Genomic DNA, 53739 nt, shown 5'->3' on the forward strand with positions numbered 1-53739 from the left:
GACACGCGTTGCGGCACCTGCATACCGGCGAACTTGTACTGCAGCACCTCCAGCCGGATTGGGTTGGTTCCGGTGTAGGCGAGACCGGCCCACTTCGCCCAGATCGACATGGCGAGCTGCTCGCCCGTGACCGGGATCGGGTTGCCGACATCGGAGTAGAGGTATGCGCCGTCGGGTTGGATCAGCAGCGAACCGGGGTTGGTGCGCCCGGTGGTGCCGTCCCAGGTGATCTGCGGGCGCGCGCCGACACCGACGCCGCGGTGTCGAAGCCGGGCGCCCACAGCAGTTCGGGTTGATGTCGACGATGTGCGCGCCCGCGAGCACAACACACCGGTTGCGGGGCGCAGCTGGCCGGCGATGTTCAATCCGGGGATGGCCTGCAGCGCGTTAGCGAAGTCCCCGAACGGGTTTCCGGTCAACAAGCCTTGCAGCGAGTTGACCAGCTGGTTGATCGCGTCTTTGCCTTGCGACAGGATCTGCGACACCGGGTTGTTGGTGCCGGAGCCGCCGAACAACTGGACCACGTTGTCGATGGCCTGCTGCACATCGGTTGCGGCGTCGTTGATGTCGGACTGCAAGGTGTTCGACCACGACGACAGCTGCGCGAGCACACCGCTGAGGTTTTGGCCGGTGACCACGCCGATCAACGCTTGGACAACCCAGCGCAGGAATCCCTCTATGAGCTGCTGGCCGATCGCCTCAATCTGCTGCGGTGAACGGCGCAACATTCAAGCGAGCTGCCTGGCGGGTAGTGTACGGACGGGTCCGGTGTCGTCCAATTCGGCGCTGGACTGGTCATGACGACAGCGGCGCCCCTACCACGGTGAACACGCAGCGGCCGGTGGAGTATTCGTCAGTTGTCGCCGCTTGCTGCTCGGCGTTCAAATACACGGTGGCGGACGTTCCGGCGCCGACTTGACCGACCGAGCCCCGTTGAGCAAAGCCCCGAACTCGGGGATGATCACAGGCGCCGGGGCGCCGCGCCCAGCGTGCCGAGCGGCCGATCTCGGCGCCTCCCTGTGTGTTTGGTGCGCCGCCTAGCCGGGCCACAAATCCACCTTCGTGTTCACGGTGCCCGCGACCTCAACGGAGGCGAACACCAGCGGAAGATACGGCTGGGTCTGGGCAGGTATCGTCAGCGATGACAACGTGCGCACTTGGCCGCCCGAGGTTCCGGTGGTGGGTATCCCGGTGACGTTGTAGGCGAACAGGAATGGCAGCGGAGCCGGGTAGAATTTTCCGGTCGCCGAGTTGAACAGCAGCGTCGCGCCGTTGACTAGGGTTCCCACCAGGTCTTCGGCGCTGGCGATGAGGAAGCCGACGGTGCCCGGTGAACCTTGCGGCAGCCCGAGGTCCAGCGCGTACGCGGACGGGATCCCGGGGCCACCCGGCGCTGTTTCGCGCAGGTCGGCGGTAGCGCTGCTGCCCGCGGCTAGCGTGTTGACGTTGCCGATGGCCAACTGTGGTGGGGGACCGGGCTGGCCGGCGGCCAGCGGAGGTATCCCGTTTGCTTGTGCGCCGCCCGGCCCGAACACCATGACAGCGGTTTCGTCGAACCGGGGTCTATCCCCGCCGGCCACAGGACCGGCCCGTAATACAGCACCGAACCGGCGGGGTAACCCTCAGGGTTCCAATTCCATTGACCTAGCGGATAATTCGCACCCTGCGCGGTGATGTCATAGTCAACCAGGATCACCCCGTTCGCCGGCGGTTGCGCGAATGTCAGAGTTGACGGCGGATCCTCGCTGTAGTCAACGCCGTCGTGTTGGCGTTCACCGTTCACATAGACCCGAGTGCTGCCAGGGTAGAACGGCTGCGACGTAGTGAAAACGGTGTTGGTTCCGTTAACAGCCCCGGACGGGGCTTCGCCGTAAATACTCACACCCGCTGCCCTTTTCCTGTTTTTTAGCCGTTGGGGGCGCCGAGCGCAAGCATCAACCCCTCAAACGTCAACTATTTTGCGTTGGATCAATGTCATAGGCGCTTCTTCGCGGCGCCCGTCGCCAACGGACATCGATACGGCACCGTATCTCTGCGTTGTCGATGACTTTGATCTCGTCGAGATAATCGGTGTAGAGGACGCCGCGGCGGATGAGCGACGCCAGTTGGCCGAAAACGTCTTTGAACAGCCGCCACGGCATGCCGTGGTAGAACGTTAACTGCGCCGCCGGGTATCCGTTGGTGTCCCAACCCGCCGAAATGGCCGCGAACATCGTGTCGATGTCGTATGTGGATTGGGTGGGAAAAACCGCTCAGGAAACCCGTAGCGCTCTGCGGTCGAACCACTCGAAAAACTCGAACGCCAGAAACGCGTTGTCGAGCAGCCCGTCAAAAATGCTGTTCGAGATGCCGGTGATCCCGATGGTCATCATCAGAATGTCCACCAGGTATTCCAGGCTGGCGTTTATGAAATCGTTGAGCCACTTGGGTGACTTGCCGCCCAGAATGACCTGCCAGCACACCGGATGGTGGTGGGCGACATCCATCGACACTATTCCCGAGTCGTCAGCGTCAGCGTTGAACACCACCCACGGTGGAACGAAATTCACCCCGAGCGTGGGCGCGATAACGATGTCGGAACCCGGTGGCACGTACTCGTTGTCGGGGTTCAGGAAGGGGTTGAGAACGCCGCCCAGCAGCGAGCCTTCGAGGTCCACCAAATCCTGGACAGCGCCGTCCACCACAGTGCCCGTCGGACCCGTAACTCCAAGGTAGTTGCGCAAGTTGAAGCACAGGGTGGGCGCCTGTAAATCCACAGCAGTCCTTCGGGTTGCGGCTCGCCGGGCATCCACAAATCCATGCTGGGATAGATACCGTTGTCGGCGAGCTGTTGTCGCATCAGCTGCCACAGCGTGTCCATGCGACCGTTGACCTCGATCCATGGCGATGTGTCTGTCAGCGGGTCGGTGGGTATCACGCACACCGGTGGTGACCATTTGCATGAACTCGCTGAGGGAGATGCTGTTTTGCATGAGGATGGTGCCGAACCAGGTGCGCCAATCTAAGTCGAGGGAGCCGAGCGTGTTGAACAGCTCCCAGAGGCCGAGTTGCAGCCGCATACAGTTCTCGGCCACCAGCGTTTTGAACACTGTGATCGCCGGTCCGATGAGGACCGCTTCGGATGGCTGCACTTCGATAGGCAGGAATGGCTGTGGCCATGCGACAATCCGGTCCAGCATCGTTAAGTCGCCGACCAGTTCGCACTCTACGGTCTCGGCGCCGTCGGGGTTGATTTTGTCGTGCGCGACGTCGATGCGCCCCGACCAGCGGCCGGCTCCCCCTTCGAAATCGATCACCACGGGAACGACCGTTGTCTGACAAGTGATCGCAAGCTCGGCCAGCGGGTCTTGTCCTTTGAGCGTCAATGTGCCGTCGGGCAGTTTCAGACGCGGGAAGGTGCAGGTGACTTCGATGTAGTCGCCGCACTGGTATTCGGTGCGGTAATAGTTGTCGAACAGCCGCACATCCATGTTGATCGGCACGGATTCGTGCGGCCGGGCCAATTGCAGCGCACTCGACATCGCCGCGACGGGATCGGGCCCGGTCAGCGTAACCTGTTGCTGGTCAAGGCTGCTCATTCCGGCCACACCCTCATCGGTGTGATAGAGGCGACCATTTTCGATGCCGGGTTGCCGCCGGTGATCGAGCACGCGATAGCCGCTGGCTGCGCGTATTGTGGCTGCGCCACACCGGGAATCGGGTTGGTGTAGTTGCCGGTGATCAGCGACGCCAGCGGGGCGGTCTGCGGCAGCGCCCCAAACGCCGACTCGAACTGCTGCAGCAGCGGCGGCGTTGTTGCCGCTGACAAAGTTGATGAGCGTGTCGAGCAGCGACGGCGACGCCGACTGCGGCGCCTGCGACCGTGGCGGGGTGAGGTCGACGACGCGCGGCAGCCGGGATAAAGTGTTGATCAGCGCAATGTCACCGGCGTTCAGTGGTCCGAACGTGATCATCGTTGTCGAGCCGGGGCCGTTGGCGAAACTGAACGTGGCCCCGTCTTCGGTTCCCGCGTAGCACAGGATGGCGGGCCAGCCGTCCTGGTCACCGATGTTGCCCAACTGCAACCAGCCGGAGCCGAGCCGGTCCACCCCGACGTGTCACGCGGGAAGGTGTCTGTCCACGGCACACCGAGCCAGAACGCGAGATCGTTGCGGATCTTCTGCGTGAACTCCTGATGCAGCACGAGCCGCGGCAGCTGCTTGATCTGATCCGCCCACGGCTCGCCCCAGCGGGCCGGGAACCACCAATAGCCGCGGTCAACCGTCCAATATTCCAGCGAGCCTTGCAGATTCGGGTTCCACGCACCGATCCACTCCGACACCAGGCGCGACATGCCTTGCGGGGTGGTGGCATGCGCCTGCAAACGCATCGTCAAGTTGCAGGTGTCATACATGGTGTAGGTCCAGGTGACGCCGGGCTGCCGCGCTCCTTTGAGGTCGATGTGCTTGAAACCTGGTGTGACACCGGATAATCCGTCCACCAAGAGGATGCCGTCTTGGATTCCGGGCCACGGCGCCTCCGGCCCGCACAGCGTGAACTTCGAGTTTCCGTCGGGGCTGGTGAACTTGATAGTGGGTATTGCGCCGTCCAGCAGATCGGCTGCGCCCTGGGGCAGAATCGTGGCGTCGTTGGTGGCGTAAATCAGAGGGTAGGTCGTCATCGCGGCAATCCGTACGGCCTTGGGAATTGGCGTCCGGCAGTGTTGGACTGCGCGGTTTGCTCGGTCATTAACCGTTGACGGAACTCGTCGGGGTTGTTGGCTTGCACGACGATCGGCGCGTTGAACTGCGAGCCGATCCGGTCCCCGTTGTGCACGTCGCCGCCGCTGGCCGGGGTGAGCGGCTGCTGGGTCTGTCCCGCGGTGTTCGGCGTTGATGGGCGCACACCCGCGATACCTGTCAACAGGCGGCCAGGCAGTGTTTTGCCCCACTGCGACAGCGGGCTATCGGACGGGATCAAGGTGCTGAGAACGCCTTCGGCGGCGATGCCGCCCAGCTGGCCGAGGTAGCCGCCGGTGCGGTTCAAGTCCTGGAAGGCGACCTGCATCCCGGCGCCGGCCGCGCTGCCGCCGGGAAACATCGAACCAGCTGAAGCCGCCGCCGACTCGGCGCCGATGATGCCGCCGCCGAAACCGAGCCCCGGCGAGGTGGCAGGTCTTGGCCGGGAAGCCGCTGGGATGCGCCGGGTTTGGCGACACCTTCCGGGGTGTGCGCGGAGCGGTCCTCGGCCGACACTTCGCTGGCCTGGGTGCCTTTGTTGCCCGGGCCCGGCGATTTCGGCGCGCCGACCGGCAAATGAGGCTGCCCGCCTGACTTCTGTTGCGGCGCGGCCGGTGGTTTCGGCGTCGGCGGCGGCGGCTGCGTCGGGTCACCGCCGCCGACCAAATAGACCGCACCACCGTGATTGCGATGCAGGGCATTACGGAACGCATAGACCGCGTCCTGGCCGCCCATCGCGCGCACGTCGTCGGCGGTGAGCACGTGTTCGCCCGGCGACAGCCACGCTGGGATGATGTCGGTGCCGGCCGGGCCGCCGAAGCGCGGCGCGCATCCATCGGCGCGAGATTCACCGCCCGGATGGGGCCCCATCGGGTGCGGTGGCATCGGTATCGGCGCGTGTGCCGTGGGCGGGCTGGCGCCCAACACGTTTGACAGATCGAGCTGTTGCCGATTCGGCGGGGCTGTCGCTGGGCCGCCGAGCATTCCCGGCAGACTCAAGCGTGGCCCAGACGCCCGGCCGGTAATAACTCGGAGATATGTCTCGATTGCCGGAGGTACCGGCTGCTGAGGCGCCGGGATCCCGGCGGCCTTGTCAACCACGCCGGGCAGCGTTGGGAACGGCCCGAGCTGAGGCAGGGGACCGTGGGTCAGCGCCGGCTGCGGGGGCTGGAACATCGCCGGCGCCGGTGACGCTGGCCCCGGCGGTGCTGGCGTCGGTGGTGCTGGCGTCGGCGGTGCGGAAGATGCTTCGGGCGCAGCCGACGCGGCGCCTGTGCCGGTCGGCGAACCATCGGCCGGTGGGGCCGTATCGCCGTCGGCTCGCCATCCGGCCGTGGCGGCGCTGCTAGGCGGCAGCGGTGTGCCGTAGTCGCCGAGGTCTGCGTAACCGCCGGGAGCGCCGAAGTCCAATCCAGCGTCCAAGCCGTAGTCGGCGCCCACTGCGCTGGAGCGGATGGCGTTGCCCAGCATGGCGCCCTCTATCGGGCCGATCGCCAGGTCGGCGAGGAAGGTGACAAGCCACCCCTAAGCCTTTGACCCCGCCGGAGGGCCGAAGCCTTCCGCGAGCGGTGCGCCGAACCGCAACCCGCCGAAACTGTTCGCGCCACCGCGCAGCGGGTGAAAAGCGCCCCGCTCGGCGTCTTCGAGCTTGCGCTGCGCCAGATCGCGCTCGGTGTGCAGGTGCTCGATCTCGTGGTCGAGCCGATCCCGCTCGGACTGCTTGGCGGTTGCTTTGAGTTCGTTGCGGCGTTCTTCGGCGTCGTGAATCTCGTTGTCGAGATGTCGCAGCCGTTCCCGCGCGGCCGCGACTTTCTCGTCGTCGCGCGTGTAGTAGCCCGGCTGGCCGCCGGGCCCGGTCCCGGGCGTTGCGCCGGCCGGGATGCCGGCCCCGCCGATGCCGCCGCCGCCGAAACCTCCGGCGCCCCCGCCGAAGCCGCCGCCTGCGCTGTAGCCGGGTGGGCCTTGCAGGTCGCCGATCGGCAAAAACATGTGATGGTCGAACTGAGGGCTGTTCGCGCCCGCAGCGCCCGCTCCGACAACGAAGTTCCCGTGCGAGCCGCCGGCTTCGGCGTTCTCGCCGTCCGACAGCGTCATGGCGGCGTGCCCGGCGTTGCCGCCGCCGTGGTCGTACCAGCCGACGCTGATCGTGCCAGGGCCGCCGATGCCGGGCCGGAACCCCAGCGACGCCAGCCATTGGCCCATGTTGACGGTGGTGGGCAATCCGACGTTAGGGATGCCGAGCGCGCCGGCGATGACGCGGCCCACCATCCCCGAGCAGTCGTGGCGTGTGGCTTGACTGTAGGGCGTGCCGATCATCGAGTAAGCGGCCTGCACGTCGGGTCCGATGGCTCCCCCGCCTTGACGGTGCAGCGCGCGCCGGAACGCGTACACCGCGCCGTGACCGCCCATCGCGTCCACGTCGTCAGCGGTCAGGACGTGCTCGCCGTCTGCGCCCCAAAACAGCGCCGAGTCTTTGCCTTTCGGCCCAGGAGCGCGCAGCGGGCCACCGCCGGAGTGGCCGGCGAGCTGATGGTAGAGCCCTACGCCCGCGCCGCCTATGCCGCCGATGGCGGTTCCCAAGGCCCGAACACCGATCCGAGGGCGGCACCGGTCGCGGCATCGGTGCCGACCACGGCCGCGCCGTGCCAGAACCCGCTGGGACCCGTCGCGTGTTGCAGCGCGTCACCGCCAAGCTGCGCGCCGAGAGCCAAGGCGCCCCTTGGCGAGACGTCCCAAAGCGCCGCTGAGGCGCCCGTCGAGGCGGTGGCCGCGTCCTCCTCGGCGACGATCGTGCCGAGCCCGCTGGCGATTGGCGCGAGAACGGTTTCGGCGATCTTGGCGGCCTTGAATATCGCCCACGCGCCGCCCAGCGCGCCGAGCGCGTCGATGACGCCATGCATGATGCCTGGATGCTGCGCTAGGGCGTTAGCTACGTCCTTGACGACGTTCAGGGCGGTCGTCGCGGCGGGCAGGAAGTCGTTACCGATCGCAATCGCGGCCGCCCCGAACGCGGACTTGGCCTGGTCTAGCTTGGCGTTGAATGTGGTCTGGGTTTCGTGGAAACCCTTTACGGTGCCGTCATGTTCGCGGACGGTGCCGTCGATCTCTTTGATTTTCTCGTTGGCTTTCGCACCGTTCTCGCCGGTCGTCTGGAGCGCGACCTGCAGGGTTTCCTGGTCTCCGGTGAGCAGTTTCAACGCCTGGTCGTAGCCGATCTGGTCGCCGATGCCCGACTTGATCAGACTGCTGAAGCCGGCCAGCTTGTTGTGCAGCGTGTTCCACTGACTGACCTCATTGGCCAGCTCGACGTTGAGGCCGCCGCGCGATTTGCGGAAGTCCTTGTACGATAATGTGCCGTCTTTGATCTGCTGGGCGACCGCTTTCGCTGCCGGTGACAGCCCGTTGAACGCCTGCTCCTCGGCCCTCGCTAACTGCGAGCTTTGGTAGCGCACATCAAGATTGACTTTGCCGTCTTTGGTGTGTTCCTGCACGGCGCGCTGCAGAAGTTGCATGGTGCCGGCGAGTCCGCGCTCGCCTAGGTGATCTTGGATGTCCTGCGCGTCAAGACCGAGAGCGCCCATCATGTCACGCATCTGTGCTGTCGGGTTGAGCATCTTCTGCATGGCGTGCGCGATAAGCTCCGATGCGTGCTGCGCCGAGTCGCCGGACTGTGTCATTTGCGCGGTCACGCCGTACAGGTCAGCCATCAAGTGATGCAGTTGTTCAGCGTTGAGTCCCTGGCTTTTCCCGATGTTGGCGAACAGCGGCTCAGCTGTGTGCAATGCGCCTGCGAAATCGGCGAAATTGCTTTTCGCCATCCCAACGGCCGACACCATTTTCGACATGACATCAGCGGCGTGCTCGGGGCCGTATCCGAAGTCGTTCATCGACGTGGTCAGACCGGAGAGGACTTCTTTGAGGTCTGCGTTTTCCGACTTGGCGCCCTGCGCCGCTGATTTGAGCACGTTCACGCCGTCTGCGCCGCGATACCCGGCTTTTTCCACGTTGTACATCGCGTTGGACAACTCTTGCGCCGAGTAGCCGACTTGCCCTGCCAGCTTGAGGATCCCGTCTGAGACGGTTTTCAGGTTGGCTGCCGTCTCTCCCGCGGACGCGACGAGGCGCTCCTGTGATGCCTGGAAATCGCCGGCCTTCTTAGTGGTTTCGACGAACGCCACACCGAGGCCAGCTACGGAGGCGACACCGATCGCGTTGAACACCTGGCCGGCGCGGCTGGCCGAGGTCGCGCTCTTGTCCATCGCGCTGCCGAGCCGGCTGTGCGCGGCCTCGGCGGCGACCATCGCATCGACGTGATCACGTTGTGCTTTCGATGCGCGGGCATGCGAGTCGGCTAACGCCACGTTGGCTGCAGCGGCCTTGCTGCTGTCGGCGCCGTATTTCGCGGTGGTCTCGTTGAGCCGCTTTTGGGCCACCTCGACTTGGCCCATCGACCGCATCATGCGCCGCGCGGCTTCTTCCTCGGCGGCTGCCGCAGCACGGTATTCGTCCTGCAGACCACGCAACGCTGTGCGCGCGGCGCTGCCGTCGATCGCCGACAACGCTCGTGTCAGCGCGCCGCCGAGGCCGCGTCCGATGTCGTCACCGGCGCGGCTGAAAATCGCTTTCGCTTCGCGGGCGGCCAGTTGGGCGGCCGCGACATCGAGCCGTGACTTGACATCTAAATAGACCGGCACGGCTCACTCACCGCCTTTCATACCGTAGAGGCCGACGCTTATGTGGCTTTTAGCGCGCCGCACTAACTCAGCGCGCTCTAACTCCTTGCGCTCAAGCAAGATCGCGTCCAATGGCTCCAACAGCGCCGCGATGTCTGGTTGCGGAGCGCCACGGTCCGCGCGTAAAGCCGCCAACTCACGGGTCATGCGCGCCAACAGTTTCCTGTCGTACGTCCAGTCGATGTAGGTGGCGATCACCTTCACGTCTTTGGGAGGAGCCCCGGCGGCCGGAATTCTTAGCAACTTGCCGGTGAGCTGCTTGTCCTCGCCGACATATTCAGCGACACGGAAGGTGCGCTCGGATGCTTCTTTAAATTTGGAGTTCTCTGGCAGCCCGTCGAGCAGCGCGAGCATTTCTCGGCTGCTCATCGTGCCCTGATGCCACTCCGCTATCCGCCTCCGGCAATGAATCTGTAGGTCGGCCTCAATCTGTGTCGGAAACAGCCTCCACAATTTGATCGCCTCGGTCACTTTTGGGGTCGGCTTTGCGCCGCTCCGCAAGCTCCCGGCCCATCTTCTGCCAGATCAGGGTCACGTCGACAGCGCGACCGCCGGCGGCCTTGAACGCCTCGTAACGGTCCCCGAAAATCGCCCGCGCTAACTGAATGTGGTAGTTTTCCACGAGCACACCGTTTTTGCGGTTCGGTTCCTTGAGTTCGCCGCGGCGGATAACTTTCCCGTTCTCGTCGATTTCGTCGTCCTCGCGGTCCCACGATTCCACTTCGAGCTGCAAAGCGTCGTAGCGGGCCAGCTGCTCGTCGTCGAGCAAAGAAGGGTTGGGTATCTCGAATACCTCGCCTTTGGGGGTGATGATGCGCTCGCTGGCGGTGAATCCCATGTATTCGGCGGCCTGTGCGCGCGCCGCCTCGAACGAATCGTGACTGTGGGAAACCTGCTCCTGCATAAATGTGTCGCCTGCCTTGTTTGTCCTCTGCGCGGGTCTGCGTGGATCGCCGCGGCGGCCCGGCCACGGAGACAAACCGGCCGCCGCGGGCGCGAATGTTCGTGTTGCGTTGTGTCAGGACGCGGTTGAGGTGAACGGAGCCGACTGCGGGCCGGTCACTGTGGCGTTGGCCCCTGTCGCGGTCACCTGAATCGCGTTATACGTGGTCGATGCGGTCAGGCCCGAAATCGTCAACGTCGTCAGGCCGCCCGACACCGACGGCGAACCGGACAGGGTTGCCGCCGACCACGCGCCGGTCGGTGTCTGCTGAATCTGCACCGAGTACACCGGGGACGTGATGTCGATCGGTGTCGGGAACGTGATCGTCGCATTGAGGCCGGTCACCGGCGTGACCGCGGGAACCGCGGTCTCAAACTGCAGATTGCCCGCTCCCAGCCATGCCGTGCCGGCGCGGCACACCCACATCGTCTGCTTGGTGAACGGGTCCGGCAGCACTTCGTAGGTGAGCTCCGAGGAATCCGGGTTCTTGCGGGCAAGCTCGTTCTTGCCCTTCTTGTCGGTGATGATGCGCGGGAACACGCGCGCCACCAGGTTCGCGTCGGTGTCAACACCGATCAGCACCAGCGTGCGCTCGCGTGGCGCATCGGTGTTGCCGCGAGCCACACCGTAGCCAGGTGTGCCAAGCGCCGGGATCCCCGTCAGCGGGAGCTCGAACTTCAGGTAGTCGATCAGCGGGTTCGACTCGATCGGCGTGAAGTTCACCTTGTCGTCGAGCTTGGTCAGCACGTTACGCACCGAGCGCACCAGCTGCGCTGATGGCGTCTGCTGCAGCGTTTGGTCCGGGGTCCAGTCGGTGGCGTCCTCTTTCAGCAGGCCGAGGTCGTAGAAGTTCACAGCACTGTTCGGTGACGTGACCAACAGGTCGCCACGGATCGAGACGTTGTCGGCGGCGAACGGTGTGAACAGCTGCGCGGGTCCGCTGGCGGTTTGGACGGTGCCGAGCCCGACAGCCGGTGACGCCAGGTTGAACGTGCCGGTCGGGTCGTAGTCGCGGATCAGCCCGTGGGTGATCTGCCAGTACCGAACATTCAGCGGGTTCAGGTTGTCTTCGAGGACTTCGGCCCAAGTGCCGCCGGTTGCGGGAAGTGTCATGATATTTCCTTTCGGGGTGCGATAGCGTCAAAGCCGAAAAACAGCAAGACGCGCAGCGGGTTTTGCGCAACTATGCGGAGAAGCGCAAAGGCAGAAAGTATCTCGCGTAGTACCGTTTGATGAACGGGTCTTCGTAGGGTTGGTAGACCGGCATCTGATGTGTTCGCGGCCCAAGACCGCTCACCGTCGCGGTTTCGCCGCTAGGAAGCCTAATAATGTCCCCCATTGTGAGGCTAATGATCTGGTGGTGGGCTTTCCACGCCCACTCGTCACACTCGGCTATCGTGGCGGCCAGCGTATGCACGCTGATGATCGCGTTGCACCAGTACTTGTCGTCGTTGCCGGCGATGCCGTTGACGAGGTAGTACGGCAGCGCGACATCTGGCTCGCTGTCACCGGATCCGGCTCCCGGCTGGGGGCGCTCAGGACCGACACCTGCTGCGCCGAGCGGCAGCAACACGCCGATGCCGACCTGTGTCGGTGATGGCGTCGTGCCGTAGTTGAGGCTCACCGGCCGCGCCTGCCACGTGATCGTGCTGCTTTGAACGCGGCCGAGCGTGCGATGCGGGCCTGCCGCACGTCGCGGGCAGCGGCCGCGATCTCATGCGCCGCGGCGCCTTCCGCGGACAGTTTCGCGAACCGCTCCAGCTCTGCGCGCAGATGCGCGTGCGCGTACGCGACACCCTCGTCGGCCATCGAGTCGCGGCCGGTCGACGAAAACGATGGGCCGCCTTCGGCGCCGAACATGGCGGCCGCTTTGGTGAACGGCGCGTACTCGGGCATGTGGCTGGTGCCGATCTCAATCCACACGGCTTTCTTGTCGCGGGAGATGACACGGCGGCCGCCGTCAGGCAGCGGCTCGACGTGCACAGCGTTGCGGGCATCTCCTATTTCGCCTTCTGCTGGCGCCGCCCGGTGCGGTGGCCGGTCACCGAAAACCGGGTGAGCGCCTTCACCTGCTCGCACACCTCGCGCGCCAGCTCATCCACCGCGTCTTGCACTTCCGCGCTGGCCAGCCCGGCGGCGAACTCGTCTTCGACGCTCACCCTGCCCTCCATTCGCAATTGACCAACACGTGATCGGGCAGGCCATCTATGTCGTAGTGGATTTGCGGCAGCCCGAGCACCTTGTAGTCGCGCTGGGCTTGCGGGTCCGCGCGTCGCGGCCTGATCCAACACGAGTTAGTGATCGTCGCAGCGACTTGGTCGCCGTTGTCGTCCACACCGGGCACGCCGACACCAGCAACGTATGGCAGGAACGCCCACGCCTGCTCGGCGCTGGTGATGGTGTCCGTTTGTTTCTCGATCGCGGAAATGTGTGTGACCGGCTCAAATACGCACCCGTAGACCCATACCACCGACTCGGTTGTGATCGGCTGATTCATCGCGTCAACTCGACCGGTGGGCGCTTTCGTGACCACGCCCAGCGTGTCGGCGCCGGGATAGCTAGTCATTGTCGTATTCCCACCAGTCCCAGCCGAGGTTACCGAACTGGTCCGACCATTGGGTCGGCCACCCTTGCTCTTGGTCCGCGGCGTAAAATCGTTTGGGCGGCACGATGACATGGGCAGCGCCTCCAACGGGATCCCCAACAGCATCTTGTGGTTGTCGGTGAACTGGAGCGCTTTCATCGGGTCGGTGAAGCTGCCACCCTCAATGCGGTGCCCAACGGTGCGGGAAAACTGGCTGAGCTTGCTGTACCGCTGATAGCGCACGGCTGAGCTGACCACATCCCACACAACGAACTGCGCGGTCGGGTCGGTCGATGGCAACCCTGCGCCTTGCGGCCCGTTGGCGTATATCCACTGAGACGCCACCTGCAGCAGCAGGTGCACGATCGCCTGCTGCTGCGCGGTGAGCGGCGGCCCGTCCCACAACGCCAGGAACTCCTGCAAGTTGAGAAACGGAATCATTCACATTCACCAGCCCTCGATAAGCCGCAGCTCAAGCTGTGCGCCGGGGCCGTCCGCTATCGCGTACAACGGCAACTGCTGGCCGTTGCACGAGTCAATGAGGGGCAGCCGGCATATTTGGCCTGGCAGCAACCGGATACCGATCTGCTGGGGTTCTAGGGCGGCCGGGGCGCCAGCATTGACCACAACATTCGGCGCGGCGTTCCTATCCCCCAAACCGGCGCTGGAGTTGAGCACCAGCACCGCCGCAACGGGAGGCAACGCGATCTCGGTCACCGTCTCGCCGACGCTGATTGCCGGCGCGGTCATCCTGTCAGCCTGTCAGCCTAGAAGGTCGACGAGTTCTTGTTTGGACAGTGCTTCCAGTGCACGGCGGTCGTGGTTTTGGGCGACGCCATATTCAACCCACGTCTCCTTGGGGCGACCCGCGGCGGTTTTTTCGGCTCATCCGGTTCGGGCTGCTCACTGCCGGGACTGGCGACGGTCGCGGGTGTGTCCACTTCCTCGACCAGCCCGTGGGCGAGGAAATGAGCACGCTGCTCATCATCAAGCCACGGCAGCCAGCCGCCGGCGTAAACGTGATGGTTGCGGCCTGTCTGATCTTTGGCCACAACCAGAGGAGCGATCACACGGTAGCCACTCATTGTCAGAATCCCGTGATTTGGACGCCGGCTTTGGGTTCGATAATGATGGGAGTAGTGACGCGCCGGGCCCGGATACGCCAGCGGTCCTGTTTGTCCTCGCGCATCGTCTTCACCTGAATCATGGAGCGACCGTCGTCGTCGCCGCTGTTGTCGGACTGTGCGCCAACGTAGCCGGGCGCAGGCAGCCGCTCGTCAACCATCGCGCCGAACACCTTTGCGTCGAGAACCGCAACATACGGTGTGGTCGGCAAGTTCGGGGTTGATAGCCATTTCTTCCCCGCGATATTGGCTTGGAAGCCGATTCCCTGGAACACCGGCATTTCACGCACCCCGTGACCGAAATCTTCACGTGGCAACAGCAGCGCAAGCGTCGGGTCGGAGATCGCGGTGGCGAACGTGTTCAGGTCACAGAGCACCGTGTCAGCGATGTAGCCCTGTTTCAGCGCCCTCATCTGCTCCTCGGCGAGGAGGATGTCACGCAGAATGTTCGGGGCGCCTGAGCTGCCATTCCACGGCTTCGACGCGGGCTGTGTGGCTGTGATGGCGGCGACCACAGCCGACATCACCACCGAATCGACTTGCGCGACCATGCTGTTGACGAGCTTCGTGAATGCCCGCGACAGCACGTCGAAGTTCTGCCGGCTGATGTCCTCATCGGTGATGATCGTGTCCAGACCCCACTTGACCACGTTTGCGATCTGCGCCGGACCTGTGGGAATCGGAGACAGCGGGTATTCGTCGCCGGGTTGCACCGCTTGCGGGGTGTTCGCGGCGAAGATCGACTCGATCTGCTCGTAGATCACCGCGCCGTCTTCGGTGTAGAACTGGCCCGTCAGAACCTTATCGCCGACGAAAATCTGGTCGGCTATCGTCCGAAGGGCGCGCAATACCATCAACGGATCGTTGAGATAGCGGCTGATCGAGTAGACATCTTGGGTTGCTAGATTCCCGGTAGGGAAACCGGGTGGTTCGAGGAACGGCATCTCGACCTGGTCCTTTCCTTAAACTGGTGCCGCGCAACAGTTTTTCGTGGATAAAGAAAACCGGCGAAAACGGTTTTTCGCCGGTTTGGGGGTTTTCGCTTCCGTTAATGCTCGGCTAGGCGCACAACAGCAAAACCATTCGACGCGGCGCTCCAAGCCCTTCCGATGATCTGGGAATACGTAGTGTTCGAGCTGGCGTCGGCAACAGCCCCGCTGGCTGCTGCCTGAACAGGATCGCCAGCCGAGATCGATCCGGATGCGGCGAGCACGTGAACGCCACCGAAGTAGACGCTCACCGGCTGCCCGGCGACCGCGTTGTTCGCCGCGACACCAACCTCTGCGGATGTGGCGTCCGAGGTGGGCGCCACGGTCGGGGTGACGGTGCCTGAATTAGGCTGGCCGCCAGCAACACCGGGCGTGCCGGGAACCAGAGTCCCACCGGTGATCTGCACCAGTTGTCCCGCTGTCACCGCCGACCCGGCGACGCACGACGCCTGGGTGCCGGCGACGTAGAGGGGCACATAATCCTGTCCTGCCATGTCAGTTCACGCTCGCTTTCTTGGTGGGAATACCCAAAGACGCCATGATCCGCGCGTGCACACGTTCCTTGGCTTCCTGCTCAGGGTCGGGCGCTGCTTCGAAACCGACCTGTCCGCGCACACCCTGATGGCCGATCTCGCTGGTGGGAATCAAACCAGCGGCCAAACTTTCGAGAACCTGTTTGGTGCCTTCCCGGTCTGCTCTCAGCGAGTCCAGCCAGTGCTGCTTGCGGGCGGGCGCGATCTTGCCTTGCTGAATAGCCGCCATCACGATCCGCTCATCTTCTTCGGCGATCTGCCGGGCGCGGGCCTCCACACCCTGGGCGGCGGCTGCTTTCAGCTCGTCGAGTTGAGCCTGCTCGATCTGCACCAGGCCGTTATCCGCGCCGCTGGCGGTGACCTTCGCCGCGTCAGCGCGTTGTTTCAGCTCCGCTATTTTAGTGAGGATGGTGTCTTCGTCTGCCGACGCGTCAACACCGATCGCCTCCGCAATATCGGGTGAGAGAGCCACTATGGAGCCCCTTTCTGTGTCAGAATTTGTTGCTGCTTCGGTCTTGCCGCCGTCGTCATCGTCGTCGTCGTCGCTGATTTTGATGCCGAACTTCTTCGCAGCCGACTTGATTCGGTCCTTGATCTTGGCCAATTCTGCTGCGCTGTAATCTTTTTGATTCTTCGGCATATTGATGTACGCCCACGCTGCGCGAACACGCTCAGCGGTGTCGATCGGGTATTTGCCGTTCTTCGGGTCCGCGTACTTGACGTCCCCGTACGGCCGCGGGGCGTCGGAACCCTGGATCACCAGCTCGATCGCCTTGCCGCCCATGCGCCCGGCCGCGGCGATGTCATACAGTCGGGCCACGTCCTGCAGGCTTTGCAGCGACTCGACACCGGGACGTGTCGCGCCCAGCAGCGCCAACCCGGTCAGCACGAACTCGTGCACGCTGCCATCAGGCGCGGTGTAGTCGTACAAGCCTTCAATCGACCGGGACGGGTACGCGGACGGAAGAATCTCGGCCAGCCACTCGGGGACACCAACCATGTCCCCGATCAGCGCACGACCGTCCTCAGATGCCCGCAGATTGTCCAGCCATCCCACAGCCGGGTCACCGGAAAACCTTGGATCGTTGTGCCCCAACCTGATTACGGGCTTACGCAGGATTCCTTTCTCGTGGGCTTCGATGGCGGCCGCTATTTCTTTTTCGGTGCATTCCCATTCGCCGGTCGATAGATTCCACTTGCCTGTGCGCATCAGCTCCACGCCGGGAACGGTTACGAGGTTCACCATAGTCTCAACGCTCCTTCGGGGTTGCGCGGCGATCGCCTCGCGCTGGCGTCGGCTTTCGGCCGCGACGAAAACGGTTTCTCCGGTTTGGCTGGCCGAGTCGGCCCGGTGTCCGGGGGCTCGGGAAGCGGGTATTGCGCATCATTTTCGCGTTGCAGTTGCGGGTCAATGGCAGGCAAACCCATCTGCTGGCGCTCGAAGGCTTCAAGCCGCGGGTCGGGTGTGATCAGGCCAGCGTTGACGAGCATTTGCAGCGCGGCGGCCGAAGCGTCCTGGCGTGAACCGATCTCCTCGCACACTAGCATCGGGCACGGCTCGTCCTCACCGAAATTGATATCCACCAAGTCTTCGACGATGTGCGCCTGCGCGGTGTCGCGTATATCGTCGGCGACCTGCTGCACGCCTTCGCTAAACGCGTCAGCCTGAACGCTGGCCAGCGCGTAACTTCCGCCGCGGTCAAGGTTGAGGAAATGTGCCAGTGCGGCCAGAGCCATCTGCTTGTCGTGATACTCGACGGCCTGCCGAATAAAACCAGAGGGCAAATTGCCTTCGACGCCAGCCAGTTTGAACTGGGCTCCGAACGGCAACGCCACACCGGCGTTGTTGCCGCCCCGATACTGACGTGCGACGTCCAAATACGGCTGCAGCGATTGATCGCCTACGCTGGCTTCCGACACCGATTCAGGCGCGATCACCACCGGGACACCAACACCGTTACGCCGCGCAGCTGTGGCCTCGATACGAATGAACTCGTCTTTTAGCAGCCAATGCTTGTACGCGGGACGGAACAGGCTGTTTCCGATCCACTGGCCGGGATCCGGGTCGCGCACATACACCACGAGGCGATTGACCGGAATCTGCAACTGCATCCCCTGCATGCCTCCGGTCACCCCCAGGGGAGTCCCGAACGATGTGCCGGGCGGGAATTGGGTTATCCCGATCAAGCCGCCGTCTAAATCGATGTCCCAATACGCGATCGTGGACGACGGCCGCGGCGCCAGCTTGCGCAGATACGCGCGGCCATCCTCTCCGATCCGATACACCTGCTCGAACACTTGGTGCCCGTACTGCAAATGCCGCAACGCCAGCTTGAGATGCCCCGACCACGAAAACCTGTCCCTAATACGAGGTTTCGGCTTCGACTCGTCCGCTCCCGTGACAGGCAACCCCAGGTTAGCGGCGACAAACTCGGTGACCTCATCGCGCGCACCATTGGGGTCGATTCGCCACGCGGTGCGCAACACCGGCAACGCGATCGCGTAATACACGCTGGCAAGGCGTGAATCTTCCCGCCACATGCGCGTGTAAGTGCGGACACTGTTCGGCCACAGCAGCTCTGGAACCTGCTCGAACTGGTCCCACTGCGAAAACGCCGACAGCATGCCAGGGAACGGGTTGGCGAACCCGGCTTCAGTCACCGGCACCGCTGTCTTCGTGTTATGTCCGGCTACACGTCGCGGAAGACGCTTCGCGGGGGCCTTAAGTGTTGCTGTAGCGGGAATATTGCGCTTCGGCGCCATATATCCCCTCCTTTAAAGCCTTAGAAACGCGCGCTCATCGCATCGAACTCGCGTTCCAACACGTCCTGCGACGACTTCGGCTCCTGCCGTTCCATCAACGGAGACGGAGCCCGCTTCGGCGGCTTTGCGAAGGCCAGCAGTCCCCAATGTGCGAGGGTCACGGCCATCAGCTGCACGATGGAGCCGCCTGGCGGCTTGTCCCACGCGAAGCGATTGCCCGGCAGGTCGCGTTTGACCGCCGAAATGACCGAATCGGTCAGGATCTGCTGCCCCGAATGGCTGATCTGCTTCGACAACACGGCCTCGAGGAAGCCCTCACATGCGAGCGCGAGATCGGTGGTGTTGGTCATCACCGGGTCAATGCCGACGCGCTCGAGGTATGGCTTGACGATCGCGGCCGGCGAGCGTTGATCGATCACCAGCGCCACCGGGTCGGCCTCGGTGACGATCTGGACTAGCTTCTCGACGACCTCGGTAACCGACGCCGTCTGATTGTAGCCGATCTCGACGTGTGCGTGGCCGGCCGCGGTGTACTGCGCTCCACCGATCGACCACACCTTGGTGTCCGGTGCGCGGTCGACCGCGATCACCTGCGGCGCCGGGCCAGCCAGCCGCGCCGCGGTGTCGGCCAGGTCGTTCCACACGTCTGGCGAGATGGGCGGCGGCAGTGTGTCGGCCAGCGTCGGCCAATCGCCGATGCCAAGGCGCTCGACCGCGAAGATCTTCGGCGTGTGGAGCATCGCCTGGTACTCGTCCTCGATGTACTCAAGCGTGATCCGGTAGCCGACGCCGGGGTTTGAGCGGCACCGCTCACGAACGCTCGTCGGGTCGGCGCCCTCTTCGCAGCTCCACTCCATGTAGGCCAGGCGTGGGCTGACACCATCCAGGGCGCGTTTGCGGACGCCGGCGAAAACGTGGCCGTTGTCGTGCACCAGCTGGTCGACCGCGCTGCCTGCGTACCACAGTTGCGGATTGCGCCGCGAGGCCAATGTCGGCATCAGTGCGCCGATCGCCTCGGGCTTGATGATCATCGCCTCGTCGAGGATGACCGTGTCGCCGGTGAGGCCGCGGCCGCTGACCTTCGTGCGCGAGGAGAACATCATCCGCGGCGCGTAGGGGTCGTGGACATCCTTGCCGAGCACGAAGCCTTCTTCGCCGTGCGAACGCTTCGGCGTGTACGGCTCGCCCGACTCCTTGAGTAGCCGCTCGACGCGCCGCATGATCTGCACGACGGTCTTGAACTCATGCGCGCTGTAGACGACCAGCTCTTCGCCCCACAGCAGCAGGCCGGCGACCATCCGGATCTCGATAACTGCCGACTTGCCGTTCTGCCTGGGAACGGTCAGACCGACCTCGAAGGCCGCCCACTTGCCGTCCAGGGTTTCACCGAGCGCGTTGTGAAGTACTAGCTGCTGCCAGGGGTCGAGTGGTTGACCGAGATACTCGGCCAGCTCGATCGCTTCAGCTGCTGCGCTCGTCGGCGCCGGCGGCGCCACCAGGATCCGCGGCTCCTGGTCCCCCACCAGCAGCGGCGCGTTGGAGGCGTTCAGCACGTTTGCGGGCAAGGTCATCCCTCTTCGAGCTCGGTGCGGGCGGCTTGAGCTCGGCCAGTTGCGCGATGACGCCGACGAACTGGCGACTCAGCGCGGCCAACACCCGTTGTGACTTGCAGGCGTCCATCTCTCGCGCGAGCCGGTCGCGCAACGCTTCGAGCGCCTTGGCCTCGTCGCCGCCGGCCAGACTGGACGCGATCGCGGACTCGCCAGAGTCGGCGGGCTTCGGCGTGGTCAGGATGCTCAGACAGATCTGCGCCGAGCGGTGATCGCCGCGCAGCGCCGCCGGGTAGTGCGCCCGGAACAGCGCCTCGGTCCTCTCGGCGAAGACGGCGGTCTCAGCGTTGGCCAGCAGCTCGCGTCGGCGCGCTGCGGCGCCGGCCATCGCCTTCTGGACGGCTTTCTCGACTGCGGCCTCGGTCATCTCCAGCCGGTCGGAGATCTGCCGATAGGTCGCGCCGGCGATGAACATCTCCAGCGCGCGGGATTGACGCTCCGCGCGGTTCACTGCTCACTCCCCGCCGCGAACGACACTGGTTCGCCGTTGAGCTCTGGTAGCACGCCGGTGTGCTCCTGGAAGCGGCGCAGCACCACGTCGGCGTAGCGCGGGTCCAGCTCCACGCACAGCGCCCGGGCGCCGCGGCGTGGGTTGCGCGTGAACGTTTGAAGCTTCGAAACTGGCAGCCGATCGGCCTGACCTGCTAATTTCTGGCTCATGCCGCGCCCTCGGTGCAAAAAATCGCCACGGAGGGGGGAAATGGCGAGGGGCAAGCGGTCGACTCGAGGGGCCCCCCTCGAACATTTGTGCGGGAGGGGTCCATCGGTTCGAACGGGCGTGCGCTAGGGCCAGGCCATGACCCGATGGCCGAGGTCGACTGCCTCTCGCTTCGGCCGCTTGCCGGTGAGCGCCGGCCGAAGGTGGTCGCGGCTGCCGTCTGCGCGTTCGCTGTTGCAGTGTGCGTGTAGCAGCCGGTCGGCGATGGTGCCGCCTGCTGAGCGGGGCAGGCTGTGGTCGCCGGCGAGTCCTTGGCTGAGGTACATCGGTTCGCCGCACCACCAGCATGGTGTGCCGTCGACGTGGTCGCGTTTGAGTCGTGCGACTTGTTGTTTGTGCCGGTATCCGAGTCCCCGTTGCGTGGTTGTGCGCTTGTGGGGTGCCATTGGTCAACGTTCAACAGGGTTGCTCGGCTGCGGTCGGGTCTGGTGACACGTGGATGGTTAGTGATCCGTCGTCGTTGCGGGTGACGGTGGTGCTGATGGGTAGCCGTTGGTGGTTGTCGAGGGCTTGGGCCATGTGTTCAGCGAGTTTCATGCCGTCGTCGATGGTGTAGATGCGTGCGCCTGCTGCGGATCCTGTCGGCAGCTGGTGCATGCCGGCCATTTGTTGGAGGCGGTCGCGTAGCTGGCGTATCTGCTCGGTTGTGAGGGCTGGACTGCTCATTTGTGTGGGCATTCGGGTTTGATCTGCGTGATGGAGCGGATGGCCAGTTGCGGCAGGTGGGCTAGCATGTCGTGGTTGACGGTGAGGGACAGTAGGCGCTTGCCGCAGTGTTGGCAGTGTAGGTGGGCGATCTTGTAGCCGTCGGCGTCTGCTGCTTTGGGGTCGTCTTTGTGGGTGATGGTGTAGCCGCGGCGTTCGAGTGTGTGTTGCGTGGCTTCGGCGAGGTCGGTGGCTAGTCGGCGGATCCGGCCGCGGGTTTCGGTCGACTGGTTGAACTGGCTGAAGTGCATGAGCCGCCGTGGGCGGCCGTCTGGGTGTGGGAGGTTGTGCCAGGATTCGGCGAGGAGTTTGGTTACGTCGGGGCGTGGCATGGTTTGCGTGGCCTTTCGCCTGGTCAACTGAGGAGGCGTTCGGGCTTACCGACGGGTTCTGGATCAACATGCAGGCTCAGTACGACCTGGACATGGCGCGGATCCAGCTCGGCGACGAGCTGGAGCACGTCCACAAGGTGGGTATCTGACGCGAAAGGCCAGCTCGTTGGTTGGGTTGGCCTTGGTGCAGGCATAGGTCGTCCGCCTGCAATCTGGGTCTAAGGGTAGATCACATCGGTGTGATTCGGCAAGCAAGTTACGCGGTTTTGTCTGCGCGTGTCTCCTCGATGAGCGTGTAGACGTCGGCCAGCCAGTACATGGGCTCGTCGCTGTCGCTTTGCCGCTCTGGTAGGCGGACGCCGCTGCGGGTTTGGTAGCTGCGTGGCTTGAGCCAGCCGCGTTTGCACCAGGAGTAGAACGTTGAGCGCGGCAGGTGCTCCCCTAGCTGCTCGAGCGCGCCGGGCAGCTCGCTTACGCGGCTGCCGATGATCTGGACTGCGGACAACGGCTCGTACAGGAGGTGGTTGCGTAGCAGCTCAACGAGGTGATCGACGCTGTGGAGGGTTTTGCAGGCGGGGCAGCGGACTTCGGTGGCGTCGCGTGGCGCGACAAGCTGCGTGGCGCACGCCTTGCGCCGGCCGACCAGGTGCGGGCACGGGCCGAGGAATCGGGGCGGTTTCGGCCGGTTGATGCGGCGCTCGATGTCGTCGATGAGGCGCTTGATGTCGCGGTAGCATTGGCCGGCGTCCTCGTGTCCGGCGATTTTCTCGACGTTGCGCGCTAGGAGCATCGCCATTTGCGCAGCGGTCATAGCTGGTCGTCCTCGTCAGGCATGGCCAGGGTCTCAACAGCCAAGTTTACGGCTTGAACCCATCGGGCGAGGGTGGCGTGCGCGTCGTCGAGCAGTTCTGACGGGCTGCCGCGCCAATCGCCGTGCGGCCCAAGATGGACCGGGACCGGGCCATTGCGGTCGCTGCCACGCCGCGCGGATGCGCCGAGCCGTGTTCGGCCGTAGGCGGCGTCCGCGAGGTATTCCAGCCAGCCGGCGGCCCGGCGCCCGCTGGGCAGTTGCTGCCCCTGGGCGAGGCCGCGCAGCAGATCGCGCAGTTCGTCGGTGCAGGGCTGGCACAGGAACAGCTGCGCCCGCCGGCCGCACTTCTGGCAATCGCTCACTCGCCGTCGTCCTCGGCGTCGAACATCGCCTTCAGCCCGGCGATCGCGCGGTCCCAATCGAACTCGATCTCGCCGCGCTGGGCGCGCTCACGCGCGGCCTTGGCCGAGTTCTTGCGCGCGTTCGCTAGCTGCTCACGACTGGAGCGCATGGAGTAGCTCATGAGCTGTCTTCTCTCTCCCAGGGTCGCGTCAGCTCAGGTGTGGTGTGTGCCGGCGTATGCGGCGCGGTGTACCCAGTGGTTTGTCATGCCGCGCCCCCGATGCTGTGATGCGGGTTTTTGGTGTCTGGTTTGGCCGTGGGGCGAGTTTTGTTGCGGGGCGGCATATTTGGGTGCGGCCGGGGTGTTTCGTCACGGGTTTCGTCACGGCCGAATGCGCCGGGCCGCCACCCGCCGTGCCGGCCGGGCGCGATCCGGCGCGCGCGGCGGTGCATGGGACGGCGTTCGCGCTCGCTCAGGCCGCCCCACACACCGAACCGCTCGCCGTTGGCCAGCGCGTAGTCGAGGCATTCGGCGCGCACATCGCAGCGCCGGCAGATCTTCTTGGCGTCGCGGACGGAGCCGCCTTTGTCGGGGAAGAAGATCTCGGGGTCGGTTTCGGTGCACAGCGCGTCCAGCATCCAGCGCTGCTCGTCAAGATGGATGATCAAGCCGGCGATCGTGGTCATTGAGCGGCCATCGCTTTCTGCGCGGCGTCGACACGGGATGGGTGGGCGGTTTTGCGGATGTCGGCGCGCTTGACGCCGGGCACGCCGCCGATGGTGCAGGGCCGGCTCGCGTCGGCGCCGCAGAACGGGCATCGCACCGACAGCGGGTTGATCCCTGTGCGCGGCCGGTCAGGGCGGCCGGTCGACGGCTCGGCGGGCCACGATTGCCCGAGCTTGTCGATGGCGGCTTTGCGTTCGGCTTTGGCCTCGAGTTCGATCCGCCGCGGGCTGTCGAGGGGTTCGCGGTCGAGCTGGTCGCGGCGGATGGCACGGGCGATGCCGCTCAGGTCTGCGGGTTGCAGCATCCTGTCGCGCGGCTCGCGGTGGTACTCGGTCACCGCGGCGAGCAGGTCGTCGCGGTCGGCATCCGGCGCGTAGCGGCCGAAGTGCTCGAGCCACGCGGCCACCAGCATGCTGGACGTTTTCGGGGTGTGCTGGGTGTCGTACGCGGCGGCTTTGGTGAGCGCGTCGAGGATGTCGTCGCTGGTGATCATGGCAGCTCCCGTTGTTGTCGCTGTCGTAGCTGGTGTTTGAGGGCCTCGTTTTCGGCGGCGCGCAGGTCGGCGCCTTGCAGCCGGTGACCGTTGACAGCCGGCGACGCGCGGCTGGCTTTGATCACGTCGGACAGCACGGTGGCCAGGTACTCGGGGCGCGTGCAGTCGGGTCTGGTGTCCCAGGCGGTGAGCGCCTGGCGGATCACGGTGTCGGGGTGGCCGTCGCGGGCCAGCTGCTCCACCTGCACCGCCAGCCGCTCGATCGTGCGGCGCGGATAGCCGGCGTGGCCGAGGGTCTGGCGGACGACGGTCTTGGCGGCGGCGGAGGGGTGTCGCTTCGGCGGACGGGTGCCGGTTTCGACGACGACGACATTGGCGGCGGCCGGGTCGGCGCTCTGGTGGGTTACCTCGGTAGGTGAGTCGTCGTCGTCTTCCCCTGTTCCCCTGTTCCCCTGTTCCCCTGTTCCAGCGCCGATTTTGCGCGGAGTATCCGGCGCAGAATCGGCGCAAATCGGCGCAGAATCGGCGCAACTGTAAATGCGCTGGTCAGGCACCGCATCAGGGTCGTCCGGGGCAGGGTGCTTGAAGCGTTCGCTTCGACGTTCTAACTTTTGGTGTTTCTCCCAGGACGGGATGGCGTAATAGTGCCGTCCGCGCACCGTGTAGAAGACGACACCGAAGGCGCGCGCACAATCGGCGCAAAATCGGCGCAAATCCTGCGCAGAAAATCCGTCCTCATCTGCGAACGCAAAACCGAGGAGCCCGTTGAGGTTGGTTTCACCGATTCCGCGGTCGTCCGCCCAGCACCACAACGCCTGATAGAAGATGCGCACCGGAAAATCGACCGAAGCGGTGTCGGGTGAGCGGAAGAACTCGGGTTTGAGAGAACGGATACGTGGCATCACAACTCCTAGCTGATCTGGTATTCCGGGCGGTCGCACCGCATGCAGTCGTCGCCTTGGTGGTTGCCGCTCACCGCAGCTCCCCGCAGCGTTCGACGTGGACGATCCGGTCGAGCGGGTCACTGCCCTGCCACGGATGGCGGCAATCCTCGCCGGGTGCGGCTTTGCAGATCCCGCACGAGCGGGTAAGAGCGTCCGCGACACGCGGATCGCTGTGGTCACGCAACCAATCGAGCCCCACCGCTAATCAGCCCTCTTGCCGCGAAGCGTTCTCGTCATCCCCTGACTCGACGAGAACGTCGATGAGGACGCTTGCCTCAGCTTTGGTGAGTTCTTTGTTCGACGCGACTGTCCGGCCGACGATGCTGTGGACCCACGCGAACCAGTCGACACGACCTTCGTCAGTGTCTGGATAGCCGTGTTTTTGCCGCAGGATTGAGAGTTTCTGCAACTGCGGTTTCGTCACCGCGTCGCCGGCGGTGTCGGCTTCTTCGACCGTGCGCGGTTCCAGCCCTGTTGGTGGGATTGGCTGCTGCGAGCGCGTCTTGCGTTCCCGGCGGCGGTTGACCTGTTCAGCGACGCTCTGCCGCTGCTTCTGCTCTTTCGGCACCGGCGTCAAAGCAGGCGCCGCCGCCTGGGCAGGCTCGACTGCGATCGTCCCCGCGTCCAGCGCCGCCGCACCCGAGAGCAACTGGGCCGGCGACACCTCGATATCGAGAACCGGCACGGCGAACCGGCGTGTCCCGGAATCTGGCCGCATAGCCATGCGCTGCTGCAACAGCAGGCGGGCCGGCAGCATCTTGCCGCACCCGGCCGCCAAGCGGATCACCTCTACCGCGCCTTGCAGTTCGACCGCGGCGTAGTAGCCCTGGGTGTCCAGTCGCCACACGCCCAGACCTGGCATGTCGGCGAGCATCACAGACAGGCGGGTATGGATCGCGCATTCCCGGTTTTCCGGGTCGCACACGCAGGGGCCGTCGCTGATCGACTCTGTGACGCCGTTGCAGCGGCGCCGACACCCGCCGGCCGACCACAGCTCATAGGATTGCGTGAAGCACATATCCGACGGCGGCACAACAACATTCAACGATTGCGCATCGGTGACGACCTGCCACTGTTTACCCGCTGGAGCGTCCCACGGCTCCACGCTGCCGCCGTACAAGGCGGCCGCCTGTTCGATGCGCCGCCGATCCGGTGATGTCAGCCGGAACGATTCCAGCCGGGCAGGTCTCGTCTTGCCGTTCGACGATTGGACTTGCTGGCCGATGCGGATGCGACCGACCTCGGCCAGCCGCCGCTGCAAATCAATGATCATGACAGTGGGTCTCCCATCACGGTTTTGCTGGTCTCCTGAACCCACCGGAACGCTTCCAGCGTGTACAGGAACGCCCGGTACGCCTCTTGGCCGCAGTCGAGCGGATAGGACTCGCACGACTCAGGAGTGATGTGGATGACGAGACCCGAGTCGACCTCGGGAACCGGGACGGCCAGATCCCGCTCAGCCGGGCTGAGCACGTAGTAGCGGCGCCTGAACTTCTCGAATCGGCGTGGCCGCCACACCGCGGCGAATTCGGCGTACCGGTAGGCCGCCAGTTGCAGGCCGACCTGCTCGGGATACGGTGTGCGGCGCAACCCTTTCGAGTCGTAGGCGTTCCGTGTGGTTTTGTAGTCGGCGATGAACCGTACGCCGTCGATGGTGAGGAACGCGTCTGCGGTGCCGGCGTAACCGTAGCTGGGGTTATACACGCACACTTCGGTCGCCTGGTATGACGGCGAGAATCGCTGCAGCCAGTCGTCGAACCGGTTAAGCATCACGCCTACCAGGTTCAGCTCGGTATCCATCTCGACCTGTGGTCCACCCAAGCCGCCCACAAGCTCGGCGGCGAACTCCCGACTGGGCTTCTCCCCGGTCAGCGCGTACGACTCGCACACCTTGTGCACGACGGTGCCCAGGTCGGTATCAGACAGCGCGGTCTTGGGTTTGCGGAACCTGGCGTCCCGCAACCATTTCACAGTCTCGTCGCGGCCCTGTTCTTCCAGCATCGCCTGCCACGTGGCGGCGCTGTCTATCGCGGCATTCGCGGTCTGCTCAGCAGCCCAATACAATAAGGCTGGTTTGTCGAGCACACCGATGATCGTGGTAACCGACCACAACGTGAGATCGTTGTTGTCCGGACGGTCGATATCGAGGGCAGCTAAGCCCAATTCAGCCGTCGTCATGGGAACCCCTCATACCAGTCTCCCCTTTTTCCGTTATTTCCATTGCGGCAGTGTTGAGCGTTTGCCGTGCCTGCCGTGCCAGACCAAGCCCCGCCTCGCCCGGCCGTGCCATGCCTAGCCACACCTGCGTTGCCCTTGCCTGCCCGAGCGCGAACGCGTCGCGCCGTCAAGCTCCACGACGGGCACCGCCGAACCCACGGAAACGGCGCTGCTCCCCATCACGGTCTTACTGGTCCGCTCTTGCGTTGTGGCGCCGCACCAGTGATCTCGTAGGGCTGTCCCGCCGCCGGACACTGGTCGCGGCCAACCGAATCCCGGTGATAGGCGATGTTGCCGCGCACGGTTGGCCACACCCGGCGCAGACACACCGGGCACACACCCACACTCTGGCGTCTCACACCACTCGCCTCCCCTGCTGCTGCGGCGCGTAGGTGTCGACGAACCGCTGCAGCAACGGCAAATGCCGCGGACACCGCGAACTCACCGCCCACACAACGACTCTCGCCGTGTCAGCGACCGTGAACCCCGAATCGCGCTGCACAGCCTGCAGCACGCCTTCCACACCGGGCAGGGTCGGGTAGGTGTCGAGTGTCGAGCACACCGCCGGCGCCACCACCGCCGCATAGTTGGTGGCCGGGTCGGCGTGCGCCGGCGCTGCCGCCATCCCAGCGGCCGCGGCCGCGGCCAGCACTCCCACCAGCGCCGAGCGGGCGATCATCGTGTCACCGCCAGCATTTCGTGGCGGCAGATCACCCCGATCGTCGCCGCCAGCCGCTCACCGTCCGGCAAACGGTCCAGCGCGGTGAACACCCGCTCGGCCAGCTCGTCGAGCAGCGCCATGTCGCCGTCATCGGGCCGCAGGAGCGGCCCCACCCGCACCAGCGGCAGACCAGACCACCGCAGTGTCTGCTGTATCAGCTTGCCAACATTCATCGCTAGCACTCCTTTTCGTTGCCTCGCCTGCCTCGCCATGCCCCGCCGTGCCGCGCCTCGCCATGCCGCGCCGCGCCGTGCCAGACCGCGCCTGCCTCGCCATGCCCTGCCGTGCCACGCCAAGCCGAGCCGTGCCATGCCTGCCGTGCCACGCCATGCCTGCCGTGCCGCAGCCGCGTTGTCAACCGGCATCGCCGATGCTCATCACCAGCACTCCTTTGCGATGTGTTCGGTCGGTGTTGCAGCGCGGGCGGTTTCGGTGGCCTGCCGGGCCGATGTGTCAGCGTCGCCATATCAACCCCTAGCTGGATTCGGGCTGGTCTGCGATGTCTGTGAGCCTCCGGGCCAGCGACCGGCAGTAGAACGGCGCCGGGCAGTCGCGGTGCTGCGCCCACTCGGTGAGCTGGATAGCGGCCGCACGAAGCACTTTCGACGCGTCCGGTGCGGCCACACGCCGGACGTAGCTAGACGTGTCCGCGTCGATCGGGAACAGCCGACGCAGCCACGAATCGGCTAGGTCGGTGAGTAGTCGCCTCACTGCTGCACCGCCTCTTTCCCGTTGCGCCGGCACCATTCCCGCCACCGAGCACAACGGCGGCAACCACGGCGACGGCACCTGTCGCGGCCGCAGCGGCACCATTGGTCGATCAAACGGTCAAGCGTGCTCATAGAGCCTCCGTTCTGCGAGCTGGCGTTGCGCGTGCTTCACCTGCTGGCTTTTCGCAAACTCTTGGAACTCCGCTGTGTCGCGAAAACCGAAAACAACAGCCAGGATTCGGCAGTCAGCGGTTGTGACCGCCAACCGATCCAACGGCGAAACACGCGCAGTCACCGCTCATCCCCGTCCACCCATGACGCGCGCAACGCGTGATTGACATGCGAGCAGGACGGGTGCGGTGCGGGTAGCTCACAGCGGAACCGCTCACCAAGAACCGTCAACACAGCACGGCAACGTCGCAGCGCTGGGATCGTTTCAGTCATTACGAAGCCCTCCTGTTCAGCCGTCGACGCGACGTCGGCGTGAACGACAACTGCCTGGACGGCCGCTCAACCCGCACAGCGGTGTTGCGGTGCTTGGTGATCAGGTCGTCCACGTCGTCTTGCGTCATGCGCCACGTGTGACCGACCTTGTAACCGCCGATCAGGCCGCGCCGCAGCCTTCGCTGCAACCAGCGCTCCGAGTCCTTCCACTCTGGCGGCAACACCATCGCCGCCACCTCGGCAAGCGAATACGTCCTCAGGGGTGGTTCATCAATCACCGAGAAACCCCCAGCCCAACCCTCTCAGCGATCTCAAGTGCGAATTCCTGCCGCTCATACAAGGTTTGGCGGACCTGGCCGTTGTGGTGGCGTGGTGCGTCATGTTGTGGGCGCAGATCGAACCAATCCACGTAACGCGCATACGGCCGGTACTCGTACTCCTCGACCACCCTCTGATGCGTTTTTGACCACCGGCGGCCAATGCTGACTCGGTAGATCAGCTTGTGGTCCAGCAATGTTTGGAAGGCCTGCCCCTGCGTCAATCCGAACTGGGCTCCCCACACCCGCACCAGTGCGGCGTCGTCGTTGGAGACGTAGCGTTCGTGGTAGGCGATCGCCGGCGCGGCCGACTCCAGCGCCGCGGCCATAGCTTCGCGTTCGGCTTCAGCCTCAAGAACCATTCGAGCCAGATCAGCCCGCGTCAGCATTGCCGCGACATGGCGCGGGTCAACATCGCGGGCGGCCTGCTCGGTGTTAATCAGGTAGTCGCGGACTTTCCGGGCGACCTCCGAACCACGCAGCAGCATGCCGATCCGCAACACCGCCCGCCGCGGGTAAAGCGTAAAGCTGCTGGCAGATGAGGTGACCTTCATGTTGAAGGTCTCCTCGAACTCTGCGCGGCCAATGACCTTTAAGCCGTCGTCGTCCAGTTCGTCGCGGTTGCGCAGGACAACGGTCTGGATGGTCTTGGCGGGAACCTCGTAGAACGCGGCCACCATGTCGGTGGTGACGTGCATGTCGTCGGGCAGAGTGCGCAGCACGCCAACCTTGTCCAGCACATCCGTGCGGGATGCGAGCCTGTCCCGGTCGGCGCGCGCCGACGCAGCCGTCAAATCAACAGTCACCGAGACACCCCCAGCAGGAACACGATCAGCAGCCCGTACGGTGCGACCGCGGCCAACGTCCACCAGCAGTCGGAGCTCATGCCACGCACCCGCGCCGGATACGGAATTCACTAGGAAACGTGTTGACGTGGTGAGCGAGCGCGTTGTACAGCTTGATCACCTCTGTGGTGTCGAGAAGGAAGGGACCAATCTCGATAGACGGGCCTGAGCAGGAAGTGATCACCGATCTGATCGGCACCGACACTAAGGAGTCGGCGCGCTCGTCCAGGGGCTCGATAACGGCATGGTCTGCGATGACTGTGCGGTCGTTACAGATCGTCGGCATCCCGTCGATGACGGCGACCACCGGCCTGAGTTCGCAGTCGAACTCGGGCAACCTCATGCCGGGCCCTCCGCGTAGTAGCGGTTCCACACCGCGTCCATGAGCGGACGGTCAGCCTCGGTGTAGGCGTTCGCGTTGCGGATCTGACCGTTGGCGGCTTCCAGCGGGTACTGTTTTGGCTCGACACCGAATTGCTCGATGTAGGCCGCTTTCAGGCGCTTGCCGAATATGCCGCTGATCGACTTGATCTGCTTGCGTGACAGGCCTTTTTCTTCCAGGTACGTTTGCGCGTATAGCGGCCTGTCCGCAGTCGTGATCTCAGGTGTTTCGCCGAGCCCGATGGCAATTTGGCAGCGCGCTTTGGCCTCCAAGTGTTTGGGATCGACCAGGCCCTTAGCGGCCTGGAGGACGGCCAAACGTTTGATGGAGCGGTCCTCCACTGACATCACGGCCTGTTCGATGATTTCGGCCTGGCGGGTGCGGATCGCGAAATACGCCTGAGCGGCGGCAACCTCAGGCTTGCGCGGGTCGCCGTTCATCGCGACGAGATAGCAGGCGAAGCGGGCTAGTTCGAAGTCCTCAGCGGGTCGTCCGCCGCTGGACTTTTTCGCGGCTCCGCGAAAAAGGTCGCCGGCGTCGCGGCCTTGTACTTCAGCGGCAGCCTGGGCGCGTCTGATCGCGTCAGCGAACCGCTCCCAGCGGTCGTAACCGAGCAGCGGCATCAGGTCGCGTGCAGACCAGTACTCGGAGCCGTCCGGCCGCGTGCGGCGGATCGCGTCGAACGGCGAGACACCGCGCTGCCCAAACGGCACCAACTCGTCCATCACGCGACCTCCTCCGTGAAGGCGGGGTTGGCCAACAAGGCGCGGTGGTCGGAGATGGCTAAGTGCTCGAGGAGTCGCCGGTAGAAGTCGACGCCGACGCGTCTCGAAGAACCGATCTCGATCTTTGTGATGTAGCTGCGGTCTACTGATAACGCCGCAGCCAAGTCGGCGACCTTAATGCCTGTCCGCTCACGAATCACCCGGAGAGCGAACCCGTTGATCGCGACGGAGCTTGGAGAAGATCTACGCGGAGATTTGGTCACATAGCTAAAGCTAGTCACAGCTAGTCATCATGTCAAGGATGGACTAGCCATTCCATGCAATTTCTATGCCTACCTGCGAAATTGTCTAGTCTCAGGCCGGCTGGTGTTCGAAAATTACAGCCGCGTAAGTGACTGAGCGGGGATAGATGTTCCTAGCTGTGACTGGCATCGTGTAGGTCATGGCGAGGCTGACGAAGCAACAGCTGCAGCTTGTTGCACGCGAAGTGAGCAGAGCTCGGACTCGACGAGGACTCACAAAAGAAGAGGCATCACGCACGGCAGGCGTTAACTCGATCACTTGGAAGCGTGTCGAGGACGCCTTGCCAGTGCGCGACTCGTCGCTGGGCAAGATCCTTCAGGCGCTGCAACTGCGGCTAGATGAGGTATTGCTCTCGGCCGAAGATGCAGCTAGCGATCAGAAAGGCGAATACGGTTTTCAGACACCGCCTAGGAAAGCCGGCGGTCAGCTTGATGACAGCACTGTGGTGCAGCTCTTGACAGTCGTCGCGAGTGCTGCTGACTACGCGAAATCTCTCCATGATGAGGAGCTGGTGGCACGACTACGGCGGGTTGAGCAGGCGTCTGCGAGCGCTGCCGCTGAGCATTTCGGAGTCGATCTCGCTCAAATGCTTCTAGGCAAACTGGCGCAGCAGCAGCGCACGGAAGCCGCGCCATCGGATTCCGTGTCCGATCCGCTGTCTGATTGTGATCGTTCCGGTGCTGACGCCGGCGTTAATAGTGGGGAGACTGGCGCGCGTGGTAACGATTGCGATGCCGCGGCTGCCACGCTGGCGCCGACTGACGCGGCGGTGCGTTCGATGAGCGACGACGAACTGCGCCGGGCGGCTTCCGCCGATCCGTTGTGGGCTGATTATGTGCGCACGCGCAGACCAGAGCTGGCTGACTGGGATTTCTGATGCTGCCGCCGTGCGGTGATGACGAGCTAGGCCTGCTTCCCCCCAGCCCCAACCCGTATCCGGCGACGCTTAATGAGATTCACCAGCGGTTCGTCTTGGAGGCTCCCGAACAGACTCGCGAGCGCCGTAGCCTGATTTTCGAGGCTCTTCGCCTCCATGTCGCAATGATGCGACGGTTGTTCAAACACTGCCGGATATGGCTCGCCGGCGGATTCGTCACCCACAAGGCCGATCCTCCACGCGATGCTGACCTGGCTTTCCTTCTGCCCGCACGGCTGATGTCACACGCTCTTAGCCAAACCGCGCTACCGTTGTGGACGTTGGCTGACGTGACAGGCCGCATCGGCGCGGGAGGGCCGCTGGGTCTCACACCTAGGTTGCAGCCTTGCCTGGGCTTGACGGACTCTTTCCTAGTTAATTCGGAGTCGCTGGCCAACGTGGAATACTGGAGAAGGCTTTGGTCCAGTGTCATCGATCGCAGCGGTGCCGCCACCGTGAGGACCAAAGGCTTCGTGGAGGTTGTCGATGACTGAGCTGGCTTCGATGACTGATGAGGAGCTGCTGCGTCAGTCAATCCGCGAAATCCTCGCCGGCTTTCCCCCGCGCGAGGCTGGGCTGCTGCTAAACAACATGTACGCCGGCGGGGCGATCGCCGACCGGCCGTCAATGTTGGCGGTGTGGAATGAGGAGCTTTCACCCGAGCAGGCTGAGCTGGACTTGCATCTGACCGGTGAGGGCATCAGGGACCACAGTGCTCGCGCGGACCAGCTAGCCCGGCTGGTTTCGGGGATCAACGATGCGACGAAGGCGATCGTCCGGGACAAACTGGGCCTGCGCAGCCTCAACCGGAACCTGCTTGTCGAAGGTGTTGCACCTGGGTCTGTGCATGTGGTTTTGCGTGCTGACGCTCCGATCGAAGCCTCTGGAACGGAGCCGATGCGCGATGTTGACGCTTCGAGCCCGGATTCGGTGGCATTGCGCACGGTGGCGCGCGTGTTCACGGTCGCTTCCTCCGATGAGCCTTCGGTATCCGGCGATTTGCGGTCGATGCCTGCGCGGGCTCGCGCCGCGTTGCGGCGCGCGGTGGTGACTGTCAGCAAAGCCAATTGGGAGATCGACGGCGAGATCAGGCAGCGCACCTACGGCGCGGATCCGGTGCGTTTGTCTCGGCGAGGCGCGGTGGAGCTGCTGCACCAGCTTGCAGCACACAACTACACGACCGAAACGAACCCGGTGGTCGGCCGCATCGACGGGTTCCGCGGCAGCCTCGGCACCCTTTATCTCATTCCGAGCGGCGCGGCGAAACCTGTCGGGGTTTCAGTGCCGGATCCCGAGATATTGAAGAAGGTGCGCCAGCTGGCTGCGAGCGAAGACGTGCTGGTTGAAGCCCAGATCGAGACTGTGCGCGTTGTCGGCGAAGAAGATCAAGTCAGCGTGAGTCGCACACTGCTTGACATCGGCCCGGCGCCCACACAGCAGAAGCTGCACTGACCTTCCACGCGGATGAGCACTATGCCAGAGGTCGAAGACCGCGATCAGGGCGAGGAACGCTTGGGCCGGCGGTTCTCTCAGGCAGAGATCAGTTGTTGCGCACGCTGAAAAGAGACGCCGAGAACCTCGCCGACGTCGCGGACCGGCACACCTCGGGCCGCGAGTTCACGGGCGAGGCTCTTTGCTTCGGCTGCGGCAGCTGCGGCGTGCCGCTCTGCGGTCTGGCGTTCGGCGGCCAGCTTGTTGGCGCGGTCGGTCACGTCTATGTCGTCGACGTAGATCGTGATGTGAAGGTCCACTTCGGAAGGGGCCATGTCAGTGACGGTGCAGATGAAGTCCTTTGCCTGACTGGGCACTTCGGAGATTCGGCGGGCCTGCGTGACGGTGCTGAGGTTGATCGCACCGTCAGCGCCTATGTACCCGTTGAGTTCGGGCACGGTGATCATCCACCACTTGCCATCGCGGGTGACGTCCACTTGGTAGGTGTGCATCAGTCCTCCTCGCACAAGGTCTCGCACAGGTTGATCGCGGCGTCGATCTGACGCCGCACGCCGGGGCTGATCGTCTTGTGGCCGGTATCCACCGCGACTCTGTAGCGGCCATGTGGACAGGTCCATACGGTGTGACTGCCTTTGCCGTCCCGCTTGGTGAAGCCCGCCTTCTTGAGCTGTCTGACGATTTCTCGGGTGGGTGCCGGCGCGATCACAACTCTAGTCTACCGCGCTAGACGATTTCTAGTCAACCTTTATAGACATCTATTTATGCATTTCAACGACTGTCTCGAAATCAGCGCTCCTGCTTTTCATGGCTATCCAACAGTTTGCCGATGGCGTCGGCGGCGGCTTGGGCGCTGCGCCGGTCAAGATGCCCGTACACGCCGACCGTGGTTTCGATCGACTCGTGTCCTAGATGCTGCTGCACGACCGGCAGCGGCACACCGGCCTGGATCAGCCACGACGCGCACGTGTGGCGCAGGTCGTGCACGCGGGGCCGTTTACCGATCCGCGGCTCGGCCCGGTCCAGGGCCGGCTGCCACACCCGCGGCTGGAACCCGTGGATTCGCACCGGGCCGCCGGAGCGGTTGACGAACAACCATTCGTGGCTGTAGTCGAGTTTGTCGAGCACCGACGCGGGCACGTTGATGGTGCGCACCGACCGCCTGGTTTTGGGCGGCCCGAGCTGGTAGCCGTGGCTGCCGCTGTACTTCCAGGCCCGCGTGATGCGCACCGTGTGCTCGGCGCGGTCGACGTCGCCGGGTTTGAGGGCGGTGGCCTCACCCCACCGGGCACCGGATGCGACCAGGAATTCGACCATCGGCCGCCAAGGCTCGGTGACCTCGGCCAGCAGGACAGCGAATTCGTCGCGCGTGAGGAACACCATTTCTCGGCGCTGGCTGCGCGGCAGCCGCGCGCCGGCCGCCGGGTTGGCGGCCAGGTGACCGGCTTTGACGGCCGCCGACAACGCCGAGGACAGGAATCGCTGCTTGTTGGCGATCGTTTTCGCTGATCCGGTCATGCCGCGAATCCATCTACTGATGTCGCGGTCGGTCAGCTGAGACAGCGGTATGGCGCCGAGGGTGGGTGCGATGTCGTTGCGCAGGTAGGCGCGGTAGGCGTGCAGGGTGCTTGGCTGTACACCGGTGAGATGGTCGATGTGGTCGGCCACCCATTTCTCGACGGTCATCGCGGCGCGCGAGGGCCGGTCAATTTGGAGGACTTCCAGGGCGCGGGCAGCGCCGAGGGTTTCGATGAGCCGGCACAGTTCTTGGGCGTCTTTACGGCGGTCGAACGATGTGGAGGTCTCCACTCCGTCGAGCCGGTAGCGCACCTGGTAGTAGGTGCTGCCGTCGGCGCGGGCGCGGGGCCGGATGGTCGCCATGAACCAAGAATTCTAGCCGCCCCGGATGTGGACGGGAATGTGGACGGGAATGTAGAGTCTTGGCTGTAAGCCTGTGACCTGCGGTTTTAGGCGGTGATTTGGTGGAGCTAACGGGACTCGAACCCGTGACCCCCACACTGCCAGTGTGGTGCGCTACCAACTGCGCCATAGCCCCAAATGGTGCCAATCGAAGCTACACCACCGGCGACGGCCCTTCAAAGTGGGCTTTCACGGCAGCTCTTCCTCCGCCTGAAACGGGAAAAGGCCCGGTATCGACCGGGGCACCACCCGCGTTTCCGGCGCCCGCATCCAGCTGGCGGCCGCCATCAGCAGGATGAGTCCGCTGATGGCGAAATCCCACCCGAAGCTCAGCCGCTCGGCGATCTGACCTACCGCTAACGACCCGACGATGGCACCCAGATCACTCATCATCTGCACCGCCGCCACCGGGGTGCCGGCACGGGCTTCACGGCCCAGGATGTCGGCCACCGCGGCCTGCAGCGGTGACATGAAGATGCCCGTCATCGCACCGGTCAAGCACGCTGCCGCCAGAAACGCCGGCAACGAGGACACCTGACCCAGCGCGAAGGTCGCCACCCCCGATGCCGCCAGGCCGACGATCAACAACGTGCGCCGCCCAACCCGGTCAGACAGATAGCCGCTGGGAATAACGGCGAAGGCATTCCCGACAGCAAATGTGGCAAGCACCACACCGATGACGCCAACGCCGCGGCCCATGACATCGGAGATGAACAGCGGCACCAGCGCAATGCGCAGCCCGAACGCCGACCAGCCGGTCGCGAAATTCGACAACAGCGCCGAGCGGTACGCGCGGTGCCGCAGGGCCTCTCGCATCGTCACCGCCGATCTGGTGAGCGGCGCGGGTGCGGCCAGCGCCGAACCCCGCAGGCTGTAGAACAGCACCACGGCCACACCCAGCAATGCCGCGCCGTAGAGAACGAACGGGGCAGTCAGCCCCCAGCCCGCCGTCAGGCTGCCGACGGCCGGGCCGCCGACGGCGCCCACCATGAACGAGGTGGTAAACATCCCGGCGATCCGGCCGCGCGCGTCAGGCGGGCTGATGTGGATCATCAGGCCCAACGCCGACACGAAAAACATTGTCGACCCGATACCGCTGAGCGCACGAAACACCAGCAACTGCCAGTAGCTCTGCGCGAATGCGCACCAGCCCGTGGACAACGCCACGACCAGCAAACCACCGATGTAGATCCGTCGCTCACCCAATCGCTGTACCAGCAGGCCGCTCATCGGCGCAAAACATAAGCGAGCCAGCGAAAATACGGTGATAACAAATGTCACCGCATTAATGCTCACCCCGAAAGTACGCGCATACGACGGCAGTACCGGCGAAATTACGCCGTAGCCCAGGGCGATCATGACGTTCGCCGAGCTGAGGATCCAGGCTTCGCGAGGCAGTCGCGCAGCACCACAGCCGCGGCCCCCCGGGCGGGCGCGGCGGAGGGAGAAGGTCACCCGATGACTTTATTAACCACCTCGCGGGCAATTTCCTGGACCTCGGCGAGGTGCTCGGGACCCCGGAACGATTCGGCGTAGATCTTGTAGACGTCCTCGGTGCCCGACGGGCGTGCCGCAAACCAGGCGTTGGCCGTCGTCACCTTCAGCCCGCCCAGCGGTGCGCCGTTGCCCGGCGCGGTGGTCAGTTTTGCGGTGATCGGTTCGCCGGCCAGCTCGGTGACGTTGACCTGCTCCGCCGATAACGTGGCCAGCCGGGCCTTCTGCTCGCGGTCGGCGGGCGCGTTGATCCGCGCATAGCTGGGCTCGCCGTATTGGGCGGCCAGCTTCCGATACCGCTGTGACGGCGTCGAGCCGGTGACCGCGAGAATCTCCGCCGCCAACAGGGCGAGGATGATGCCGTCCTTGTCGGTGGTCCATACCGACCCGTCGCGGCGCAGAAACGCCGCGCCGGCTGATTCCTCGCCGCCGAACCCGAGGGTGCCGTGCAGCAAACCCTCAACAAACCATTTGAACCCGACCGGAACCTCGATGAGCCGGCGGCCCAGCCCGGCGGCCACCCGGTCGATGATCGAGGAGCTGACTATTGTTTTGCCGACGGCGACACCGGCGGGCCAGGAGGGCCGGTGGGTGTAGAGGTAGTCGATCGCCGCGGCCAGATAGTGGTTGGGATTCAGCAGCCCCGCATCGGGGGTGACGATGCCGTGGCGGTCGGCGTCGGCGTCGTTGCCGGTGGCGATCTGGTAGCGGTCCCGGTTGGCGATCAGCGACGCCATCGCGTCAGGTGAGCTGCAGTCCATCCGGATCTTGCCGTCGGTATCTAGTGTCATGAACCGCCATGTCGCGTCCACCACGGGGTTGACCACCGTCAATTCCAGGTGGTGGTATTCGGCGATCGCGCCCCAGTAGTCCACACTGGCCCCACCGAGCGGGTCCGCACCGATGCGCACCCCGGCTTCGCGAATGGCAGGGATGTCGACAACGTTAGGCAGGTCGGCGACGTAGGCGCCCAGATAGTCGTACCGCTGTGCGCTGCGCCGCGCCCGGGCCAGCGGCACCCGCTTCACCGCCGAGCAGCCGTCCCGCAGAATCTCGTTGGCACGCTTGGCGATTGCGTTGGTGACCTCGGTGTCGGCCGGGCCACCGCTGGGTGGGTTGTACTTGATCCCGCCGTCGGACGGCGGATTGTGCGACGGTGTCAGCACAATCCCGTCGGCCGGCGCGTCGGCGTGGCCGCGGTTGTAGGTAAGGATGGCGTGGCTGATCGCCGGCGTCGGCGTGTAGCGGTCGGTCGCGTCGATCACGGCGACAACGTCGTTGCCCGCCAGCACCTCCAGCGCCGACACCCACGCCGGCTCGGACAGGCCGTGAGTGTCGCGGCCAAGAAACAGCGGCCCGGCGGTCCCCCGCGCCGCGCGATGCTCGACGACGGCTTGAGTGATCGCCAGGATGTGCGCCTCGTTAAAGGCACCGTCCAGGGCTGAGCCCCGGTGCCCCGAGGTGCCGAACACGACCTGCTGGGCCGGGTTTTGCGGGTCGGGTTCAACCGTGTAGTAGGCGGTCACCAGATGGGGCAGGTCGACCAGGTCCTGAGGCTGAGCCGGCTCGCCGGCACGCGGATTGGCGGCCATGGCCTTAATTCTGCCCGCGTCTGATCGACGACGCCCCGATACACTCCGGCAGGTGAATCCGGCCGCGCGGGCTGGCGGGTGGCAGCCGGCGAGCACCAACGGCTGCTGCTGGGGTTGCCCCCGCGCCGATCCGACCCGGGTAGCGCCCTGCGGTGGGACTGCGCGGCGCGGCCGGCAATCACGTCTCGCGCAGTCGCGGGATGTCCTCGGGTGAGCGCAGCAAGGCATAAAGCGCCATCCGGCGATTGGGCATGTCGTGTTCGCCCAGGAACACACAACCCCCACGCTCGCAGGCCCGGCGGGCCATCGCGTTGCGATGGTCCGGGTCGAACATCACGCGGCGGCAGCGGGGTTCCAGACCGAGCAAGCAGGCAACGAAAATCGGCTGCATGCGCCGGACGATGCCCGTGTTCGTGACCGCCGGGTCGGCAAATGCGATGTGCAAACCCAGATCATACGGATCGGCCTCGTATCGGGTTGCAATCAAATCCTTTGCAGCCCTGTATAACTCGAGATACACGATATCTTTGCCGTTGATGCTGCCGATGAACGGCCGCGTATAGCTGCCCGCCAGTTGAGCGGTCAGGTAGCGGTGCCACTTCGACACCGGCCACGGGTATTCCCACGTCTCGACCAGATGCGGGCGGTTCATCCACTCGGCGATCATCTGCGCGTCGGCGGCGGGATCCGCCACACGCAACGCGTACGGTTCGGGCAGCTGCAGCGCCGTCGGCGGCGGGGGGACGTTACGGACTTCGTCGGAGATAGTGGTCAGTTCCCGCGGCAGGATCGGCTCATCGTCGGTCATGGCAACGGCGAGCCTACCGAACCCGATGCGCTAGCTCCTGGCTTGGCAGCGTGCTCATCCATCGGTCGGCCAGCGCCGACACCCAGTCGCTCGCGGTCTCCGGCCGACCCGGCGCACCGCTGCTCCAGCCTGCGGACCCGCTCACCCACCGCCGCGACGGAATCGAGATTGAACCCGTACCAGCCGTCACCCCACACCACCACGCGGCACAGTGCCGCATCGCTGTCGTCCCCACCACAACCGGGATCCGCCGCCCGCGCACCGGTTTGGGGTTGACGCGGATTGAGTCGAAACCGATGGACTCCCCGTGACACGAGGTGACGTCGTCGCGCCACGGCGACGTCGTCGGTGCTGCGCGCTCCGCGGGCGCTCAAACGGCATCCCAAGCGCGTCGAACTCTTCGCGGCACCACCCGATGCCCAGCGCATGCCAGCCGCATCCGATGACGGGTCGCATCGCCGCCGGCATCGCCGAGACCGGGGCGGTTTTCAGCGCTTTTTCAGCAGCTTCGCCAACGCCGCTGCCTGACTGATGTCCAGGTCGCGGGTGGCGGTCACCAAAGTCACGGCACCGCGTCTGCTCAACGCGCGCAGATCCTCGAGTGCCGGGTTGCCCTGAAGCTCCTTCTCATAGCGCGCGGCGAACTCGTCGAACCGCTCGGGTTGGTGGTTGTACCACTCCCGCAGCTGCTTGGACGGTGCGACATCTTTGAGCCATGTCCCCACTCGCGGGTCACCCCTGCGGAATCCCCGCGGCCACACCCGATCCACCAAGACGCGTTCGCCCTCATCAGGACCGGGGTCGTCATAAACCCGGGCCACCCGGATCCGGCTGGCGCCCATAGAGCCAGGGTAGCGCCGATACCAGCAGGCCCCGCGGTGATGCGTTCCGGCGGGGCAGGATCCACCCCGCTGCAACCCGAACCGCATCCAGTCCGGGTCGCTCGCGCCGGCGACGTCGTTGGGAAAGTTGTTGGGAAAGTGATCAGTAATCCGGTGGATGCACCAGCCATGCTCGATCAGCCTGAACGTCAGGTTCTTTCCGAGACTGCGGTCGACAAAGAACTCCAGGAATGGATCAGGCTGCTTGCCTCAGGCCCACCCGGATACTCGTCTGCAACAACCGCCAACGGCTTAGCCGACACCCAAAGATCGGTGACGGCACGCATGGTAGTTGGTTGCGCTCGGCGGCGGGCGCACCCCCGCCGGAGCTGGGATCAATGACGCGGGCGCGTCGTGGCTGCTGGGCAATCGCAGCGGTGATTTGGTCAGGGGTGAGCGGCGAGGAAAGTCTCGTTCGACAGGCCGGCAGTGAGCTCCTCGACGTCGAAGGGCCGGCCGAGACGGGCATGCAACGCCTCGGGATCGGTGAGCAGGCTGATCTCGGCGGCCTGACGAGCGAACAGCCGTCCGAAACGCGGGTAGAGCCAACGCATCATCGCCCGCTCCGCCGGGGTGCAGCAGGCGGCGCAGTAGCCGACGTGGCCTACCTCGTCGGTGAGGATCTCGCTGTAGAGTCGCTCGATGCGGGCGGCGACTTCGGGTTCGTCGGCGAATAACTCGACACCGACCCGGCGCAACTCGTCGAACATGACGCAGCCCGCCATTTCCGCCGCGCCCACGAACGCGAACCTGATTCGCTCGGGCAGAAATACGTTGATCTTGACGAACTGGCGCATTACCGGCGGCGGCACAACGACCTGGAACGGCAGACCGAAAATGTCGAGTACGTAGGCCAGCAGGCGGGTGTGATAGTGCTCCTCGAGCGCCACGTAGACCCGCTCGGGTGGCTGGTCGTCGCCGCCGATGCGCCCGTAGGTCTCTCCCAAGTCCACACCGAACCGCTCTGCCTGGTTCAGCTTGGCGGTGGCCAACAAAAACAGCATCTGCCGGTCGAGGCCTGGCTCGGGTCGGCGGCGGCGGAGGTTCCGCATGAATACCGCCCGATCGATGGACCGGGCCGAGCGGATAGGGTCAGCCTCCAACGCTGCGAAGAATGCCTCGCGGCCGGCAAGGCGCCGATGCAGCAGATCGGCGTCGCCGTCACGCCGCGCTAGGTAGGCGCGGTAGCCCTCAATACCCAAGCCGTTCATCGTGTCTCCATTCCGTGAACGATCGTCAGCACGTACCGGTCCAACAGTGCTCCCCGCGCCCCAGACGCCGTCGCACCGGTGGCCAGCAACGCGAATAGCCCGGTGAGGAAGAGCGTTCCGAGTTCAGCCGCGTCTGCGTCTGGAGCCACCCGGCCTGCAGTTTGCGCTTCGGCGATCGCGGCGATCACGAATTCAGCCAGCGGATGCTCACCCACCTCGTCGTCAACCGGCCGCATCGCGGAGAAGTGCAACCCCAACATGTCCCGGAAGATCACCGGGCCCAGCCGCTGCTCCGCGTCGAGCACCTGGCGCACCAGCAGCCTCAGCACCGACACCAGATCCACCGGCCTGGTCGTTGTGGTGCCGAGCTTGGCCACGATTCTGGCTTCCTCCGCCCGCTCCAACTCGACCAGGACGTGCTCCTTGGTCGGAAAGTGGAAGTAGAACGTTCCCCGTGACACTCCCGCCGCTGCAGCGATGGCGCTGATGTCCGCGCCCGCCAATCCAGACCGGCTGATCTCGGCCACCGCGGCGTCGAATAGACGAGCCCGCGTCTGGAGCCGCTGCGCGTCCCTTACCCGGACAACCGACGAACGAGCTTCGGTGGTGGATATCTGCGCGGGCACGCTGGTACGGTAGCGCATTCGCTGACAGGCGTCAATGACGGTCGTCAGCGAGTGTCCCCGTTCCCGGCGACCGCCCGGCGTGTTTCAGCTACTTTGAGCGCGTGGCCGACGGCGGTGCCTCACCAATTTTGAGCGCGTAGCCCAAGAGGCTTGCCCGGCATGGAGGGCAAGATCGACAGGGCCGCACGACGATTAGGTGACTAACAAACTGCGAGGTCAGTACCACACGGCGTCGACGGCGGATAAGGGCAAGATTCGGGACCGGGTGGTGGCATTACGGGGATGGGCCGCTCGACGGCCCGGCGGATGCTGACCGGTCCGATGAGGCCGACGATAAGCGACGTATTGCTAACCGCGCCAACAGTGTTGGCCAGGATTGGGCATTTGAGAGGACGCTGCTGCGGCCCGTGCCGGACGAGCAGTTCGACACCGCGCTGACCCTGACGCCGCGGGTGGACCGCTACGCGCAGGTGATGGTGCGCTGCAATCAATACAGCGTGCCGACCCGGTTCATCGGGCATCGGCTGCGGGTCAAGCTGTCGGCCTCGGCGGTCACCGTCTATGACCGTTCCACGGTGGTGGCCCGGCATCAGCGCGCGATCGGCAAGGGCGCCAAAGTCCTCGATTTGGATCACTATCTGGAAATCCTGCACCGCAAACCCGGTGCCTTGCCTGGGGCGACCGCGTTGGCCCAGGCCCGCGCCGCCAAGGCGTTCACCGCCACCCACGACGCTTTTTGGGCCGCCGCCCGGAAAGCCCACGGCGACGCGGGAGGAACCCGCACGCTGGTGGAGGTGCTGCTGCTGCACCGCCACCTTGAGCGCGCCGACGTGCTGGCCGGCATCAGCGCGGCGCTGTCGGTCGGCTCCACCAGCCCCGACGTGGTGGCCCTGGAAGCCCGCAAGGCCGCCGAACGGCGCGGCGCGGCATCCGGTCCAGATGGCTTCGACCGCGACGGCCGGGTGGTCATTCTGGCCGAGCATCGCCCCGCCCTGCTCGACGATGAGCGTCCACTACCGTCGGTTCACAAATACGACACCCTCCTGCTGCGGGCCGAGACCTCATGACCCGCCGCCGCCAGGTCACCGAGCAGGCCGCCACCGCAGCGATCGAGCAGGGCTGCCGGATGCTGCGCCTTCCCACCATTCGGGACCGGTTCACCGAAATCGCCGACGCCGCCGAACGCGAACACATGACCTACCTCGGGTTTCTATCTGAGCTGGTGATCGCCGAATGCGACGACCGCACCCGCCGCCGTGCCGAACGCCGCACCCGCGACGCTGGGTTTCCCCGACCAAAACGGTTGGAGGAGTTCTCTTTTGACGCCAACCCGGCCATCAACCCCGCGGTCATCGGGCAACTGGCCACCTGCGACTGGGTCAAAGCCGGACATCCGCTCTGTTTGATCGGCGACTCCGGCACCGGCAAGACACATCTGCTCATCGCGCTGGGCACCCTGGCCGCCGAAGCCGGCTACCGGGTCCGCTACACATTGGCCAGCAAGCTGGTCAATGAACTGGTCGAAGCCTCCGACGACAAGCAGCTGACCAAGCTGATCAACCGCTATGGCCGCGTCGATTTAATCCTGGTAGACGAGCTGGGCTACCTGCACCTGGACCGGCGCGGCGCCGAACTGCTGTTCCAAGTTCTCACCGAACGCGAAGAGCGCTCGGCCATCGCGATCGCCTCCAACGAGCCATTCTCCTCGTGGACAAAGACATTCACCGATCCCCGGCTCTGCGCCGCCATTGTGGATCGTTTGACGTTCGCCGGGCAGATCATCGAAACCGGCAGCACCTCCTACCGGCTCGCCCACGCCCGCAACACCCGCCCCGCGCGCTAACCGGTGGGGCCACTTCAAGCTGGGCGGATTCCAGTGAACGTCGCAACACCAAGGCTCTGCGGAGGTTGCGGTGGGAGCACAGCGAAAGACCCGACACGGCGACGTGGAGAAGCAGCAGTGGTTCGGTCGGCTGATTGCCCAAGGGGTCAGCAACCGCCAAGCGTGCCGGATCGTGGGAATCAACCGCAGGACCGGGACACGCTGGCGCTACGGGCGCACAATCCGCAACACTGCCGGCGAGCCGGTGCACTATCCACCGGTGAGTCTTGCAGCACCCAAGCCGCGCCATCCTCGATATTTGTCGTCGGCGGAGAGGACGATGATCGCCGATTTACACCGCGGCGGTGTCAGCGTGCGCGGTATCGCCGAGGAGCTGGGTAGGGCGGCCTCGACGGTCTCGCGGGAGCTACGCCGCAACGCCGACGATCAGGGCCGCTACCTGCCGGCTACGGCGGAGCGGCTTACTGTCGAGCGGCAATCCCGGTCGCGGACGCGCCGCGTAGCGCGTGATGAGCAGCTATGCGCTGTGGTGGCCGAGCTGTTAGGCAAGCGGTGGAGTCCTGAACAGGTGGCTCATGAACTGCCGGTGCGGTTTCCTGACCAGCCCGAGCGCCATCTGTGTACCGAGTCGATCTACCAGGCGATCTATGATCCCAAGACCGCGTTAACCCGTCCGGCCAAACGGCGGCGCCGGCGGCGCCGACGCCGGATCCAGGGCCTGGAACGCCGTGGTCGGCTCACCGCTATGACGATGATCGCTGATCGACCGGTCGAGGTCGAGGCCCGGGTGCAGGTTGGGCATTGGGAGGGCGATTGCCTCATGGGTGCTGGAAACCGGTCGGCGATCGGCACTCTCGTCGAACGCGTCACGCGCTTTGTCATCCTTGTCCACGTGCCCACGAGCCGACCGACCGCGGAGGCGATGCGCGATGGCGTCATCGACGCACTGGGCGCTCTTCCCGCCCATCTGCGCCGGACGCTGACCTGGGATCAAGGCAAAGAACTTGCGCTGCATCAACAGATCACCGCCCACATCGGCACACGCGTGTTCTTCTGTGACGCGCACTCACCGTGGCAGCGCGGCTCCAACGAGAACACCAACGGCTTGCTGCGCGACTACTTTCCCAAAGGCGCTGACCTGGCCAATATCTCACCCCAGGAACTGCAACGCGTCGCCGACGAACTCAACGACCGGCCCCGCAAAACCCTCGACTGGGCCCGACCCGCCGACCTGATCACCGACGCCGTCGTCGTCACGGGCAGGACCGCATAAGCCGCATGGTTGATCAGCCCCAAAAGATCGCGGTGGGATCACGATCCACCTCAGCCAACAACTCCTCGACACCGGCAGTGGGCGACACCAGATCATAGATGTGGAAGCGCAGGTTGCGGTCCCGCCAATACAACGACCACATGCCGGTGGTCTTCGTGTAGCGCAGCCGAGCGATCGGGAACCGGGTCCACTCCGAGCCCTTATCCGCCCGCCACGACCGGCGGCACTCCACGATCGTCAGATGACGCTCAGCAACGTCGACCTCAACGCGGACCCCGTCACGGATCTGGGCAGGCACCCTGTCCCGACACCACCGCCGCACCCGCGCCACATCCATCTCCGGCAGACCCTCCACTCCACTAGTGTTGCAACCGTCCCGTTGCGACGTTCACTGGAATCCGCCCCGTCCCAGTGGGGCCAGTTCAAGTTGACATAGCCAGTGGGAGCGCGTGTGGGCCTTGACGGGCATGCCGTGCTCTGGCCACCGCTGCTGATGACCACCGCCGGTGACCTCGACAAGTTCCGACAAGCAATATGCGGCATCGACTTATAAGCGCGGGTTCGGGTTTTGCCGGCGACCACCTCAGCGTGTTGGAGGCGGCGCTGGCGCAGCTGGCGGTGGACCCCGCGCACAGGTGATCTGTCGCACCGACGCCGGGGCGCCAGCCACGACCTGGCCGCGGCGTGCCGCAGCCGGGGTGTGCGGTTCATCGGCGGGGTGCAGCTTGGCGCACAGCCGGCCGAGGCGGTCGTGACACTGCCGCGATCACATTGGCAGGCAACGATTTCCGCCGATGCCAGCGAGGTTCGCGACACCGGTGCGGTGGCCGAAATCACCGACCTGGTCTCGGTGACGGGCTGGCCGACCGGCACCACCCCGTCGAGAGTTAATCGGCTCAACCACATGCAGCACGCGAGCTCGACCGACCTCCATGACACTCAACCCGAGCGGCAATGCCCCCACAATCACCTCCAGGACCTACCGCAAAATCCGGGCTAAGCAGCGGATCGACCGTGCCCAGTTGACGATTCACGCCGACCGCGGCAGTTCCATGACCAGCAAGCCGGTGGCGTTTCTGCTGGCCGATCTCGTTGTCACCCAGTCACATTCGCGACCACAGCTCTCCAACGACAACGCACCTCACGATCCGGGACAGGGCACCTTCCCCAGCCTCATAAACGACGGTTCGCCACGAGAATTCCATGCGCTCAAGTGATCTGAACGCCGCCACCATACTCGAGGCATCACTGTCTGGGCGATTCGTCGACATACTGTGGCCAGCTGCACGACACCCGCACCTGGCAACCTCAGCCACCAATGCCGATGCCCGTTACAGCTGCTTGACACGGTCATTGAGATCCATCAGGGGTAACCCCCAGTGCCGCAAAATCACAACGTGACGTTTCTCAACATTGCAGTCGCCACTCGTTCGGCGTCATCTGTAGCCTGGCCGGGGTTGCTGGTGCCAGGTAACGCATGCACGATTGTGCAAGTGCGGGCTTCGACGACGACGTTTTCGCGCACTCCCAGCGCCTGCTGACAGGCTTCACCAGGCTGCTCTCCTTCAGGAGCAGCCATAGCTACGGTGATCACGTTTTCATGCCGTTGAACCGTGCCCAACGTGTACCCCCGCGAATTTTCATAACCCAAATGTGCATCAACCACGCTTCTGCTGCATGTTTCCCATTGGGCTTGCGAAGACGTCAGAAACTCTTGGGCCTGCTCAGCGGAGGAGAGGACGGCCGCAGCTTGTTCCAGGAGGTACGGACCTCCATCGGTCTCGGAGCTCCCATACAGGTCCTGGTATGTTTCAACTTTGGTCGCTAGAGGATCAGCGGGGCCGTAGACATCATGCTCGCCGGTGAAAACCACACCGACACAAGAACGAGGTGTGACCTGCGCCGAATGATCTGACGTCCCATATGAAGAGGAATTCATCGTCAGCGCACCTGTTCCACTGTCAGCCGGGTCACTAGCGATGTTGATTCCCAGCACCTCGCTAAGTTGGGTGGCGGTCAGCAAGACGCGGTCTATAGCCTTCGGTGAAAATGACGGCGGGGGCGGCAGCTGAACACTCGCTGCCACGGTGGTTGTTGCGGGATGTGTTGACGAGCTTAAGGATCCGCGTGATTCCCGTGAGCTTGGTGACCGTGTCGCTCCCATGGCCGCCAGGTGACCATCAGCCAGGCAGCGAGGACCACTGCAACGAGTGTTGTGACAAGGGTTATCAGCCGAAACTTTGGAATCAGTTTGTCAATTGGAGCCTGAAGACGGCGCTTCGTCCATCTCAGGCGCATCATCGCCAATCGGGTGCCGGGCGGAGAGGATAGCTGGTCACCGCCGACCGCGCTAGTGGCAGCATGCGCCTGTTCACACGTGGTCAATGCGGCCCGCGCCGCACGGGCGAGGTCTTTCGCCGTTTGGTATCGCTGGTCGGGGTCTTTGGCCATTCCGCTGGCGATCACTTCGTCCATCGCCTCTGGGAGACCGAATCGCAGAATCGATGGGCGAGGAGGAGTAGTGGTGAGGTGTCCCACGATCTGTTGTTCGAGGCTATCCCCGGGATATGGGCGTTGACCGGTCAGCGCCTCAAACAGCACACAGGCCAGGGCGTAGACGTCTGTACGGGCGTCGGCAATTCCGGTGTTGAGCCTTTCGGGGGCCATATAGGCCCAGGTGCCGATTGCCGCACCGGTGCTCGTGAGGCTGGTGTCTCCCGCGGCGTGCGCAATGCCGAAGTCGGTGAGATAAGCGAAGTCGTCCTCCGCGATCAGGATGTTTGACGGCTTCACATCGCGGTGCACCAATCCGACTCTGTGAGCGGTCTGCAGCGCAGAGGCGATCTGCTCAATGATTCCGACCGCCCTGTCCGGCTCTAACGGCTCATGGGCAAGCAGAGTTTGAAGATCTTGGCCCTCGATCAAGCGCATAGCAAGGAATAGACGTCTGTCAATCGCGCCGAAATCGTAAATTGGAACCACGTGTGGCTCGTTAAGGCCTGCTGCGGCCTTGGCCTCGCGGCGAAACCGCTTCTGAAAGACTTGATCGTCAGCGAAATTTTGCGGAAGCATCTTCACTGCCACAACGCGTTCAGTGACTGTATCGAACGCTCGCCACACCTCACCCATGCCACCGCGGCCCAGCAACTCCACCAATCGGTAGCGCCCGAACGGCATGCCCTGCACTCAAGCCTCCCAACAGCGAAAGCTCTCGCCAGCTGCAAGCAGAGTATCGCTTAGCGGTCTCGCCCGTAAGTTCGTTGGGGGTCATGCCCAGGCGGTCGGGTCGCCCGGGTAGAGGACGCAGGCGGTGTCGAGGACGCCTTCGGGCGCGCCGGCGAAGTCACCGGTGGGCAGCTGGCATGCTGTCGCCGTCGGGCGGGTTTGCGGTGACGTAGGCGAACGCGCCGCGGAACCGTACGTCGACCCGCTCAGTTGTGGCCATCGGTGACGGGCGCGGGCCGACAGTCGCTGTTGCAGCGACGTTTTCGTCGAGGCGGGGGTGTGGCCATAGGGGTAGATCCTGCCGTATCGGCGTGTTGTTCCCAACCGACGCACGGTGAGGCTGGAGTGACCAATAGGAACGATGGTGGAGCCGCTGAGTGTCGCCGATCAGCATCGACCAAATCACGTTGACCGGATCCGAGCGCCGCGAACTGACCCGCCTGACCCGCGCCGGACGCACCGGGCAACGCCTCGCGATGCGCGCCGCGATCGTGCTCGCCGCCGCCGTGGGCGAGTCGAACGCGCAGATCGCGCGATCGCTGCAGCTGTGCGAGGACACCGTCCGCACGTGGCGCCGCCGCTGGCTGGCAGTACCCGGGGTGGCGTCGCTGGGCGACGCGAAACGCACAGGTCGCCGCCCGAAATTCACTGCCGTGCAGCTCGTCCGGGTCAAGGCGTTGGCCGGCACCCCACCGGCCGAGGTGAGACTGCGGCTGTCGCGGTGGTCGTGCCCGGAGCTTGCCCGCCATGCGGCCAGCGACGGGCTCTGCGCGTCGATCTCGGCGGCCACGGTATGCCGGTGGCTGTCCGAGGACGCGCTCAAACCCTGGCAGTACCAGACGTGGATCGTCATCACAGATCCCGACTTCACCGCCAAAGCCCACCAGGCGCTCGACCTGTACGACCGGAAATGGGAGGGAAAGCCGTTGGGCCGCAACGACTACGTGATCTCCGCTGACGAGAAGACCTCGATCCAGGCCGCTGCCGCTGCCACCCCACACTGCCGCACGGCAAGGCCCGCGCGATGGGGCTCAATCACGACGACGACCGCTGCGGCGCCATGACCTACCTGGCCGCCTACGACGTGCAGCGCGGAAAGGTCTTCGGTCGCTGCAACGACACCACCGGCTTCCACGCGTTCACCCGACTCGTCGACCAGGTGATGACCCAAGAACCCTACAAATCCGCAGACCGGGTGTTTTGGGTCGTGGACAACGGCTCCTCGCACCGCGGCCAGGCCGCGATCGACCGGCTCGCCGCGCGGTACCCCAACGCGATCATGGTGCACACCCGGTGCAGGCGTCTTGGCTCAACCAAGTCGAGATCTACCACCGACGTCAGATCGTCCTCCGAGGCGGTGATCAGGGGGTGCGGCACCGGGTGTTTCGGACTCGCCAGCACCACATAATCGACATCGAACAACAAGCGGTAGCATTCACTACACGGGTGCCCTTTCTCTGGGATTGGCGAGTCCCCGATACTGAGTCCACCCGGTTGTAGAGTCGGGTTTTGTTGTTCTGGATTCAGTTGATTTCGCAGGCCACAGGGGTGTGGGTGTGGCTGCATTGGGCAGCGTACTCGGCCGGGGTGAGGTAGCCCAGTGCGGAGTGACGGTGCCGGTGATTATGTTCGTGCTTGAAGTCGCCGATGACTACTCGGGCCTCCAGCAGGTTGGTCCAGTGGTTGCGGTTGAGGCACCCCTTGCTGAGCCTGCTGTTGAACGATTCGATGTAGGCGTTGTCCCACGGCGCTCCGGGTGGAATGTAGGACAATCCGACTGTGCCGTCACAAAACTGTTGCAACGCTTGCGAAATCATCTCCGGGCCGTTATCCATGCGCAGCACCATCGGTGGTCCACCGGCGGTGGCGAACACCCGCTCGAGTTCATCGACGAGACGCTCGCCGCTAATCGAGCGCTCCACGATGTTCAGCAGTGATTCGCCAGTGTGCTCGTCGACCATCGACGCGATCTTGACAGCCTTGCCGTCGATGGTGGAGTCGAACTGAAAATCGATCGCCCACACCACCTTGGGTGCGTCCGCGACGACCTGCGGCGCCGACGACACCCCCGCGCGCTTACGCGGCGAATGCTCCCGCCGCTGCAGTCCTTCCTCACGCCACAGCCGGTGGACCTTCTTTTTGTTGACCTCACGGCCCTCATCGTGGCGCAACGCCACCCAGGCGCATCGAAACCCATGGCAGGGAGTTTGGTGGCATACGCGCGCAGCCAGACCCGCAGATCGGCATCCGGGTCGGCCCGGGGCGCCGCGAGCAGGGTGCGCCGGTAGGTGGAGCGGGCGAGCCCCACCGCCTTGCACGCCAACCGCTCCGACATGCTCAAAGCCGCTTCAACCGCGCGTTCTGCTCCCGCAACTCCCTGAGCTCCTTGGCGGCATCGACGCCCATACCGCCATAGGTGCGACGCCAGTTGTACAGCGTCGCCGGCGAAACCTCCAAGTCAGCGGCGATCTCCTCATTGGTCATTCCCGCCGCGGCAAGCTCATCAGCACGGCGCAACTTGCGCACGATGTCCTCCGCGGAATGCCGCTTCCGACCACCCATGTGATTCATCGTCCCTTCCGCCCCACCCGGGGGCCACAGGACTCTCAAACAAGGCGGACTCATCCAACGGGAACACGCCAGGTGTTGTAGGAGCCTTCCTTGATCTGGAAGATCAGCGCGGCCGCGCTGGCGTCGGGCCGGTAGGCCAGTGCGCCCGACATCGACAGGCGAGTCCAGGAGAATCGGTGTCGCAGCACCGGGGTGTGGCCCTTGGGTGCCCAGGTCCCTCTCACCGGCGGGAGCAGGGAGAATCCGCTCTCGTCTTGGAAGACGATCCAGGCGCCGCGGCGCCGCGCGCTTTTTTTATGCGCGGCCAGTCGGATTTGACCCAGGTGGCGATCGCCTGGTCGTCGCGTTCGACCGCGCGCCGTGCCGGGCGCTGTCTGCTCCAGCCCAGCCGCTCACGCAGGATCGTCCAGGTCTGGGTTTGGCCATAACGGATCCCGGTCAGCGTCTCGATCACGTCGGCGACCCGCGCCAAGGTCCACATCTGGGTCGCAAAGCCATGGACCCGCGGACCCTTCAGCAGCGCCTGCTCCACCTGCGTCAGCTGCTCATCGGACAGCTTGGGCAACCGGCCGGCCCGGCCGGCGCCAGCCAGTCCCTTTTTGCCCTCGGCCACAAAGATCCGATGCCAGCGCGACGCCGTCTGCGCTGAAACACCCAGCTTGTCCATCACGTCGACCTGACGCTTGCCGCGGGCGAACATATCCGCCGCCGCCATCCGCCGGTCCTTGAGCGCCTGAAAGTCCCGCCGCGCAAGCACTTTGGCGTCGGTCCTCGACCGTCTCCTGCCAGTAGATCCCGCCACACACCAATTGTCCTATACCGCAGAGAAAATTCCGCGCAACGACTCACTGTATTACCGAAATATCTTTAACGCGTCTTGATTTCGATTTTTCGCGCGGCCTGGCGGGGCTGCTGGGAGGCGGTTGCTGGCCGGCTGGTGATGTCGATTGTGGCGGGTGGGTGTGACAGCTCGTCCGGTGTCGCTCCGGTGAGGCGGGCTTTCCTCAGCCGCCACATGAGCCACCAGGCGGCCGGTCTCAATCACCGGGCGGGCAGCCTGCCCCCCAAACTCGGGGTGTACTTGCGACGCCTGCCCGGCATACGGACATCCCTCCCGCGACACCAGCAGTCCCGCCAGCTTGCGGTTCGTGGAATAAAATGCGGTCGCATGAAAGGCTAGCCGTGACACTCGGTTCGGTGTCAACCGTGCCAACGTGGTGATCATGTCGGTGATGCCGGCATCGAGCGCCCCCGCCTGGCATCCGGCAATGTGATGAATCTGCTTGACGATACGAATCGAGCGGGTACCGACATCGAGGTCGTGTCTAACTTTAGCGGAGGATCTTCCCGAGCCGCCGCAAAGCAAGATGAGTCCGGACCTGCGGGTTGTGGATTGTCAGACTCGCTGATCGTGCTCGTCAACTCGGTTACGCGAGACCCATTGGAGCTTAGGTGGCCAAGATGGGTCGTTCCGATGCCGGTACACCTGCAACCAGGCGTTGATTATGAGTCCAAGCATGAACACGACGAAAAAGCCGTAGATTGCTTTCCCGGTTTGCCAGTACTCGTAACCATCTAAGCCTGCAAGGCTGAGAACGCCGACCGTGGCGCAGCTCAACCCCGTTCGAGTGGTGCTGAGCCAGTTAAACGCCCTTAGCGGCGCGGAAGTCCGTGAAGGTGACATGTGCCTATTCCCAAATCTTGCTGAGTATGTAACCGATGCCTGAAAGGCCGCCAACGACTAGACACCCTCCTATTGCCCCTGGTCCAGTCTCCGAGGTTGCAAGCGCCCCGCCGGCACATCCGGTGCTGGCGGCTATTGCGAGTCCTCCAAGCGTCGGTTCGCTCGGCTGGTGTAGCTGCTGCTGGATATCGTTTATTTGCTTCTGCTGGTCTTGGAGCTGCCTCTGAATCGTGCCCAGATCGGAAGCAGGAGACGGTGTCGGTGTGGGACTCGGGCTCGGCGTTGGCCCGTCTTGCTTGAAGGTCTGGTCGACGAGCCGGACACCGTATCGACGGTCGCTGTCACCGTCGTTGACGATCTTGTCGTCGGGGCCGGTGTGGATCGGCTGCTCGTTGAAGGTCGTGTTGCCGATGCCTGCGGCGGCGTTGGCGAGGTTGCCCGCGACTTCGTGGTCCACCCCGACTAGTTCAGCGGCACGTGAACGGATGCCGGCTGCGAACTGTTGAGCTTGAG

68 protein-coding genes, 1 tRNA gene and 5 pseudogenes (1 of these 74 only partly in view) are annotated in these 53739 nt (G+C 64.5%); 11 read left to right on the forward strand and 63 right to left on the reverse strand.

Annotated elements, in window-relative coordinates:
- The 30 genes from G6N08_RS00160 to G6N08_RS00310 form a co-directional block, all read right to left on the reverse strand.
- Positions 1-728, reverse strand: a 728-nt coding sequence (locus G6N08_RS00160; protein ID WP_218033320.1) for a hypothetical protein, incomplete at its 3' end; no start/stop codon positions are given.
- Between the two features lie 67 nt (positions 729-795).
- Positions 796-1050: a hypothetical protein gene (locus G6N08_RS00165; protein ID WP_163753156.1), complete on the reverse strand. Its 255-nt coding sequence runs from the start codon at positions 1048-1050 to the stop codon at positions 796-798.
- On the reverse strand, positions 1038-1580 hold the full coding sequence (locus G6N08_RS00170) for a hypothetical protein (RefSeq protein WP_163753158.1): 543 nt from the start codon (positions 1578-1580) through the stop codon (positions 1038-1040). The genes G6N08_RS00165 and G6N08_RS00170 overlap by 13 nt, the downstream gene beginning before the upstream one ends.
- 369 nt (positions 1581-1949) lie before the next feature.
- Entirely contained in the window at positions 1950-2213 is a 264-nt protein-coding gene (locus G6N08_RS00175) for a hypothetical protein (RefSeq protein WP_163753161.1), read from the reverse strand.
- Between the two features lie 39 nt (positions 2214-2252).
- Positions 2253-3578 (reverse strand): Gp37-like protein, encoded by a 1326-nt coding sequence (locus G6N08_RS00180; protein WP_163753162.1) that lies wholly within the window; start codon positions 3576-3578, stop codon positions 2253-2255.
- Entirely contained in the window at positions 3575-3808 is a 234-nt protein-coding gene (locus G6N08_RS00185; RefSeq protein WP_163753164.1) for a hypothetical protein, read from the reverse strand. The genes G6N08_RS00180 and G6N08_RS00185 overlap by 4 nt, the downstream gene beginning before the upstream one ends.
- Positions 3809-3949: 141 nt before the next feature.
- Entirely contained in the window at positions 3950-4660 is a 711-nt protein-coding gene (locus G6N08_RS00190; protein WP_163753166.1) for a hypothetical protein, read from the reverse strand.
- Positions 4657-5046 (reverse strand): hypothetical protein, encoded by a 390-nt coding sequence (locus G6N08_RS00195; protein WP_163753168.1) that lies wholly within the window; start codon positions 5044-5046, stop codon positions 4657-4659. The genes G6N08_RS00190 and G6N08_RS00195 overlap by 4 nt, the downstream gene beginning before the upstream one ends.
- The gene (locus tag G6N08_RS00200; RefSeq protein WP_163753169.1) at positions 5022-6188 is read right to left on the reverse strand and encodes a hypothetical protein; all 1167 of its coding nucleotides are present in this window, start codon (positions 6186-6188) and stop codon (positions 5022-5024) included. Before G6N08_RS00200 ends, G6N08_RS00195 begins: the two co-directional genes overlap by 25 nt.
- 54 nt (positions 6189-6242) lie before the next feature.
- On the reverse strand, positions 6243-7298 hold the full coding sequence (locus G6N08_RS00205) for a hypothetical protein (protein WP_163753170.1): 1056 nt from the start codon (positions 7296-7298) through the stop codon (positions 6243-6245).
- Positions 7274-9412, reverse strand: coding sequence for a phage tail tape measure protein (locus G6N08_RS00210; RefSeq protein WP_163753171.1), 2139 nt, complete (start codon positions 9410-9412; stop codon positions 7274-7276). Before G6N08_RS00210 ends, G6N08_RS00205 begins: the two co-directional genes overlap by 25 nt.
- 3 nt (positions 9413-9415) lie before the next feature.
- Positions 9416-9820 (reverse strand): hypothetical protein, encoded by a 405-nt coding sequence (locus G6N08_RS00215; RefSeq protein WP_157139269.1) that lies wholly within the window; start codon positions 9818-9820, stop codon positions 9416-9418.
- 55 nt (positions 9821-9875) lie between these two features.
- On the reverse strand, positions 9876-10355 hold the full coding sequence (locus G6N08_RS00220) for a hypothetical protein (RefSeq protein ID WP_163753172.1): 480 nt from the start codon (positions 10353-10355) through the stop codon (positions 9876-9878).
- 114 nt (positions 10356-10469) lie between these two features.
- Complete coding sequence (locus G6N08_RS00225) at positions 10470-11507, reverse strand: fibronectin type III domain-containing protein (RefSeq protein ID WP_163753173.1); 1038 nt, start codon at positions 11505-11507, stop codon at positions 10470-10472.
- A 70-nt stretch (positions 11508-11577) separates the two neighbouring features.
- Positions 11578-12018: a hypothetical protein gene (locus G6N08_RS00230; RefSeq protein WP_163753174.1), complete on the reverse strand. Its 441-nt coding sequence runs from the start codon at positions 12016-12018 to the stop codon at positions 11578-11580.
- A complete protein-coding gene (locus G6N08_RS00235) occupies positions 12015-12377 on the reverse strand; it encodes a hypothetical protein (RefSeq protein ID WP_163753175.1) in 363 nt (120 codons plus the stop codon). Before G6N08_RS00235 ends, G6N08_RS00230 begins: the two co-directional genes overlap by 4 nt.
- Before the next feature lie 17 nt (positions 12378-12394).
- Positions 12395-12553, reverse strand: coding sequence for a hypothetical protein (locus G6N08_RS00240; protein WP_163753179.1), 159 nt, complete (start codon positions 12551-12553; stop codon positions 12395-12397).
- On the reverse strand, positions 12550-13419 hold the full coding sequence (locus G6N08_RS20390; RefSeq protein ID WP_246216553.1) for a hypothetical protein: 870 nt from the start codon (positions 13417-13419) through the stop codon (positions 12550-12552). Before G6N08_RS20390 ends, G6N08_RS00240 begins: the two co-directional genes overlap by 4 nt.
- 6 nt (positions 13420-13425) lie before the next feature.
- The gene (locus G6N08_RS00255) at positions 13426-13728 is read right to left on the reverse strand and encodes a hypothetical protein (RefSeq protein ID WP_003921269.1); all 303 of its coding nucleotides are present in this window, start codon (positions 13726-13728) and stop codon (positions 13426-13428) included.
- A gap of 17 nt (positions 13729-13745) precedes the next feature.
- The gene (locus G6N08_RS00260; protein ID WP_163753183.1) at positions 13746-14063 is read right to left on the reverse strand and encodes a hypothetical protein; all 318 of its coding nucleotides are present in this window, start codon (positions 14061-14063) and stop codon (positions 13746-13748) included.
- 2 nt (positions 14064-14065) lie between these two features.
- Positions 14066-15046, reverse strand: coding sequence for a phage major capsid protein (locus G6N08_RS00265; protein ID WP_163753185.1), 981 nt, complete (start codon positions 15044-15046; stop codon positions 14066-14068).
- Positions 15047-15150: 104 nt separating this feature from the next.
- A complete protein-coding gene (locus G6N08_RS00270; protein WP_003921273.1) occupies positions 15151-15585 on the reverse strand; it encodes a capsid cement protein in 435 nt (144 codons plus the stop codon).
- A 1-nt stretch (position 15586) separates the two neighbouring features.
- Positions 15587-16870, reverse strand: coding sequence for a DUF6582 domain-containing protein (locus tag G6N08_RS00275; RefSeq protein WP_163753187.1), 1284 nt, complete (start codon positions 16868-16870; stop codon positions 15587-15589).
- The gene (locus tag G6N08_RS00280; RefSeq protein WP_163756471.1) at positions 16864-18249 is read right to left on the reverse strand and encodes a phage portal protein family protein; all 1386 of its coding nucleotides are present in this window, start codon (positions 18247-18249) and stop codon (positions 16864-16866) included. Before G6N08_RS00280 ends, G6N08_RS00275 begins: the two co-directional genes overlap by 7 nt.
- A gap of 158 nt (positions 18250-18407) precedes the next feature.
- On the reverse strand, positions 18408-19958 hold the full coding sequence (locus G6N08_RS00285; RefSeq protein WP_163753189.1) for a terminase large subunit domain-containing protein: 1551 nt from the start codon (positions 19956-19958) through the stop codon (positions 18408-18410).
- Positions 19849-20448, reverse strand: a complete 600-nt coding sequence (locus G6N08_RS00290) for a sigma factor-like helix-turn-helix DNA-binding protein (RefSeq protein WP_163753192.1) — start codon at positions 20446-20448, stop codon at positions 19849-19851. Before G6N08_RS00290 ends, G6N08_RS00285 begins: the two co-directional genes overlap by 110 nt.
- Entirely contained in the window at positions 20445-20657 is a 213-nt protein-coding gene (locus G6N08_RS00295; RefSeq protein ID WP_163753142.1) for a hypothetical protein, read from the reverse strand. Before G6N08_RS00295 ends, G6N08_RS00290 begins: the two co-directional genes overlap by 4 nt.
- Positions 20658-20780: 123 nt before the next feature.
- On the reverse strand, positions 20781-21101 hold the full coding sequence (locus tag G6N08_RS00300; protein WP_163753194.1) for a hypothetical protein: 321 nt from the start codon (positions 21099-21101) through the stop codon (positions 20781-20783).
- Positions 21102-21111: 10 nt separating this feature from the next.
- Positions 21112-21381: a hypothetical protein gene (locus G6N08_RS00305; protein WP_163753196.1), complete on the reverse strand. Its 270-nt coding sequence runs from the start codon at positions 21379-21381 to the stop codon at positions 21112-21114.
- Positions 21378-21752, reverse strand: coding sequence for a hypothetical protein (locus G6N08_RS00310; protein WP_163753198.1), 375 nt, complete (start codon positions 21750-21752; stop codon positions 21378-21380). The genes G6N08_RS00305 and G6N08_RS00310 overlap by 4 nt, the downstream gene beginning before the upstream one ends.
- Between G6N08_RS00310 and G6N08_RS00315 the strand changes: the two genes are divergently transcribed.
- Complete coding sequence (locus G6N08_RS00315; protein ID WP_163753200.1) at positions 21746-21901, forward strand: helix-turn-helix transcriptional regulator; 156 nt, start codon at positions 21746-21748, stop codon at positions 21899-21901. The two genes, G6N08_RS00310 and G6N08_RS00315, sit on opposite strands and share 7 nt — an antisense overlap.
- A 107-nt stretch (positions 21902-22008) precedes the next feature.
- Here the strand turns inward: G6N08_RS00315 and G6N08_RS00320 are convergent, their stop codons facing one another.
- The 16 genes and pseudogenes from G6N08_RS00320 to G6N08_RS00395 all read right to left on the reverse strand — a co-directional run bounded on the left by G6N08_RS00320 (position 22009) and on the right by G6N08_RS00395 (position 31693).
- Positions 22009-22563: a hypothetical protein gene (locus G6N08_RS00320; RefSeq protein ID WP_071700197.1), complete on the reverse strand. Its 555-nt coding sequence runs from the start codon at positions 22561-22563 to the stop codon at positions 22009-22011.
- On the reverse strand, positions 22560-22925 hold the full coding sequence (locus G6N08_RS00325; RefSeq protein WP_071700198.1) for a hypothetical protein: 366 nt from the start codon (positions 22923-22925) through the stop codon (positions 22560-22562). Before G6N08_RS00325 ends, G6N08_RS00320 begins: the two co-directional genes overlap by 4 nt.
- Positions 22922-23086, reverse strand: a complete 165-nt coding sequence (locus tag G6N08_RS00330) for a hypothetical protein (RefSeq protein ID WP_163753202.1) — start codon at positions 23084-23086, stop codon at positions 22922-22924. Before G6N08_RS00330 ends, G6N08_RS00325 begins: the two co-directional genes overlap by 4 nt.
- Positions 23087-23346: 260 nt before the next feature.
- Positions 23347-23592: pseudogene (locus G6N08_RS20395) on the reverse strand (WhiB family transcriptional regulator); the annotation flags it as partial.
- Complete coding sequence (locus tag G6N08_RS00340; RefSeq protein WP_163753204.1) at positions 23589-24125, reverse strand: zinc finger domain-containing protein; 537 nt, start codon at positions 24123-24125, stop codon at positions 23589-23591. The gene G6N08_RS00340 and the pseudogene G6N08_RS20395, both read right to left, overlap by 4 nt.
- Entirely contained in the window at positions 24122-25027 is a 906-nt protein-coding gene (locus G6N08_RS00345) for a hypothetical protein (protein WP_163753205.1), read from the reverse strand. Before G6N08_RS00345 ends, G6N08_RS00340 begins: the two co-directional genes overlap by 4 nt.
- 247 nt (positions 25028-25274) lie before the next feature.
- A complete protein-coding gene (locus tag G6N08_RS00350) occupies positions 25275-26342 on the reverse strand; it encodes a recombination directionality factor (RefSeq protein ID WP_163753206.1) in 1068 nt (355 codons plus the stop codon).
- Complete coding sequence (locus G6N08_RS00355) at positions 26339-27247, reverse strand: PD-(D/E)XK nuclease family protein (protein WP_163753207.1); 909 nt, start codon at positions 27245-27247, stop codon at positions 26339-26341. The genes G6N08_RS00350 and G6N08_RS00355 overlap by 4 nt, the downstream gene beginning before the upstream one ends.
- 394 nt (positions 27248-27641) lie before the next feature.
- Positions 27642-27965, reverse strand: a complete 324-nt coding sequence (locus G6N08_RS00360) for a DUF732 domain-containing protein (protein WP_163753208.1) — start codon at positions 27963-27965, stop codon at positions 27642-27644.
- Complete coding sequence (locus G6N08_RS00365; protein ID WP_163753209.1) at positions 27962-28180, reverse strand: hypothetical protein; 219 nt, start codon at positions 28178-28180, stop codon at positions 27962-27964. Before G6N08_RS00365 ends, G6N08_RS00360 begins: the two co-directional genes overlap by 4 nt.
- A gap of 301 nt (positions 28181-28481) precedes the next feature.
- On the reverse strand, positions 28482-28718 hold the full coding sequence (locus G6N08_RS00370) for a hypothetical protein (RefSeq protein ID WP_163753211.1): 237 nt from the start codon (positions 28716-28718) through the stop codon (positions 28482-28484).
- 442 nt (positions 28719-29160) lie between these two features.
- Positions 29161-29439: a helix-turn-helix domain-containing protein gene (locus tag G6N08_RS00375; RefSeq protein WP_218033321.1), complete on the reverse strand. Its 279-nt coding sequence runs from the start codon at positions 29437-29439 to the stop codon at positions 29161-29163.
- Entirely contained in the window at positions 29436-30284 is an 849-nt protein-coding gene (locus G6N08_RS00380) for a phage antirepressor KilAC domain-containing protein (protein ID WP_163753214.1), read from the reverse strand. Before G6N08_RS00380 ends, G6N08_RS00375 begins: the two co-directional genes overlap by 4 nt.
- Before the next feature lie 76 nt (positions 30285-30360).
- A complete protein-coding gene (locus G6N08_RS00385) occupies positions 30361-30666 on the reverse strand; it encodes a hypothetical protein (RefSeq protein ID WP_163753216.1) in 306 nt (101 codons plus the stop codon).
- Entirely contained in the window at positions 30663-31430 is a 768-nt protein-coding gene (locus G6N08_RS00390) for a hypothetical protein (RefSeq protein ID WP_163753218.1), read from the reverse strand. Before G6N08_RS00390 ends, G6N08_RS00385 begins: the two co-directional genes overlap by 4 nt.
- Positions 31430-31693: a helix-turn-helix domain-containing protein gene (locus G6N08_RS00395; protein ID WP_163753220.1), complete on the reverse strand. Its 264-nt coding sequence runs from the start codon at positions 31691-31693 to the stop codon at positions 31430-31432. The genes G6N08_RS00390 and G6N08_RS00395 overlap by 1 nt, the downstream gene beginning before the upstream one ends.
- 179 nt (positions 31694-31872) lie before the next feature.
- On the opposite strand from G6N08_RS00395, the gene G6N08_RS00400 reads away from it, so the two are divergent.
- Genes G6N08_RS00400 through G6N08_RS00410 form a run of 3 tightly spaced genes read left to right on the forward strand, consistent with a single transcriptional unit; the run spans position 31873 to position 34101 of the window.
- The gene (locus G6N08_RS00400; RefSeq protein WP_163753222.1) at positions 31873-32610 is read left to right on the forward strand and encodes a hypothetical protein; all 738 of its coding nucleotides are present in this window, start codon (positions 31873-31875) and stop codon (positions 32608-32610) included.
- Complete coding sequence (locus G6N08_RS00405) at positions 32610-33143, forward strand: DUF6932 family protein (protein WP_163753224.1); 534 nt, start codon at positions 32610-32612, stop codon at positions 33141-33143. Before G6N08_RS00400 ends, G6N08_RS00405 begins: the two co-directional genes overlap by 1 nt.
- The gene (locus tag G6N08_RS00410) at positions 33136-34101 is read left to right on the forward strand and encodes a hypothetical protein (RefSeq protein ID WP_163753226.1); all 966 of its coding nucleotides are present in this window, start codon (positions 33136-33138) and stop codon (positions 34099-34101) included. Before G6N08_RS00405 ends, G6N08_RS00410 begins: the two co-directional genes overlap by 8 nt.
- Positions 34102-34178: 77 nt before the next feature.
- On the opposite strand, the gene G6N08_RS00415 is transcribed toward G6N08_RS00410, so the two are convergent.
- From G6N08_RS00415 to G6N08_RS00460, 10 genes are all read right to left on the reverse strand, one after another.
- The gene (locus G6N08_RS00415) at positions 34179-34577 is read right to left on the reverse strand and encodes a HicB family toxin-antitoxin system (protein WP_246216554.1); all 399 of its coding nucleotides are present in this window, start codon (positions 34575-34577) and stop codon (positions 34179-34181) included.
- A 14-nt stretch (positions 34578-34591) separates the two neighbouring features.
- Complete coding sequence (locus tag G6N08_RS00420) at positions 34592-34807, reverse strand: type II toxin-antitoxin system HicA family toxin (RefSeq protein WP_163753230.1); 216 nt, start codon at positions 34805-34807, stop codon at positions 34592-34594.
- A gap of 80 nt (positions 34808-34887) precedes the next feature.
- Complete coding sequence (locus G6N08_RS00425) at positions 34888-35979, reverse strand: tyrosine-type recombinase/integrase (protein ID WP_163753232.1); 1092 nt, start codon at positions 35977-35979, stop codon at positions 34888-34890.
- A gap of 99 nt (positions 35980-36078) precedes the next feature.
- Positions 36079-36154: transfer RNA gene (locus G6N08_RS00430), tRNA-Ala, on the reverse strand.
- A gap of 53 nt (positions 36155-36207) precedes the next feature.
- Complete coding sequence (locus tag G6N08_RS00435; protein ID WP_163756475.1) at positions 36208-37377, reverse strand: MFS transporter; 1170 nt, start codon at positions 37375-37377, stop codon at positions 36208-36210.
- A 92-nt stretch (positions 37378-37469) separates the two neighbouring features.
- Positions 37470-39104 (reverse strand): phosphoglucomutase (alpha-D-glucose-1,6-bisphosphate-dependent), encoded by a 1635-nt coding sequence (gene pgm / locus G6N08_RS00440; RefSeq protein WP_163753234.1) that lies wholly within the window; start codon positions 39102-39104, stop codon positions 37470-37472.
- Positions 39105-39282: 178 nt separating this feature from the next.
- Entirely contained in the window at positions 39283-39912 is a 630-nt protein-coding gene (locus G6N08_RS00445; RefSeq protein ID WP_163753236.1) for a GNAT family N-acetyltransferase, read from the reverse strand.
- Positions 39913-40400: 488 nt separating this feature from the next.
- A complete protein-coding gene (locus tag G6N08_RS00450) occupies positions 40401-40754 on the reverse strand; it encodes a DUF488 domain-containing protein (protein WP_163753238.1) in 354 nt (117 codons plus the stop codon).
- A 425-nt stretch (positions 40755-41179) separates the two neighbouring features.
- Complete coding sequence (locus G6N08_RS00455; protein ID WP_163753240.1) at positions 41180-42004, reverse strand: hypothetical protein; 825 nt, start codon at positions 42002-42004, stop codon at positions 41180-41182.
- The gene (locus tag G6N08_RS00460; RefSeq protein WP_246216555.1) at positions 42001-42630 is read right to left on the reverse strand and encodes a TetR/AcrR family transcriptional regulator; all 630 of its coding nucleotides are present in this window, start codon (positions 42628-42630) and stop codon (positions 42001-42003) included. Before G6N08_RS00460 ends, G6N08_RS00455 begins: the two co-directional genes overlap by 4 nt.
- Positions 42631-42838: 208 nt before the next feature.
- Between G6N08_RS00460 and G6N08_RS21210 the strand changes: the two are divergent.
- From G6N08_RS21210 to G6N08_RS00475, 4 genes and pseudogenes are all read left to right on the forward strand, one after another.
- Positions 42839-42960 (forward strand): annotated as a pseudogene (locus G6N08_RS21210) (hypothetical protein); the annotation flags it as partial.
- Between the two features lie 77 nt (positions 42961-43037).
- Positions 43038-43697, forward strand: coding sequence for a Mu transposase domain-containing protein (locus tag G6N08_RS00465; protein ID WP_246216556.1), 660 nt, complete (start codon positions 43038-43040; stop codon positions 43695-43697).
- The gene (gene istB / locus G6N08_RS00470; RefSeq protein ID WP_163753245.1) at positions 43694-44473 is read left to right on the forward strand and encodes an IS21-like element helper ATPase IstB; all 780 of its coding nucleotides are present in this window, start codon (positions 43694-43696) and stop codon (positions 44471-44473) included. Before G6N08_RS00465 ends, istB begins: the two co-directional genes overlap by 4 nt.
- A gap of 70 nt (positions 44474-44543) precedes the next feature.
- Entirely contained in the window at positions 44544-45746 is a 1203-nt protein-coding gene (locus G6N08_RS00475; RefSeq protein WP_163753247.1) for an IS30 family transposase, read from the forward strand.
- A 13-nt stretch (positions 45747-45759) separates the two neighbouring features.
- Here the strand turns inward: G6N08_RS00475 and G6N08_RS00480 are convergent, their stop codons facing one another.
- Positions 45760-46101 (reverse strand): DUF3024 domain-containing protein, encoded by a 342-nt coding sequence (locus tag G6N08_RS00480; RefSeq protein WP_246216557.1) that lies wholly within the window; start codon positions 46099-46101, stop codon positions 45760-45762.
- Positions 46102-46768: 667 nt separating this feature from the next.
- On the opposite strand from G6N08_RS00480, the pseudogene G6N08_RS00485 reads away from it, so the two are divergent.
- A pseudogene (locus tag G6N08_RS00485) lies at positions 46769-46882 on the forward strand (IS3-like element IS1141 family transposase); the annotation flags it as partial.
- A 254-nt stretch (positions 46883-47136) separates the two neighbouring features.
- Here G6N08_RS00485 and G6N08_RS00490 read toward each other — a convergent pair.
- Entirely contained in the window at positions 47137-47910 is a 774-nt protein-coding gene (locus tag G6N08_RS00490) for a sensor domain-containing protein (protein ID WP_281352667.1), read from the reverse strand.
- A 218-nt stretch (positions 47911-48128) separates the two neighbouring features.
- Positions 48129-48932 (reverse strand): annotated as a pseudogene (locus G6N08_RS00495) (serine/threonine-protein kinase); the annotation flags it as partial.
- 416 nt (positions 48933-49348) lie between these two features.
- Here G6N08_RS00495 and G6N08_RS00500 point away from each other — a divergent pair.
- Both G6N08_RS00500 and G6N08_RS00505 read left to right on the forward strand, forming a co-directional pair.
- Positions 49349-50035, forward strand: coding sequence for a helix-turn-helix domain-containing protein (locus G6N08_RS00500; protein ID WP_163753251.1), 687 nt, complete (start codon positions 49349-49351; stop codon positions 50033-50035).
- Entirely contained in the window at positions 49996-50379 is a 384-nt protein-coding gene (locus tag G6N08_RS00505) for a hypothetical protein (RefSeq protein ID WP_163753253.1), read from the forward strand. Before G6N08_RS00500 ends, G6N08_RS00505 begins: the two co-directional genes overlap by 40 nt.
- A 115-nt stretch (positions 50380-50494) precedes the next feature.
- Here G6N08_RS00505 and G6N08_RS00510 read toward each other — a convergent pair.
- From G6N08_RS00510 to G6N08_RS00525, 4 genes and pseudogenes are all read right to left on the reverse strand, one after another.
- A pseudogene (locus G6N08_RS00510) lies at positions 50495-51533 on the reverse strand (IS3 family transposase).
- 59 nt (positions 51534-51592) lie between these two features.
- Complete coding sequence (locus tag G6N08_RS00515) at positions 51593-51766, reverse strand: hypothetical protein (protein ID WP_163753255.1); 174 nt, start codon at positions 51764-51766, stop codon at positions 51593-51595.
- The gene (locus G6N08_RS00520; RefSeq protein WP_163753257.1) at positions 51763-52257 is read right to left on the reverse strand and encodes a winged helix-turn-helix domain-containing protein; all 495 of its coding nucleotides are present in this window, start codon (positions 52255-52257) and stop codon (positions 51763-51765) included. The genes G6N08_RS00515 and G6N08_RS00520 overlap by 4 nt, the downstream gene beginning before the upstream one ends.
- 973 nt (positions 52258-53230) lie before the next feature.
- A protein-coding gene (locus G6N08_RS00525; protein WP_163753259.1) for a hypothetical protein crosses the window boundary here: on the reverse strand, positions 53231-53739 show its 3' portion. 403 nt of this gene lie beyond the right edge of the window; only the last 509 of its 912 coding nucleotides appear in the window; its start codon lies off the right edge, out of view; it ends in the stop codon at positions 53231-53233.

Source organism: Mycobacterium botniense, from assembly GCF_010723305.1.
Classification (GTDB): domain Bacteria; phylum Actinomycetota; class Actinomycetes; order Mycobacteriales; family Mycobacteriaceae; genus Mycobacterium; species Mycobacterium botniense.

What these genes read in the sequence shown, in the direction of transcription:
- G6N08_RS00385 (WP_163753216.1), bottom strand. Translation starts at nt 30,666, where the DNA reads ATGAGGTTGCCCGAGTTCGACTGCGAACTCAGGCCGGTGGTCGCCGTC.
- istB (WP_163753245.1), top strand. Translation starts at nt 43,694, where the DNA reads ATGACCCGCCGCCGCCAGGTCACCGAGCAGGCCGCCACCGCAGCGATC.
- G6N08_RS00305 (WP_163753196.1), bottom strand. Translation starts at nt 21,381, where the DNA reads ATGAGCAGTCCAGCCCTCACAACCGAGCAGATACGCCAGCTACGCGAC.
- G6N08_RS20390 (WP_246216553.1), bottom strand. Translation starts at nt 13,419, where the DNA reads ATGATTCCGTTTCTCAACTTGCAGGAGTTCCTGGCGTTGTGGGACGGG.
- G6N08_RS00260 (WP_163753183.1), bottom strand. Translation starts at nt 14,063, where the DNA reads ATGAGTGGCTACCGTGTGATCGCTCCTCTGGTTGTGGCCAAAGATCAG.
- G6N08_RS00410 (WP_163753226.1), top strand. Translation starts at nt 33,136, where the DNA reads ATGACTGAGCTGGCTTCGATGACTGATGAGGAGCTGCTGCGTCAGTCA.
- G6N08_RS00350 (WP_163753206.1), bottom strand. Translation starts at nt 26,342, where the DNA reads ATGATCATTGATTTGCAGCGGCGGCTGGCCGAGGTCGGTCGCATCCGC.
- G6N08_RS00400 (WP_163753222.1), top strand. Translation starts at nt 31,873, where the DNA reads ATGGCGAGGCTGACGAAGCAACAGCTGCAGCTTGTTGCACGCGAAGTG.
- G6N08_RS00255 (WP_003921269.1), bottom strand. Translation starts at nt 13,728, where the DNA reads ATGACCGCGCCGGCAATCAGCGTCGGCGAGACGGTGACCGAGATCGCG.
- G6N08_RS00285 (WP_163753189.1), bottom strand. Translation starts at nt 19,958, where the DNA reads ATGACCTTGCCCGCAAACGTGCTGAACGCCTCCAACGCGCCGCTGCTG.
- pgm (WP_163753234.1), bottom strand. Translation starts at nt 39,104, where the DNA reads ATGGCCGCCAATCCGCGTGCCGGCGAGCCGGCTCAGCCTCAGGACCTG.
- G6N08_RS00405 (WP_163753224.1), top strand. Translation starts at nt 32,610, where the DNA reads ATGCTGCCGCCGTGCGGTGATGACGAGCTAGGCCTGCTTCCCCCCAGC.
- G6N08_RS00310 (WP_163753198.1), bottom strand. Translation starts at nt 21,752, where the DNA reads ATGCCACGCCCCGACGTAACCAAACTCCTCGCCGAATCCTGGCACAAC.
- G6N08_RS00280 (WP_163756471.1), bottom strand. Translation starts at nt 18,249, where the DNA reads ATGCTGTCGGCGTTTTCGCAGTGGGACCAGTTCGAGCAGGTTCCAGAG.
- G6N08_RS00330 (WP_163753202.1), bottom strand. Translation starts at nt 23,086, where the DNA reads ATGAGCTACTCCATGCGCTCCAGTCGTGAGCAGCTAGCGAACGCGCGC.
- G6N08_RS00365 (WP_163753209.1), bottom strand. Translation starts at nt 28,180, where the DNA reads ATGAATGTTGGCAAGCTGATACAGCAGACACTGCGGTGGTCTGGTCTG.
- G6N08_RS00425 (WP_163753232.1), bottom strand. Translation starts at nt 35,979, where the DNA reads ATGGCGACCATCCGGCCCCGCGCCCGCGCCGACGGCAGCACCTACTAC.
- G6N08_RS00435 (WP_163756475.1), bottom strand. Translation starts at nt 37,377, where the DNA reads ATGATCGCCCTGGGCTACGGCGTAATTTCGCCGGTACTGCCGTCGTAT.
- G6N08_RS00295 (WP_163753142.1), bottom strand. Translation starts at nt 20,657, where the DNA reads ATGAGCCAGAAATTAGCAGGTCAGGCCGATCGGCTGCCAGTTTCGAAG.
- G6N08_RS00520 (WP_163753257.1), bottom strand. Translation starts at nt 52,257, where the DNA reads ATGGCGGCGGCGGATATGTTCGCCCGCGGCAAGCGTCAGGTCGACGTG.
- G6N08_RS00175 (WP_163753161.1), bottom strand. Translation starts at nt 2,213, where the DNA reads ATGTTCGCGGCCATTTCGGCGGGTTGGGACACCAACGGATACCCGGCG.
- G6N08_RS00275 (WP_163753187.1), bottom strand. Translation starts at nt 16,870, where the DNA reads ATGGTGAACCTCGTAACCGTTCCCGGCGTGGAGCTGATGCGCACAGGC.
- G6N08_RS00270 (WP_003921273.1), bottom strand. Translation starts at nt 15,585, where the DNA reads ATGGCAGGACAGGATTATGTGCCCCTCTACGTCGCCGGCACCCAGGCG.
- G6N08_RS00505 (WP_163753253.1), top strand. Translation starts at nt 49,996, where the DNA reads ATGGGGCTCAATCACGACGACGACCGCTGCGGCGCCATGACCTACCTG.
- G6N08_RS00355 (WP_163753207.1), bottom strand. Translation starts at nt 27,247, where the DNA reads ATGACGACGGCTGAATTGGGCTTAGCTGCCCTCGATATCGACCGTCCG.
- G6N08_RS00180 (WP_163753162.1), bottom strand. Translation starts at nt 3,578, where the DNA reads ATGAGCAGCCTTGACCAGCAACAGGTTACGCTGACCGGGCCCGATCCC.
- G6N08_RS00215 (WP_157139269.1), bottom strand. Translation starts at nt 9,820, where the DNA reads ATGAGCAGCCGAGAAATGCTCGCGCTGCTCGACGGGCTGCCAGAGAAC.
- G6N08_RS00490 (WP_281352667.1), bottom strand. Translation starts at nt 47,910, where the DNA reads ATGGGAGCGACACGGTCACCAAGCTCACGGGAATCACGCGGATCCTTA.
- G6N08_RS00225 (WP_163753173.1), bottom strand. Translation starts at nt 11,507, where the DNA reads ATGACACTTCCCGCAACCGGCGGCACTTGGGCCGAAGTCCTCGAAGAC.
- G6N08_RS00220 (WP_163753172.1), bottom strand. Translation starts at nt 10,355, where the DNA reads ATGCAGGAGCAGGTTTCCCACAGTCACGATTCGTTCGAGGCGGCGCGC.
- G6N08_RS00195 (WP_163753168.1), bottom strand. Translation starts at nt 5,046, where the DNA reads ATGCAGGTCGCCTTCCAGGACTTGAACCGCACCGGCGGCTACCTCGGC.
- G6N08_RS00190 (WP_163753166.1), bottom strand. Translation starts at nt 4,660, where the DNA reads ATGACGACCTACCCTCTGATTTACGCCACCAACGACGCCACGATTCTG.
- G6N08_RS00320 (WP_071700197.1), bottom strand. Translation starts at nt 22,563, where the DNA reads ATGACCGCTGCGCAAATGGCGATGCTCCTAGCGCGCAACGTCGAGAAA.
- G6N08_RS00455 (WP_163753240.1), bottom strand. Translation starts at nt 42,004, where the DNA reads ATGAACGGCTTGGGTATTGAGGGCTACCGCGCCTACCTAGCGCGGCGT.
- G6N08_RS00340 (WP_163753204.1), bottom strand. Translation starts at nt 24,125, where the DNA reads ATGATCACCAGCGACGACATCCTCGACGCGCTCACCAAAGCCGCCGCG.
- G6N08_RS00450 (WP_163753238.1), bottom strand. Translation starts at nt 40,754, where the DNA reads ATGGGCGCCAGCCGGATCCGGGTGGCCCGGGTTTATGACGACCCCGGT.
- G6N08_RS00200 (WP_163753169.1), bottom strand. Translation starts at nt 6,188, where the DNA reads ATGCTGGGCAACGCCATCCGCTCCAGCGCAGTGGGCGCCGACTACGGC.
- G6N08_RS00265 (WP_163753185.1), bottom strand. Translation starts at nt 15,046, where the DNA reads ATGCCGTTCCTCGAACCACCCGGTTTCCCTACCGGGAATCTAGCAACC.
- G6N08_RS00445 (WP_163753236.1), bottom strand. Translation starts at nt 39,912, where the DNA reads ATGACCGACGATGAGCCGATCCTGCCGCGGGAACTGACCACTATCTCC.
- G6N08_RS00300 (WP_163753194.1), bottom strand. Translation starts at nt 21,101, where the DNA reads ATGGCACCCCACAAGCGCACAACCACGCAACGGGGACTCGGATACCGG.
- G6N08_RS00390 (WP_163753218.1), bottom strand. Translation starts at nt 31,430, where the DNA reads ATGGACGAGTTGGTGCCGTTTGGGCAGCGCGGTGTCTCGCCGTTCGAC.
- G6N08_RS00360 (WP_163753208.1), bottom strand. Translation starts at nt 27,965, where the DNA reads ATGATCGCCCGCTCGGCGCTGGTGGGAGTGCTGGCCGCGGCCGCGGCC.
- G6N08_RS00345 (WP_163753205.1), bottom strand. Translation starts at nt 25,027, where the DNA reads ATGCCACGTATCCGTTCTCTCAAACCCGAGTTCTTCCGCTCACCCGAC.